The sequence below is a fragment of the Enterobacter cloacae complex sp. genome, assembly GCF_900322725.1.
Taxonomy (GTDB): Bacteria; Pseudomonadota; Gammaproteobacteria; order Enterobacterales; family Enterobacteriaceae; genus Enterobacter; species Enterobacter quasihormaechei.
The window spans coordinates 228350-283299 of record NZ_LT991958.1 but is presented as its reverse complement, the minus strand read 5'-3'; the positions used below and the strand labels follow the sequence as shown (position 1 = coordinate 283299).

General features: G+C 45.9%; 71 protein-coding genes and 1 pseudogene (1 of these 72 cut by a window edge). 59 read left to right on the top strand and 13 right to left on the bottom strand.

Features of this window, described 5'->3' with window-relative positions; all coding sequences use genetic code 11:
• Positions 1 to 757: 757 nt before the first annotated feature.
• The 5 genes from DBR02_RS25175 to DBR02_RS25155 all read right to left on the bottom strand — a co-directional run bounded on the left by DBR02_RS25175 (position 758) and on the right by DBR02_RS25155 (position 6237).
• Positions 758 to 3178, bottom strand: a complete 2421-nt coding sequence (locus DBR02_RS25175; protein ID WP_000681217.1) for an Ig-like domain-containing protein — start codon at positions 3176 to 3178, stop codon at positions 758 to 760.
• 464 nt (positions 3179 to 3642) lie between these two features.
• The gene (locus DBR02_RS25170; protein ID WP_000491820.1) at positions 3643 to 4230 is read right to left on the bottom strand and encodes a hypothetical protein; all 588 of its coding nucleotides are present in this window, start codon (positions 4228 to 4230) and stop codon (positions 3643 to 3645) included.
• 43 nt (positions 4231 to 4273) lie between these two features.
• Entirely contained in the window at positions 4274 to 4537 is a 264-nt protein-coding gene (locus tag DBR02_RS25165; protein WP_000149862.1) for a hypothetical protein, read from the bottom strand.
• A 93-nt stretch (positions 4538 to 4630) separates the two neighbouring features.
• Complete coding sequence (locus DBR02_RS25160; protein WP_001447802.1) at positions 4631 to 5392, bottom strand: methyltransferase; 762 nt, start codon at positions 5390 to 5392, stop codon at positions 4631 to 4633.
• Positions 5393 to 5472: 80 nt separating this feature from the next.
• Positions 5473 to 6237 (bottom strand): hypothetical protein, encoded by a 765-nt coding sequence (locus DBR02_RS25155; protein WP_000277498.1) that lies wholly within the window; start codon positions 6235 to 6237, stop codon positions 5473 to 5475.
• 331 nt (positions 6238 to 6568) lie between these two features.
• On the opposite strand from DBR02_RS25155, the gene DBR02_RS25150 reads away from it, so the two are divergent.
• The 45 genes from DBR02_RS25150 to DBR02_RS24915 all read left to right on the top strand — a co-directional run bounded on the left by DBR02_RS25150 (position 6569) and on the right by DBR02_RS24915 (position 41429).
• On the top strand, positions 6569 to 7084 hold the full coding sequence (locus DBR02_RS25150; RefSeq protein WP_012695482.1) for a hypothetical protein: 516 nt from the start codon (positions 6569 to 6571) through the stop codon (positions 7082 to 7084).
• A gap of 103 nt (positions 7085 to 7187) precedes the next feature.
• Entirely contained in the window at positions 7188 to 7619 is a 432-nt protein-coding gene (locus tag DBR02_RS25145) for a hypothetical protein (protein WP_001251242.1), read from the top strand.
• A 236-nt stretch (positions 7620 to 7855) separates the two neighbouring features.
• Positions 7856 to 8044, top strand: a complete 189-nt coding sequence (locus DBR02_RS25135) for a hypothetical protein (RefSeq protein WP_001107529.1) — start codon at positions 7856 to 7858, stop codon at positions 8042 to 8044.
• Positions 8045 to 8076: 32 nt separating this feature from the next.
• Positions 8077 to 8328 (top strand): hypothetical protein, encoded by a 252-nt coding sequence (locus DBR02_RS25130; RefSeq protein ID WP_000115760.1) that lies wholly within the window; start codon positions 8077 to 8079, stop codon positions 8326 to 8328.
• A 401-nt stretch (positions 8329 to 8729) separates the two neighbouring features.
• On the top strand, positions 8730 to 11120 hold the full coding sequence (locus DBR02_RS25125) for an Ig-like domain-containing protein (protein ID WP_000694552.1): 2391 nt from the start codon (positions 8730 to 8732) through the stop codon (positions 11118 to 11120).
• 433 nt (positions 11121 to 11553) lie between these two features.
• The gene (locus tag DBR02_RS25120) at positions 11554 to 12024 is read left to right on the top strand and encodes a hypothetical protein (protein ID WP_000170639.1); all 471 of its coding nucleotides are present in this window, start codon (positions 11554 to 11556) and stop codon (positions 12022 to 12024) included.
• 49 nt (positions 12025 to 12073) lie between these two features.
• Positions 12074 to 12370 carry a type II toxin-antitoxin system RelE/ParE family toxin gene (locus DBR02_RS25115; RefSeq protein WP_000581857.1) on the top strand — a complete coding sequence of 99 codons (297 nt, stop codon included), beginning with the start codon at positions 12074 to 12076 and terminating at the stop codon, positions 12368 to 12370.
• A gap of 44 nt (positions 12371 to 12414) precedes the next feature.
• The gene (locus tag DBR02_RS25110) at positions 12415 to 13560 is read left to right on the top strand and encodes a hypothetical protein (RefSeq protein WP_000339750.1); all 1146 of its coding nucleotides are present in this window, start codon (positions 12415 to 12417) and stop codon (positions 13558 to 13560) included.
• Between the two features lie 405 nt (positions 13561 to 13965).
• A complete protein-coding gene (locus DBR02_RS25105; RefSeq protein ID WP_044704553.1) occupies positions 13966 to 14343 on the top strand; it encodes a hypothetical protein in 378 nt (125 codons plus the stop codon).
• A gap of 91 nt (positions 14344 to 14434) precedes the next feature.
• Positions 14435 to 14863, top strand: a complete 429-nt coding sequence (locus DBR02_RS25100; protein WP_000069824.1) for a hypothetical protein — start codon at positions 14435 to 14437, stop codon at positions 14861 to 14863.
• Between the two features lie 64 nt (positions 14864 to 14927).
• Positions 14928 to 15185: a hypothetical protein gene (locus DBR02_RS25095; protein ID WP_107535692.1), complete on the top strand. Its 258-nt coding sequence runs from the start codon at positions 14928 to 14930 to the stop codon at positions 15183 to 15185.
• A gap of 155 nt (positions 15186 to 15340) precedes the next feature.
• Positions 15341 to 15949: a hypothetical protein gene (locus tag DBR02_RS25090; RefSeq protein WP_000833775.1), complete on the top strand. Its 609-nt coding sequence runs from the start codon at positions 15341 to 15343 to the stop codon at positions 15947 to 15949.
• A gap of 170 nt (positions 15950 to 16119) precedes the next feature.
• On the top strand, positions 16120 to 17370 hold the full coding sequence (locus tag DBR02_RS25085; protein ID WP_000104393.1) for a site-specific DNA-methyltransferase: 1251 nt from the start codon (positions 16120 to 16122) through the stop codon (positions 17368 to 17370).
• A 294-nt stretch (positions 17371 to 17664) separates the two neighbouring features.
• On the top strand, positions 17665 to 17985 hold the full coding sequence (locus DBR02_RS25080) for a hypothetical protein (protein ID WP_000834113.1): 321 nt from the start codon (positions 17665 to 17667) through the stop codon (positions 17983 to 17985).
• A gap of 242 nt (positions 17986 to 18227) precedes the next feature.
• Entirely contained in the window at positions 18228 to 18554 is a 327-nt protein-coding gene (locus tag DBR02_RS25075) for a hypothetical protein (protein WP_000556022.1), read from the top strand.
• A gap of 65 nt (positions 18555 to 18619) precedes the next feature.
• Entirely contained in the window at positions 18620 to 18877 is a 258-nt protein-coding gene (locus DBR02_RS25070; protein ID WP_001052325.1) for a hypothetical protein, read from the top strand.
• A 230-nt stretch (positions 18878 to 19107) separates the two neighbouring features.
• Positions 19108 to 19899: a hypothetical protein gene (locus DBR02_RS25065; RefSeq protein ID WP_000774871.1), complete on the top strand. Its 792-nt coding sequence runs from the start codon at positions 19108 to 19110 to the stop codon at positions 19897 to 19899.
• 50 nt (positions 19900 to 19949) lie between these two features.
• Positions 19950 to 20150, top strand: a complete 201-nt coding sequence (locus DBR02_RS25060) for a hypothetical protein (protein WP_022646497.1) — start codon at positions 19950 to 19952, stop codon at positions 20148 to 20150.
• A 1-nt stretch (position 20151) separates the two neighbouring features.
• Complete coding sequence (locus tag DBR02_RS25055; protein WP_016151349.1) at positions 20152 to 21120, top strand: IS5 family transposase; 969 nt, start codon at positions 20152 to 20154, stop codon at positions 21118 to 21120.
• 116 nt (positions 21121 to 21236) lie between these two features.
• Positions 21237 to 21566: a hypothetical protein gene (locus DBR02_RS25050; protein ID WP_000140246.1), complete on the top strand. Its 330-nt coding sequence runs from the start codon at positions 21237 to 21239 to the stop codon at positions 21564 to 21566.
• A gap of 153 nt (positions 21567 to 21719) precedes the next feature.
• Positions 21720 to 23132, top strand: coding sequence for a hypothetical protein (locus tag DBR02_RS25045; protein ID WP_022646499.1), 1413 nt, complete (start codon positions 21720 to 21722; stop codon positions 23130 to 23132).
• A gap of 249 nt (positions 23133 to 23381) precedes the next feature.
• Entirely contained in the window at positions 23382 to 23621 is a 240-nt protein-coding gene (locus tag DBR02_RS25040; RefSeq protein ID WP_001180999.1) for a hypothetical protein, read from the top strand.
• Positions 23622 to 23683: 62 nt separating this feature from the next.
• A complete protein-coding gene (locus tag DBR02_RS25035; protein ID WP_000172888.1) occupies positions 23684 to 23995 on the top strand; it encodes a hypothetical protein in 312 nt (103 codons plus the stop codon).
• Positions 23992 to 24186 carry a hypothetical protein gene (locus DBR02_RS25030; RefSeq protein WP_000159617.1) on the top strand — a complete coding sequence of 65 codons (195 nt, stop codon included), beginning with the start codon at positions 23992 to 23994 and terminating at the stop codon, positions 24184 to 24186. The genes DBR02_RS25035 and DBR02_RS25030 overlap by 4 nt, the downstream gene beginning before the upstream one ends.
• Before the next feature lie 54 nt (positions 24187 to 24240).
• Positions 24241 to 24774 (top strand): HNH endonuclease, encoded by a 534-nt coding sequence (locus DBR02_RS25025; RefSeq protein WP_000241452.1) that lies wholly within the window; start codon positions 24241 to 24243, stop codon positions 24772 to 24774.
• 110 nt (positions 24775 to 24884) lie between these two features.
• Positions 24885 to 25496 carry a DUF6012 family protein gene (locus DBR02_RS25020; RefSeq protein ID WP_001371923.1) on the top strand — a complete coding sequence of 204 codons (612 nt, stop codon included), beginning with the start codon at positions 24885 to 24887 and terminating at the stop codon, positions 25494 to 25496.
• 570 nt (positions 25497 to 26066) lie between these two features.
• Positions 26067 to 26876 (top strand): toxic anion resistance protein, encoded by an 810-nt coding sequence (locus DBR02_RS25010; RefSeq protein WP_000368643.1) that lies wholly within the window; start codon positions 26067 to 26069, stop codon positions 26874 to 26876.
• Positions 26873 to 27985: a toxic anion resistance protein gene (locus DBR02_RS25005; RefSeq protein ID WP_032666269.1), complete on the top strand. Its 1113-nt coding sequence runs from the start codon at positions 26873 to 26875 to the stop codon at positions 27983 to 27985. The genes DBR02_RS25010 and DBR02_RS25005 overlap by 4 nt, the downstream gene beginning before the upstream one ends.
• Positions 27975 to 28868, top strand: coding sequence for a hypothetical protein (locus DBR02_RS25000; RefSeq protein WP_000252081.1), 894 nt, complete (start codon positions 27975 to 27977; stop codon positions 28866 to 28868). The genes DBR02_RS25005 and DBR02_RS25000 overlap by 11 nt, the downstream gene beginning before the upstream one ends.
• Before the next feature lie 174 nt (positions 28869 to 29042).
• A complete protein-coding gene (locus DBR02_RS24995; RefSeq protein ID WP_000336109.1) occupies positions 29043 to 29270 on the top strand; it encodes a hypothetical protein in 228 nt (75 codons plus the stop codon).
• Positions 29271 to 29448: 178 nt separating this feature from the next.
• Positions 29449 to 29769 (top strand): hypothetical protein, encoded by a 321-nt coding sequence (locus DBR02_RS24990; RefSeq protein ID WP_000071366.1) that lies wholly within the window; start codon positions 29449 to 29451, stop codon positions 29767 to 29769.
• 516 nt (positions 29770 to 30285) lie between these two features.
• Positions 30286 to 30597, top strand: coding sequence for a DUF957 domain-containing protein (locus tag DBR02_RS24980; protein WP_001165367.1), 312 nt, complete (start codon positions 30286 to 30288; stop codon positions 30595 to 30597).
• Between the two features lie 4 nt (positions 30598 to 30601).
• Positions 30602 to 31093 carry a DUF3085 domain-containing protein gene (locus tag DBR02_RS24975; protein WP_001371932.1) on the top strand — a complete coding sequence of 164 codons (492 nt, stop codon included), beginning with the start codon at positions 30602 to 30604 and terminating at the stop codon, positions 31091 to 31093.
• A gap of 552 nt (positions 31094 to 31645) precedes the next feature.
• A complete protein-coding gene (locus tag DBR02_RS24965; RefSeq protein ID WP_000781547.1) occupies positions 31646 to 31849 on the top strand; it encodes a hypothetical protein in 204 nt (67 codons plus the stop codon).
• Between the two features lie 54 nt (positions 31850 to 31903).
• Entirely contained in the window at positions 31904 to 32128 is a 225-nt protein-coding gene (locus DBR02_RS24960; RefSeq protein WP_000551490.1) for a hypothetical protein, read from the top strand.
• Between the two features lie 39 nt (positions 32129 to 32167).
• Positions 32168 to 32368, top strand: a complete 201-nt coding sequence (locus DBR02_RS24955) for a hypothetical protein (protein WP_000814953.1) — start codon at positions 32168 to 32170, stop codon at positions 32366 to 32368.
• 222 nt (positions 32369 to 32590) lie between these two features.
• Positions 32591 to 32902, top strand: a complete 312-nt coding sequence (locus DBR02_RS24950; RefSeq protein WP_000633161.1) for a hypothetical protein — start codon at positions 32591 to 32593, stop codon at positions 32900 to 32902.
• A 53-nt stretch (positions 32903 to 32955) separates the two neighbouring features.
• Positions 32956 to 33132, top strand: coding sequence for a hypothetical protein (locus DBR02_RS26835; protein ID WP_000802040.1), 177 nt, complete (start codon positions 32956 to 32958; stop codon positions 33130 to 33132).
• Positions 33133 to 33277: 145 nt separating this feature from the next.
• Positions 33278 to 33559 (top strand): hypothetical protein, encoded by a 282-nt coding sequence (locus tag DBR02_RS24945; protein ID WP_000703842.1) that lies wholly within the window; start codon positions 33278 to 33280, stop codon positions 33557 to 33559.
• A 216-nt stretch (positions 33560 to 33775) separates the two neighbouring features.
• A complete protein-coding gene (locus tag DBR02_RS24940; RefSeq protein WP_000137794.1) occupies positions 33776 to 34381 on the top strand; it encodes a hypothetical protein in 606 nt (201 codons plus the stop codon).
• A gap of 332 nt (positions 34382 to 34713) precedes the next feature.
• A protein-coding gene (locus tag DBR02_RS24935; RefSeq protein WP_085949440.1) for an IS3-like element ISKpn8 family transposase occupies positions 34714 to 36083 on the top strand; the annotation gives its coding sequence in 2 pieces (ribosomal slippage) (positions 34714 to 35194 and positions 35194 to 36083; 1371 coding nt in all).
• 174 nt (positions 36084 to 36257) lie between these two features.
• Positions 36258 to 37598, top strand: coding sequence for an ISNCY family transposase (locus tag DBR02_RS24930; protein WP_000589001.1), 1341 nt, complete (start codon positions 36258 to 36260; stop codon positions 37596 to 37598).
• Between the two features lie 421 nt (positions 37599 to 38019).
• Positions 38020 to 39258, top strand: a complete 1239-nt coding sequence (locus DBR02_RS24925; RefSeq protein WP_000219087.1) for an IS110-like element ISEsa2 family transposase — start codon at positions 38020 to 38022, stop codon at positions 39256 to 39258.
• A gap of 475 nt (positions 39259 to 39733) precedes the next feature.
• Positions 39734 to 40306 (top strand): cytochrome b/b6 domain-containing protein, encoded by a 573-nt coding sequence (locus tag DBR02_RS24920; protein WP_001515348.1) that lies wholly within the window; start codon positions 39734 to 39736, stop codon positions 40304 to 40306.
• Positions 40307 to 40505: 199 nt separating this feature from the next.
• Positions 40506 to 41429: a cation diffusion facilitator family transporter gene (locus DBR02_RS24915; protein WP_000167917.1), complete on the top strand. Its 924-nt coding sequence runs from the start codon at positions 40506 to 40508 to the stop codon at positions 41427 to 41429.
• A gap of 121 nt (positions 41430 to 41550) precedes the next feature.
• On the opposite strand, the pseudogene DBR02_RS27060 reads toward DBR02_RS24915, so the two are convergent.
• Positions 41551 to 41667: pseudogene (locus DBR02_RS27060) on the bottom strand (hypothetical protein); the annotation flags it as partial.
• A 24-nt stretch (positions 41668 to 41691) separates the two neighbouring features.
• On the opposite strand from DBR02_RS27060, the gene relB reads away from it, so the two are divergent.
• The 3 genes from relB to DBR02_RS24895 all read left to right on the top strand — a co-directional run bounded on the left by relB (position 41692) and on the right by DBR02_RS24895 (position 42448).
• Positions 41692 to 41931 (top strand): type II toxin-antitoxin system antitoxin RelB, encoded by a 240-nt coding sequence (gene relB, locus DBR02_RS24905; RefSeq protein WP_000534858.1) that lies wholly within the window; start codon positions 41692 to 41694, stop codon positions 41929 to 41931.
• Positions 41931 to 42218, top strand: coding sequence for a type II toxin-antitoxin system mRNA interferase RelE (relE, locus tag DBR02_RS24900; RefSeq protein ID WP_000323025.1), 288 nt, complete (start codon positions 41931 to 41933; stop codon positions 42216 to 42218). Before relB ends, relE begins: the two co-directional genes overlap by 1 nt.
• A 71-nt stretch (positions 42219 to 42289) precedes the next feature.
• On the top strand, positions 42290 to 42448 hold the full coding sequence (locus DBR02_RS24895; protein ID WP_001447866.1) for a type I toxin-antitoxin system Hok family toxin: 159 nt from the start codon (positions 42290 to 42292) through the stop codon (positions 42446 to 42448).
• Between the two features lie 608 nt (positions 42449 to 43056).
• On the opposite strand, the gene DBR02_RS24890 is transcribed toward DBR02_RS24895, so the two are convergent.
• From DBR02_RS24890 to DBR02_RS24870, 5 genes are all read right to left on the bottom strand, one after another.
• Entirely contained in the window at positions 43057 to 43377 is a 321-nt protein-coding gene (locus tag DBR02_RS24890) for a hypothetical protein (protein WP_000332796.1), read from the bottom strand.
• A gap of 281 nt (positions 43378 to 43658) precedes the next feature.
• Positions 43659 to 43862: a hypothetical protein gene (locus DBR02_RS24885; RefSeq protein WP_001015183.1), complete on the bottom strand. Its 204-nt coding sequence runs from the start codon at positions 43860 to 43862 to the stop codon at positions 43659 to 43661.
• 46 nt (positions 43863 to 43908) lie between these two features.
• Positions 43909 to 44259 carry a hypothetical protein gene (locus DBR02_RS24880; protein WP_000743059.1) on the bottom strand — a complete coding sequence of 117 codons (351 nt, stop codon included), beginning with the start codon at positions 44257 to 44259 and terminating at the stop codon, positions 43909 to 43911.
• Positions 44260 to 44318: 59 nt separating this feature from the next.
• Positions 44319 to 44921: a hypothetical protein gene (locus tag DBR02_RS24875; protein ID WP_001371889.1), complete on the bottom strand. Its 603-nt coding sequence runs from the start codon at positions 44919 to 44921 to the stop codon at positions 44319 to 44321.
• A 95-nt stretch (positions 44922 to 45016) separates the two neighbouring features.
• Positions 45017 to 45961 (bottom strand): DUF5417 domain-containing protein, encoded by a 945-nt coding sequence (locus DBR02_RS24870; protein ID WP_000778029.1) that lies wholly within the window; start codon positions 45959 to 45961, stop codon positions 45017 to 45019.
• 510 nt (positions 45962 to 46471) lie between these two features.
• Here DBR02_RS24870 and DBR02_RS26830 point away from each other — a divergent pair.
• From DBR02_RS26830 to DBR02_RS24815, 11 genes are all read left to right on the top strand, one after another.
• Entirely contained in the window at positions 46472 to 46648 is a 177-nt protein-coding gene (locus DBR02_RS26830) for a hypothetical protein (protein WP_001371930.1), read from the top strand.
• A 416-nt stretch (positions 46649 to 47064) separates the two neighbouring features.
• Positions 47065 to 48249, top strand: a complete 1185-nt coding sequence (locus DBR02_RS24860; RefSeq protein WP_001272971.1) for a hypothetical protein — start codon at positions 47065 to 47067, stop codon at positions 48247 to 48249.
• A 65-nt stretch (positions 48250 to 48314) separates the two neighbouring features.
• On the top strand, positions 48315 to 48596 hold the full coding sequence (locus DBR02_RS24855) for a hypothetical protein (protein WP_000708863.1): 282 nt from the start codon (positions 48315 to 48317) through the stop codon (positions 48594 to 48596).
• A gap of 314 nt (positions 48597 to 48910) precedes the next feature.
• The gene (locus tag DBR02_RS24850; protein WP_000237191.1) at positions 48911 to 49612 is read left to right on the top strand and encodes a hypothetical protein; all 702 of its coding nucleotides are present in this window, start codon (positions 48911 to 48913) and stop codon (positions 49610 to 49612) included.
• Positions 49613 to 49746: 134 nt separating this feature from the next.
• A complete protein-coding gene (locus DBR02_RS24845) occupies positions 49747 to 50043 on the top strand; it encodes a hypothetical protein (RefSeq protein WP_000856246.1) in 297 nt (98 codons plus the stop codon).
• Between the two features lie 44 nt (positions 50044 to 50087).
• Complete coding sequence (locus tag DBR02_RS24840; RefSeq protein WP_000286108.1) at positions 50088 to 50525, top strand: hypothetical protein; 438 nt, start codon at positions 50088 to 50090, stop codon at positions 50523 to 50525.
• Between the two features lie 67 nt (positions 50526 to 50592).
• A complete protein-coding gene (locus tag DBR02_RS24835) occupies positions 50593 to 51129 on the top strand; it encodes a hypothetical protein (RefSeq protein ID WP_000800251.1) in 537 nt (178 codons plus the stop codon).
• A 225-nt stretch (positions 51130 to 51354) separates the two neighbouring features.
• On the top strand, positions 51355 to 51723 hold the full coding sequence (locus tag DBR02_RS24830; RefSeq protein WP_000537761.1) for a hypothetical protein: 369 nt from the start codon (positions 51355 to 51357) through the stop codon (positions 51721 to 51723).
• 432 nt (positions 51724 to 52155) lie between these two features.
• Positions 52156 to 52455, top strand: coding sequence for a hypothetical protein (locus DBR02_RS24825; protein ID WP_000442693.1), 300 nt, complete (start codon positions 52156 to 52158; stop codon positions 52453 to 52455).
• Between the two features lie 356 nt (positions 52456 to 52811).
• Positions 52812 to 53096: a hypothetical protein gene (locus tag DBR02_RS24820; protein WP_001091367.1), complete on the top strand. Its 285-nt coding sequence runs from the start codon at positions 52812 to 52814 to the stop codon at positions 53094 to 53096.
• A gap of 65 nt (positions 53097 to 53161) precedes the next feature.
• A complete protein-coding gene (locus DBR02_RS24815; protein WP_000210769.1) occupies positions 53162 to 53515 on the top strand; it encodes a hypothetical protein in 354 nt (117 codons plus the stop codon).
• Between the two features lie 286 nt (positions 53516 to 53801).
• Here DBR02_RS24815 and DBR02_RS24810 read toward each other — a convergent pair whose 3' ends face one another.
• Both DBR02_RS24810 and DBR02_RS24805 read right to left on the bottom strand, forming a co-directional pair.
• The gene (locus tag DBR02_RS24810) at positions 53802 to 54533 is read right to left on the bottom strand and encodes a nuclease-related domain-containing protein (protein WP_000338612.1); all 732 of its coding nucleotides are present in this window, start codon (positions 54531 to 54533) and stop codon (positions 53802 to 53804) included.
• Position 54534: 1 nt separating this feature from the next.
• A protein-coding gene (locus DBR02_RS24805; RefSeq protein WP_000952985.1) for a S49 family peptidase crosses the window boundary here: on the bottom strand, positions 54535 to 54950 show its 3' end. Its footprint extends 766 nt past the window's final position; the window shows 416 of its 1182 coding nt (coding positions 767-1182); its start codon lies beyond the right edge, outside the window; its stop codon occupies positions 54535 to 54537.

The window sequence follows — 54950 nt, the reverse complement described above, 5'->3', positions numbered from 1 at the left end:
AACCGAGGGAAGGGTCCGCTCAAAGAACTGAGTGACAACAGTAGTGAGATCATCCAATCACTACCATTGTCAGCTTAAACCTGTAGGACGAAGAGGCTTGTCCGATAAAATGACGACAATGGAAATGAGCCTATCCATCACTACCACTGTCATTAAAGTCCAGCGGTTCAACGTTAATCAGTAGCTCCGGATGACAATGGTTGTGAGTCAGGCAATTCCCAAGCATTAAGTGACAGCAGCGTAACACCTCTAAGCTCACTCCTGTTGTCAGGGGTTAGGGTATTGAGTCTCTACCGTCGTCAGTGTTTCTGAGACACCAGTATTGCAGATCACTACAATTGTCACTTAAGTATCGACGGGGGAATAGATGCAAGTGACTGGCTAACCAGTACCAGTTTAGATTCAAAACGATCCCATCTTTGTGGATGCACTTGAGTAAGCTCGTATGACGATATGTCAGAGAAGTGACAACGGGAGTGAGTTGCCGGACTCACTACCGTTGTCATCCCCGGTTGAAGGAAGAGGATCCCCGGGGCTGTATATTTACCGGGTATCCTTACTCAAGGGTTTCGACACTCACTCCCATTGTCGTAATCAACGAGTGTGCATTGTCTTTTAAAAGCATCGCTGGAAACGTACGATTAAAGTAACTTTTCTTTCGGTTCTTCCTTGCGAATCTCTGAAGACGTACTGGCTGATCGGAGTCAAGGAGGGCAGTAAAATTGAAGCCGTCAGTTTTACTGTCGGCTCCGGGTAGTTACTTCAACTCGTCGATCTGAATCATGAATTCTGAGGTGCCAACTTTCCCATTTTCGGAAGGATAAACGGGTAACAGAAGATTATCCCCCTGGCCCATATCTATTTGCACCTCAACTGACTCACCTGGAGCCGCCTGTGCCCCGTTAAATTTAATACCGAAGGCTGCATCCTTCCGCACAGTCAGCGTTGCGTTCTGGACCCCTTTAGCAATTTCTCCATTTGTCTTACGCAGAACGTTAGTGGACAGGTACGCAAGGGGTACGCCATCTGTCGTTTTGAGAGGCGAACTGACCGATAATGTGCGTAGATTATGTAACTGCACAAGGTTATTCGGTAGATAACTGAACTTCTGAGTATAGGTTTTGGTATTCGACTGACTATCGGCAACTGTTACGCTAATTGAATAATTTTCAGATGGTTCGAAATTTGGGAACAGCCTCGGATACTCAGGCATGTATGTATCTTTGCCTGCCGGTGACCACGTAAGCTCAACGTTATCAGCTGTGGGGCCACCTACGAGCTGAAGACGGGTTATCCTCGGGGTTGTCAGATTATCTGCCAGAGCGATCCTGAGGTTCTCCAGGCCGTACACTACCGTATCGTCTTTTACCGGCTTTCCGTCGAATGTTATGGCCACTGTCGGAGGAGTGTTATCCAGAGCAATTTCTCCGAAAGTTTTATTGGTCTGGTTCTGGAAGAAGTCCCTGATGTTGACCTCAACGTTGTATTTTCCTTCAGACTGACGGGATAAATCATAAGCAATCGTGTAGTTACCTGAGATACGAGATTTGATTACGCCTGTGGGTGACATCCGGGTACCGGTGTTCTTATCGGAAAGATAAAATTCCCTCAATGAGACCGAGTCGAACCAGTTACCATCGCCTTCAAGTGACGCCAGTACATCCAGCTGCTTGTTAGTCTCGTCATATGATATCGAGTTTATTACCGGCAGTTGTTTATTGTTCCAGCGTGTCATAATCCATTGCTCAGACCGCAAAATGGGATTGCTGATGCTGCGAACGAAGTAAAGGATCCTATTGTAGCCCTGGGTACCCAAGGCCATATCAAACGTCTCAGGCGCTTCACACGAGGTTTTTCCTGCCGGAATGGTGCAGGTCGCCTTACCGCCGATCTCTTGTGCAAAGGGCCGGGCTTCAACGTTAAAACGAAGTCGGGAAATTTTAATTGGCAGTCGTGATGAAGCCACACTCTCAAAATCCTTCCACTTAACCCAGTTCCCCTTATCATCGAGGAAATCTACCCAGGTACCCGCAAATGCAGGCGTTTGGTTTGCAGATGGGTTTAGAACGAGGCTGTATGACGGATAATACCCTCCCCACTGGCCAAAGTTCGCCATACGAGCCATATCCCCATTAATTGAGCCATAGGGAAGAGTCATTTCAACATAAGCATAAGTGCTGTCTACAGCTATCTCTTTGGGGGCGGAATATTGATTGATGAACTGAAGCCCACCTTCTGAATAAGCACGGTAGTTAGATTTTGGGATCCGGTAGACTAATCGAATAGGGTTTTCGTTAACGACCATACCGGCTTTGTAAGCCGGATAATTAGAAACCCCGGGTACGACGCTGGAAGACGTATTTGGATCATGAACGGCCCACAGTGTCATCTCACCCAGCGTGTTGTCGTAGCGAAATTTTTGAGTTGGCAGCGTTCGGCTATTACCTGCGTTATCGAAGATAACAACTTTTGCAGTAAAGTCTTCATCCAGGTTGCTGTCTGGTATTCCGGTTCCCTTAACTGAATTCTTAGAGTAAGTGTGGTACATCTTTTGGCCGGATACGTCATACTGCATCTGTGTAGTGCTGTAGAGGCTACCGTCCTGCCTGTAAATATATATTAGGCCCTTATCAATACCATTTGCATCACTTACGCCCGAAGAGGTGAAGTCATACTGCCCCGTTGCCTCTAATCCAAGCTTCCACACGTCACCAGCGGTAGAGCCAGAACCAGTATTAGCGGTAAGAGCATTTGCCGCTGGAGGGGTGACATCAATTAGCCAGTTATAGTTATAGGTCGCTACAGGCTTCTGATTGAGATCTAACACGTTTATCTGAACGACAAATTTGCCTTCACCCAAAGCAGGCAAAGTTACTTTTTTGCCGTAGAACTCACTACCGTCAGCAGCTGTTAGTCGGTCTGATACACCCGTCCGTGTAGTCGTAGTATTAAGAATGACAGTTCCAGTGTCTTTCGTGACTTTGACATTAACGAAACGATCAAGACCTGAAATAAGTGTCAAAGTTACCGGTGATGCCGGATTAAGCATAAGACGAGAAGACGGGGCGTGGATCTCAATACCGTTCGTGTCTTTAAAGGCCGATTCATATATCTGAGCTGGGGCCTGAACAGACATACCGAGTCCGGCTACAGCAGTAATAAAAGCGAGATGTTTCATTCTTATTCCCCTTTAGGTTTGGTGTTATTTTAAGCTTTTCCTAAAGGTCACTATGTTCGTAAAAGTATAAAAAACTTCTCCATATGGTGCTCGAAATTACAAATCTATAATTTGCCTTTCGACAAACCTTATTGTGCGTTCAGGACGGAAATCTTTCTTTTTGGAATTACATCTGACATTTCTGTGGTGTCCAAACTGGCAACGATTGCAAAACTTATAACATTAGCCTGAAACTATCGGCATCCACATATCGCATTAAGTGATGCTTTTACTTTGTGTAAAAAAGAATCAGGATAAATTAGGTATGTCAGATATAAATGCGTTAACGGACGGCATATATGAATCAAAACCTGGCGGCATTACGCCACCAGTCGAGAGGGGAGTGAACCTCAGTCAGTACGTCTACCTTCGTTCCGCAAGGCGCTTCTTGTTGTGAATTACAAACTGCCCTGGCGAGAACTGCATCATTTCACCCCTAGCAACACACGTGCCTCTTCAACGGTTTGCCAAGAAGGCATTGCTACGCCAGATTGAGTGCCGTTGCCCCTGCGCTCACCTGTGTCACATTCTACATAAAGACGCATCAGCATCGCTTCTGTTTCAGCGGCCCGGCTATTATCCATTACCAGTTCTGCTGCGCGTCGTAGCTGTTCTGGAATGTCATTCCACATTCCCGCACCACTTCTGTCTTTGTTAGTGAGCAAGTCTTCAATAGCAGATGAAGCCATGTTAAGCAGGTCAGCCGAAACTAAAGGCATCGGCGGGGCGGTATAGAGGATTCGACGTCTTCCGCGTCTGTCTGGATCGTATTTATCATAAAAAGCTTTGTTCACATCTTCCCAGTGCCACTGAAGTTGCCCGGTTGCGTCATGGTGGCAAAACTCGCACTGATAAACAGGCGCAATCGACATAACTGCCTTTCCAATACGTGCCAGTACAGCAACTTCGTCAGCTCTGAGACTCATTGCTTCGCTTGGGTTACTACCCTCGGCAAATTCCAAAATTTGTTCAATACGTTCTGGTGTGAAAGTGGTCATAGGCTTTGAAAACATATTTTTCCAGTTGTGCTTACCATATCATCAGGCATTAGGAGCGTTAGCGAATAATTAACAGGTCAGGACCAAAACTAAATCCTTCCCCCATACGGTCTTCATGACGGGAGACATATGCCTTACCGTATTTCTCCAGATCCTGTAAGCGATCTTTTGCCAGATTCCACGAGTATTCCTGGCCCCACACGGGTCCGTCACGCCCGTCAAAGCGGTCAGGTTTACAATTTGCTTTCAGAAGAGCGTAGACATGCTCCACCGTGGGTAGCTGCAAAGCACTATTAGCCTGAGAAACGGCAGTATGCGTCATTTCTGTTCACTCTTTATTGATTTAGTCAGTTAAGCCGGTCAGGTAACTTTAACCGGCTACTCGTATTAAGATTTCTTTCCGGTTGCTTGTCAGTTAGCGGCGAAGATCAATTTCAAGGCGGGCTGTTTTGACCTTTGTTCCGGACTCCCTAAATGTATCATCCGGAAGAGGCGAAATTTGTCCGCCAAGTTGTTTGACTCGCTCCCTGAGCGCTTTTGTCAGTGTGTCTTCCCGGAACAATACCCCAGCTGACAGAATGGCCTGTAAGCGACCTCGCTTAGCGAGCATTGCGATGGCATGCATGACATGTTTAACGTCAGAGCGTTTAAGGAATGGTGGATTCATAACGATAACATCAAAAGTTTCATCGGGCTGGTACCCAAGAAAGTCGGTATGCACCAGCTCGACTCCTGTGCTAAGGACACTATCGTTCTTCACTGCAAGGAATCGCTCATCGTTCAATTCGATCCCGGTAATCAATGCATCCGGAGCCGCCAGTTTTAAGGCTTTCAGAATGCGGCCATCACCAAACTCTGGCTCCAGTACACGCTCCCCGGCAGCTGGTTCAGCGCGTAGAACCATATCTGTGACTAAATTCTCAGGTGTAGGGAAGAAATTGAACAGATCTCGTGGGATGTCAACCGAACCTGTCAGAATGATTTGCTCGATACGCTCAGCTGCATCCGCCGTAAAAATATGTGCCTGCTCTTTTCGGTTCCATTTGCCACCGGCGGCTTCGAGCACTTTGTTTGTCTTAACATAAATGCTGCGGTCGAGCTGGTCGGCCAGGAAAAGAAAGTTCCCTTCAGCACGGCAGCGAGATAAGACGTTCAGAACTTCAGTTGAGATTTGCATTAAAACTCCATTAAGAGGATTTACCCGCCTGGCGGCAGCGGGTTGGTTACTTAAACGGGACAATTCAGATTTGGCCTTGGTTAGTCGGCAGACAACAGCAGGGATGGGCTGTTATAAGAGAAGCGGTCAACGGGAGCCTTATCAAATCGCTGACCGCTTGCATCAGGGGTCAGAACGAGTCCGTTATGGGCGCAATGAATGTGGAGCAACATATCCCCGCCGGTGTTGATGTGTAAGGCAGGCACACCCTGATCGATTTCGAACATGACACCAAAACAGGGGTTACCTTCCTTGTTAACAACTTCACAGTGGATGTTATGTTGGCCGGTAACGCTGACCTGATAGGCCTGACTGTCCTCTTCTGGCAGTGTTTCCTCCTCCAGGCGCCAGTCCTGAAGTGTGAGGCTAATTTCAGGGGTGTCATGCTCTTTCTGAAGAGCCTGGATACCTTTACGGAACAGCTGCATCATTTCAGGAGTAAGGCAGTCTTCCTCAGCTCCAAAATGTTCTTTCCAGCCTTCAGGATCTGCATACATCCAGACGTTTTTAGCGAGCGAAGGTAAGGAAGCATCAGGCTCTACAAGGAGGTGAGGGATGTTCTCTTTGATTCCGAGATAACGTACCGGCTGGCCATTAAGCGGTAACCCATCCGACACTGTAACTTCTGTTCCTGGCAAGACGACGCTGTTTACCAGACCTCCACAATGTTCGGCCACCACGCGGCCTAAATCTGCCATAAACATCCGATGCTTTTCTGGTGAGTCCAGCTCACCAAGGAGTTCAGGTTTAAGCAGTAAACCGGTAATAATCTCAGTCAGTTCACGAGGAGATACTAATTTATACATTTTGTTTTCCTTTTCTGTGTTGGCTTTATATTACCAATCCAGATGCACGAGCTAATAACCTCCAGACAACTTTTTCAAAAATTATTTACTTAAAGCAGGGTGCTAATATGCGCAAGAAATGAATTTAGGAAGGACGGCTTCAAATTTAACTTTTTGGTTTTTTATTTTAGACGGACTTTAAAATAGCATCGTTGATAAAATAATAAACATGGTTTGTTTTTTTGTTTGTATTGACAATCAAATGGGTATAAATTAATTTACTTACATGGCGTATATTTAACGCCACCGCCCCGGCGGCACCGGGCATAAAAGGAAAACCATTTTGAAACCGATGCTCAAAAAAGATTTTTTTTCAGCTATTGAAAACCTTCTCAAAGCTGGCTTTCAACCTCGCTTTTACACTGTTAACAGTGGCCGAATCGGTCTCATTACATTCACTGATAAAAATGGAACAAAACAGGTCGAACAGGTTTATTCCTGCACTTCTTTAGCCGCCAATACTTTTGGAAAGCGCTTCACCACTTGGTTAGAAGAAATTTTTCAAAAGCATAATGAAGAAAAAGTAGCTGATTCCGGGTTCGAGGTTGGTAGCCGTGTCTGGGATAAATTGATGTATACGTTGCGCACCATTTCAGAAATTCGTGCCGGGGGGGTGCTGGTGCTGGATAACGGTGCACAGCGTACACTGGATGAAGTGCAAAAAACGGCACCTGAAACAAACCAGGTGGAGCCAAAGGAAATCTCTTCACTTCAGGAGCTGCTGAACGCTTCCAAAAATCTGGAGCCGACTTCGCCTGAGCTAATTGCGGCTCTTAATGAGGCTCTGTCAACCGCCATAAAACGGTGAATGCAACGGCAGTCTGGCACATCAGGCCTTGTCAGAGATTAGGCCTGAAAAGCACTTACGTACCGATATAACACCTAATTCCCCTCTAAGGAGATTGCCCTAAATGGCGATGAATAAAAAAGAACAAGCCGCGTATGATGAGCTGGTGGCACAGGCCAGAATAAACCGCGCTTTACGCTGGTCTGACTATGGCGTTGAACGCGATATGCCCGTACCAGAGGTCTCGGGGGAATACCAAAACGGCTGGAGCTTCAACACCGCCACTGGCACTGTTTATCCGACATGGAGCGGAACTACGGTTCACGGCACACGGGAAGAGGGAGAGGTTGTCGATGCAACCTCCCGCCGCATGCGAGGCATGAATGGTAGCCAGAACGGCATACCACAATACAGCACCAAAGAACGCGCCCTGAAGGCATTACGCTGTTCGCTTGAAATCAAGTTTGCCATGCAGCTGGATGCCATAGATAAAGCTATCGCAAAAGAAATAGAGCTGTCCACCGCTCGCCGGGAGAGCGATACATCAGATGCCTAGCGGTAAACCATCAATTCAGGCCCGTGATCAGAGGGGCCTTAACGCCCTGAAAGAGGCGGTTCCAGCGACGGCACAACTACAGATGCGGGTTACCCCTGAACGTAAACTGCGTTACGTCAATCAGGCAAAGGCCGAAGGTCTGGGTCTAACAGACTGGGTCCAAAAGCATATGGATAACGTGTGTGATCTGGCAGGCCAGCCTGAAATAACCATGTACAAAGATGATGGAGAAACAAGTGGCCAAAAATAACAACAGTCTCAAACAGCATGTCTTCAATATGCTGTCGGCTGGCAGCGAACTTAAAGAAGTGAAGCGTTTTCTCACCAGCAAGCGAGTTAAAGCCCGCCTGGCAGTGTCAATGATCCACGAGCAGGCGATTGCTGTGCAGAACACTGAATACCAGAATTATCCGGCTTATAGCTAACTGGTAACAACAATTACAGAGAGATACTTAAAATGAGCGTAAACCCAGAATACACCAGGGTTCAGCATGTCCAGATTATTCGCGAGCGAGATGGGCAGAAGGAAGTTGTTCGAGTCTATGATGAAGATGGCGACGTGGTTCTGTGTTTACCTGCCTACATTCAGGATGAGGAAATAAATCTTATTCTGCGCCGGTTGAATGACGTATATTCAGTCGGATATCGTGTAGGTGATGCAGCCCGCCGCCGCGCCATCAAAAAAGCGCTGGGGGATGATGAGGAGTAAGGCCATTTTTACTGGCAAGATATCTGTATACCGGAGTCTTTAGAGTACGTTCTAATGGCTCCGGATTATTAATACTGTTTTACTCATGCAATAAAAAGCAAACCAAAATTCTTTCGCTAATTCATTTTTAAATGCTCAAATCATTAAATGTAAGGAGCGTTATTTATCAATAGGTATGGCGTTCTTAATGGCTATTAAGCTAGTTCTGCTTTCGCTTGCTTCTGGAAATTAGGGAAACCTAATTTTACCCTATCAAAAAGTAACTTTTCTGGTTTTGTTGCATTCACGTAAACAAAAAAGTCCCGCCGGGCAGAAAAGAAAAACATCAAAAATAGCTATTTTCCCGAAAAGATCACGAACACTGAAAAAGTATCATGGGGAACCTGATCAGGAGACAACCCATGAAAATCAAACTAGCCCTGCTTATTGCATTTGCAGGTTTCAGCGCAGGAGCTTCCGCTGAAATCGCAGAATTCAGCTTTAAAGATACCCTGAACGTTAAAAAGACCGTATCGCCTGCATCCGTATGGATTAATCCGGTAACGAGCTTTGACGTTGCCGTTATTTCCGGTCTGGACCGTTATATTACGCTCAGTCTGCTGAAAAGTGACGGGAGCCTCATCTGGAGCACGAAAAGCAGCCTGGTTACCGTTGATGACCGTACCACATCTTCGACAGGCTTTGATTATTACGGCAAGACTCTGACCGTACCAGCGATGGGAGAAGATAGCTTCACCCTCAGAGAGGTGATTACCGACTTGCAAGGGAAGGAGGTCTCCCGGCAGGATTACCCGCTTGCAATTGACCGAACGCCTCCGGCAACGGGTACCATAAGTTATACGAGAAATGGGTGGAACTTTGGCAGCGAAGCGATCTTCACTTCAGTACCAGCCGGTATGCAGTACGCCAGCGTCCAGGCACTGGTCTTTAATGGACTGAGTGATAAAGGTTCCGGGCTTGCTAATGCTGAATATTTCATAACCGATGCCGCTGGAGTGGAGCGTAAAAAGCCAGCGGAAATTAATACAGTGGAAGGTAGCGTAACCGTTCAAGTCGCCGACGCAAGCAGCAATGCCCTGGCACCGGAAAACCGCTCTGAATATAAAGTGGGGATCTACCTTTATGACAAAGCGGGAAACAGGAGCGAACTAAGCCGCCGAAGCGTAATTGATCGGGTTAAGCCTGACGATATCATCCAGGTGCAGGACGCCACTACCGGATCATGGGTCTCCTATCAGTCTGGCATGACCGTCTTCCAGAACCCTATTTCCGTACGGGTATTAAGGAAGAAAAGTGACTTTACTGCTGTTAACGGTTCCAAATATGGCTGGGCGGACTCGAATTTCCAGACGTCCGATAGCACTTATAATATCTATACTTTCAAATACATATATCCAAATGTGGGGGATACTTATCATGAATTTCAGACTCTGGCGGGAGGAGTAAGACGAATTCATCATAACTCCCTCAACTTCACTCCAGCCCCGGCGATGGAAATAGCCCCGAAGATAGTGGCTAAAGAGATGTACCGGAGTGATACCAGTGAGTGGTTAACTCAGGCCTCAATCAGCGTTAAAACCGCCACCATTAGCCGCATAAAGGTAACCGCAGAACCCCGACCATACGTGCAAAAGTTCAGAACGGTAAAAAATGCAGCCTGGTTCTGCACTATTCCTGTCGGACAAAGTTCATGCGAGATGACGGTTAACTTCAACTACACCAGTGACAAAGGATTTGAGTATCTGCATCTTTACTCGGGAAAAGATGGTGACAGCATATTCGATGCGCTTGCTGGTAATTTTACGGTTATCTGGGATAACAACCCACCGGTGGTTAATGTCGCTCAGGTAAACAAGGCCTCCAAGACAATCACTATGACGGCCACCGATAATGATCGCGTCAACGCCTGGAACATCAGCTACTGGGATACCAAAGTTTTCGAAGCCACCCTTAAAAATGCCCGGGGGGAAACTTTCACCCTGAAGCCTGTGACTGTCAGTGAAAGCGATTATAAAACCAAAAACGCCACTTTCTCATACGCTGGTCTACCGGACGGGGATTATACGGTTGTTAGCGTGTCTGCCACGGATCTTGTTGGAAACACAGGAACCAAAACGCTTAATGCACCGCTGAAAATTGACTCAACGCTTCCGGTTATTGCGTTCAGCTTTAATGGCGCAGACGCAGAAGGAAAACTGGTTAAAGGGCTTGAGAACCTACGCATAAGCGTTACTGATGCCTCTGGGGATGCTTCCCTGATATCGCTTCAGCTCGCTGGTGGACCTAACTCTGAAAAGGTCACCCTTGCATTCACGCCGCTATCCAAGGATGTCTTTATTCCTGAATACCCCAGAATCTTCCCCAATACTGACGAATCGGGACAGATGTATCATCTGGAGGCTCTGGCTATTGACGAATCAGGTAACCGGACCACTAAAACGCTTAATTTTACCTACCAGCCAGCTAACCTGATTATGCTGGATAATCTCAAGACGCTGGCCACAGCCGTAGCACTGAAAGCAACGGACAACACGCCGCTGGCCATCATCCGAACCAGTGTGTTGCGTCGTCAGGACGGTTCTATCATTACCGGACAGTTAAACGGAACCCTGACTGTTCAGAAAAACGCCCAGTTCGGCGTTACGGTTGCCGGAGTTACGGTCCAGCCTGGTGAAACTAAATCGCTGTCACTGGATCTTGGTAATGGTGAAGAGCGCACATATCCCGTTACTCCCGCTGTAAGTGGTCAATCTGGCACGGCCACATTTACTATAGAATTCCCTCAAACATAAACCCTACACAAGGGTACGGTAGTATGCCGTACCCTGTTACGCCATCCTCAATGTAAAATGTAGAGTTGAGCATGACTTAATTATTACTTTCTCATTAAGTGTCTCTTAAACTGCAAACGGGAAAGTAATATTCCCGAGACGGGAAGGACTCCTTCCTTTTGGTTATAATCTATGATGCTAAACTGTGTAATTACACCGGAACAATGTCCTCGTTTAAATCGCTGGCACCAGTACATGATTTATCCATGAATGCTTTTTGATGCAATTTTACTTCAGAATGCTCTTAATTTTTTAAACAAATTATATTTGAATCCTTCGTGTATAAATTTGCAGCCCCTCTCTCAATGTTTTTTTAAAATATTTACTCTCAGGTTATTAGCCAGTAGATTCATTCTGTCATGATTACTCCAGAACTAACCGGAGGAATCACATTATGACCAAATATTATGATCGCAGTGGAATTGAAATCTCCAGCGCAAAAATCCGCTGTGTTGATTCTGTAAAAGGTACTGCGGAATATACTTTTCGTATTGTTTGCGATAAATGCAATGGGCGGGGAGAGCGTAAGCATTTTTATAGAAGTCGCTGTATGGCTTGTAAAGCCACGGGTTACAGCCTCGAAACGACCCGTACTGCTTACACGCTGAATGCGCTGTACCGCATTAATGCGCAAGCTGCCCGCAAAGTGTCAGCATCCCTGCAAGACGAGCGTTTAAGGACTGAAAGCGCCCACAGTTCTGCGTTCACAGCATGGTGCAGGTCTCATCAAAAAATGGTTGATGCAATCACCCAACAATCCAGTAGTAATAATTTTCTGGAAAGCCTTAAGTCTTCTTTAACCCACCAGCGTCAGTTAAGTGATAAGCAGCTGGCAGTTGCCGCCCGCATTTTAGGTATTCATTAATTCAAAGCCCTTTTAATTTAATTTTAAGGTCAATTATTACGGAGGAACTATGATCCATTCATTTAAAGACAGACGGCTTGAAAAGTTCTTCCGTAATGGAAAAACAACGGCAGGTATTCCTTCTGAAATTATTAACGCGATTCTGTGTCGACTTGAAACGCTGGATAATGTCCAGAGTGAGCGGGAGTTATTATCCAACAGCTTGCGTTATGAACGCTTAAGAATGACGTCAAACCGTTATTCCTCCATTCGAGTAAACTCTAAGTATCGATTATTCTTTGAATGGAATGATGGCGCACATAATGTTCATTTGTCTGCACATGACTATAAATCGCTCATCCATTAAGGTTAAAAATGAAGCTATTTTCAATTTCATCCCGGGATACAAGCATGGACGCGATGTTTTATATCCAGGCCAGTACTAAACAACAGGCAAGTTACATATTTAGTACCCTTTCCCCGAAGCCTACTGCGAACTGCCAGCTTACAGATTTGCAGAATGAGACGGTCGTCCCTTCCATAAGCCCTATTTCGCTTTCACTTAACCCCTGGTCGATCAATTCCCAGTCCCGAACCCGGGAACTGCGTATGGCCACGCATGGTCTTAACCTGATCTGTGCAGTCACGGATGAGCATACCCGTCAGATAGTTGACTTTTGCGATAACCTTGGACAGCAGCTTAAGGATCCGGACGACAAAAGCGCCTGGGTTAAGCTCATTAATTCTGAATGCGCTTTGCTTAATTCTCCGCGTCTCTATCCCGTTCTGCTTGAGCCGGATACACCGGCACAATTTGAAATCTTTGTGCCAGCTCCGGAAGATGGAGAACACGACACGGTCATAGCCAGCGTTGTTAAAGAATGTTTCGGAGATGAATGCCGGTACAGAGTAACGGACAAAGCTTTTGCAATGTCGGAAAAGCCAGTCATCAGGCTGGAAGCTCATTTCAATGACAAACGCGAAAAGGTTTTAGAACTGACCTTTTCCTGTTTCAATCTTTCACTCTCAGCGTCCGTGCATGAAAACCAGCTACGTCAGATTTTGTTACTTTGCGAAGACTTTGGCGTAAGGCTTCAGGGTAGAGCAGGGGCATCCTGCCACGTTAATATGCGCAGTGCTTACCGTCGTCTTGCTCATGTTGGCACCGGCTCTCGCCCAGGTGATGACAGTGATGTGCGGGTCTATACCTCGTTAAAAGAAGAAAAAGATGTTAAGAGGCTGCTTGATAAGTCAACCAGGGGAAGTGAGCTTGTACCGGCGAGGCACGGGCAGCAGTTTAACGGGGTCTTAGTGAATGCCACACCCGCATCGGCCACTACTGGTTTCATTTACCTTTCGCATGATTTTCCGGAAGGCCAGTTTATGATGACAGCCGAGGTGTTGCATGTTGGAATTACACCAGGCGGTATTTACTACATTGAAACACTGGACGGTTACCGGTTTATCGTGACAGCGTTTGAGAAGGGATTAATGAACGGTTTGAGGGAGTTTATAGCTGCAAATGAGGAATATTTTAAGTATTACCGCTGGTCTTAGTATCTGAGCTGAAACCGGTAGGCCAGGGAAGGCAACCGGGAAAATGCAATTTAACCTGATCCTATACCTACGACTATCTTTATCCACTTATAATAGCCTCACCAAATTATAATGCCCGATCACCGCATTTGCTTAAACCTCACATATTCTTCTTATGCTTCCCCTGATAATCTACGACCGAAAGACAAAGGAAAGTGAATACGAAATAAGATTTATGAGCACATAAAAGTTACTTTTCCTTGGTGGCACATCACAAACATTGTGGGTTTCATAATCCTTTTTGTTATTTAAAAAGGATGTGTTCAATTCTAATTAAAGGTGGTATTTTTTTTGAAAGTTTGCTGGGAGGTTATTAGCTGGGGGGATGGGTAACAGTATAATAAGTACAGATGAAAAGGAGGTTTTATGAAAGCGTTAGACGTGGTTTCAACTCAACTCAACTTTATTAATCTGTTGGATCAGGCAGGATATGCTCTTTCAGAAATTATTGTAAAACGCTTCAGTGCTGCACCAGCCTTTAACGAAGGGCACTGGTTGTTCATTGCAGAGCAGGATAACCGCTACATTGAAGTGGTCTGTATTCTCTCTTTAGCTTCAGAAAGCGGAGAGCAGCATATTGATGTTTTTATTAATATGTTCGAAGACCCGATTGATGATGTTATTTCACGAAACATTGAAACCAAAACCTTTGCGACGCTTTATAAATACATTGAACGTATACCTTTTACTCCGGGTGTAAAGAAAGAATTCTTGAGCAGTATTGAGAACATCAATTTTAGTTAATCAAAAACCACAACTTTTTGCCACCAAGTTATTAGGTAATGCTATCAACCTGATATAATTACCTTAACATGAATATGAGCGGAGCCGGGTTATGTCTAATAATACTGAAGTCATTAGCTGTGATTTATTTTCAACTCTATCTTCACTTAATTTTAGCACCGAGGATATTACAGGTTTGACTCCGGCCAACTTTCGAAAGGGAGCTTTCTTACATGCAAAAATTTCTGCTAGCCAGGCCACGCGAGCGACTGATATTTCCATTCAATTACTCACGGATCGTGTTTCAGGTGAAATGAACTACGTAATAGTAATTGGCAGGCACGAAGGACTCCTGCAAAGCGAAGCAATTGACCCAAACGCTGATAAGCAATACCGGGAAAACCGTTATTCTCGCCATTTTATCTCAGTAACCGATGCCAATACCAAAGCCCTGAAAAAAACCTGCAAGGTAATGAAAACATATATCAAAGAGCAGGCATTTAAGCCTAACACCTGGGGGCACAGTTTCATTAAGGGTTGATTTATTCTTGCCCCGGTGAGCCGGGGCAACGCTAAATTAACCTCAAACTGTGCTGGAGGCACAAATGTCTGAAAAACACTTTATCGTTAAAATCAAGAACCGAAACGGCGACCATGAGAATAGCTATGTTCGGTTACTCGTCAGCGATTGTGAGAAAAATGCTTGCCAGACGGCACTCATTTCAGAGTGCCATGGCGAGCTTGAACAGCTGAGTTTTGAAGACGGTGGGGTTTACGACTACAACGGCGAAAATCACTACAGTGTCAGGAGCTGCGTGGAGGTTGCTCCAGAAGACGTTGCAACTTTGCAACGCTTCCTTTAACACCTGCGACATTTGATTAAATATCGGGCGTCCGCTACAGGATGCCCGTGATTTAAACGATTCCTCAAAGATCGCTGTCACTCCTGATAACTGTATTAAGAGCAGGTTTGTGATAGGTTCAGCGTAACAACATTACTGGAATTTTGGTTGCCTTGATGAAGAGCTGCTTTTCTGATTTACCCGTTAAAGACGGCACGTCCGGAACCTGGAAACTGGACACATTCGAAATTACCGCAGATAAGGCGATGAGCCTCGCCCTTCGTGCCGAGTATACAGGTAATACAGACGAGTTTATCCCGCCCGGTAGATATCGGCGTTTGTCCAACGGCTGGGATGTGGTGATGTCCAATACCCCGATGGAGATCAGAACCTGCCAGGATTTTTTAGAGCGAGCCACCGGGCGCGTGCTCATTAATGGTCTTGGTCTGGGGATGGTGCTTCACGCCATTCTTCAAAAAGAAGATGTAACCCATGTAACAGTAATTGAAAAAGAACAGGACGTTATTAACCTCGTTGCGGCCTCGTTTGCAAACGATCCTCGCGTTGAAATTATCCATGCTGATGCAATGATGTATTGCCCACCAGCAGGCGTCACGTACAACGCATGCTGGCACGACATATGGCCAGACTTCGCAACAGCTAACCTCTCACAGATGGATAAGCTGGAAATTAAGTACCGGGACATCTGTGAATGGCAGGGCTCGTGGGGCAGGGAGGAGTGTGAGCAAAAGCACATTGAGTTTCAAAATCTTGGGGCTGATTGAGTACAACTTTTGAAGGTGTCTCCGCTAAAGAAGACTGGGTCTCTTTGCGCATGCCCAGCTGTGCTGCATGACCTGACAAAGCCTATAAATAAACAGATCGGTTTGATTTAGTAATCCCCCTTCCAACCATCAGGCCGATATTTAAACTGCATCTCCATTAAGGATGGCTGATGAGCACGATTTCTACGGATTTAATTGCACGGATCTACGCAGCCTCCGAATTGCCGTTGAGCAACGACGAGCTTTATCGCGAAGTGCAGCGTGAAACTGGCATGTCGGATGCCGAATTGCACGAACTGAAAGAATTTGGGTCAGATAAAACCAGAACCAGCGGCGTCAAACACAAAGTACGCTGGTTTCAGCAGACTCTTCGGCAGGCCGGAGTCATCGAACGCGTTCCAGAAAAACGGGGCGTCTGGAGATACTCCTCTAAGACGAAAACAAACCTACACGAGTCATGGGAAAAGCTCTGTGTTGTCGGTTTCTCAACTTCTCTTGGGGCATCGGTTTTTGGAAACGCCTATGCCTTCTTCAGCAATATCACAGAGCAAATTCATCTTTGCCTGACCTCGCCGCCTTACCTCCTTCGAAATTCAAGAGACTACGGGCATGGCGGGGGGCGTGGCGAGCAGGTTTATATTGACTGGCTTCTGCGTATCCTCGAACCGATCGTGAAACAGCTTGTACCCGGCGCAAGTGTGGCATTGAATATCACTCAAGATAGCTTTAATAGGGGCAGGCCTTCACGTTCTCTGTATCTGGAGCGTCTGACACTGGCATTATGTGACAAGCTGGGGCTTGAGCTCATGGACAGGCTTCAGTGGGTGAATCGCAGTAAGCCCCCATCGCCAACGCACTGGGCATGTAAGCAACGAGTGCAGCTCTGCTCATCGTATGAGCCTGTGCTGTGGTTTACCAATGATGCGAGTAAGGTTCGTTCAAACAACTTACGTGTACTGCAACCGCATTCAGAGCAGCATCTTAAATTGCAGGCAGCAGGCGGTGAAAATCGCACGACCTTTTATGGTGATGGGGCGTACCAGCTTAAAAGCGGATCCTTTGGAAATAAAACAGAAGGAACGATCCCCAAAAATACTTTGTTTTACGGCAATAGCTGCGCTGATACGAGATTTTGCCATTCCATTGCCCGCGAGCTAGGTTTTCCGCTGCATGGTGCAACGTCTCCTACCAGGCTTGCAGCGTTTCTGATTGAGTTTTTGACAGAGCCGGGAGATCTTGTTGTAGATCCCTTCGCTGGCCTGCATAAAGTTCCCATCGCAGCCGAGCGACTTGGCAGACGTTGGCTGGCGACGGACAAAATCATGGAATGGCTGGCGATTTCCCGAAACCTTTTTACGGCCGCACCGGGATATAAGAGTAACCCCATGCTGGACGAGCTCGCCGAACTGTATCGGGCTTAATGCAAGTTAACGGTTTTGATAAAGTGGTTTGAAGCGACAAGCGGTTTATTCATTTTGCATTGTTTCTACCATAAAATGACAATATTAACGGCTTAGCATACGCCGCAGAGATAATTAGGGTGCCATTCATTTCCGGTTGTCTGTATTAACGAGTGTATTCAATATTCACTTGTTTCTCCGATATAGACCCAACAAAAAAAACTGATGGTTGTGATACAGAACTTGTTGAATTAACATCCGGTACATTAACTATATTGGTAATTTAGACGGTTTCTAAATTAAAGGTGGACAGATATGAAGTCAGATACAGAAATGGTTTCTCCTATCGAGTTGCACATTGGCGATCATGTCCAGCGGCATGGTGCTTTATTTGAGGTTATGCATATTGTTGAATCCGAATGCGATATTCCCGGCGGCATCCGGGTAGCAGCATGCATTTCACGGGTTATCGGTGACGTTACGGGCAATATTCCTCGTGGTTGGCTGGAAACACCGAAGCGTATGGCTGAGCGAGGAGTTAAGTGGGCGACGAGTCTGCCTGAGGGGCTTTACTTTAACATCCAGGGGAACGCACATGCGAAAGTAAGCCGGGTTATTCGTAATGTGACTAATTGAAACTTTTTTCTGAATTGCGGTGTAAAAGTTACTTTTCACCGCATCGTTTTCCCTAACTACTAAATCAGAGCTTCTCTGAAATAAGCGGATTTAACCGCTAGCGATTTATTCAGGCCATTTTATTCTAATCATTATCCTACACTTCAAAAATATTCATTATTTTTTCTTCTGACCTATTAGCCAGAATTCTCGATTCGGTATCATTTACTTACGGTAAATCTTTTGAAAACGAGGTAAATGGCATGCATTCTCAGGATCCTATCACGAAATTAACCCAGACGTTGCAACGCGACGATGGTTCTCAGGTTCGTATTGTAGCGCAGCGGGGATATGGAAGTGGGCTTACAGCCTCGCTTGATGTGTACGTTCTCCGTCGTGATTCCTCTGAAAGCAACTGGTCACTGTGCGGAAAAGATCCTCACCCAGAGTGGAGAAAGATGTCAGTAGATGAGTATCAGAAATTTGGACGCTCTGAAATGCTGCGTTATGCCACACCAGGTGAAATTCTCAGGGTGGCATCCGCTATTGGCCAGCCAATGAGCTTCCTCGATGGCAACCCTGCGTTTTAGCCCGAACCCTGGCGACGCCTTTTAAACCGGCGTCATTCTTTTTACGAGCAACAGACGGAGAAAAAATGAATCTGAACGAACGAAGCACGAGCGCAGCAACGCCAGATTTGAGCCGACTTTATCTCATTTCCGGGCGCATTATGTTTGATGATGATGATCAGGCCTACCTGGTCGAAGCCGACTCCCCTGGTGATGCAGAGGAGGCTTTCCGGCATCATATTGCTGACAGTGCCGACGACTTAGAAAAGGTGATTATAGTTTCCTCTACAAGTTTCGCTTCAGCTCACAGCAGTCGCGTAATTTGTCGGCCTGCCGTGAAGTAATTTCAACTTCCAATGATATTTCCCTCTTTATAAAAGCCGCCGTCTGGCGGTTTTTATTTGCAAAAAATGAATATTAATCCTGAATGATATTAATTTAAGATGAGGTAGTGTTCATATTCTTCTTCTTAATATTTTTTCTAAAAAAACGCCTTCAGGTTATTAGTTGGTATTAGTGTATTTGTTATGATCTTCTCATCAAATACATTAATTAAATAATCAAGGAGTCAACTGTGGCAGATAATTATACTCAGGCGTCGTTTATTATTCCCTGCACTCAGGAGCAGGCAAAAATGGCACAAGAAGCAATCACATTCGTTACCGAAGCAGAAATTGCAGAAGGTGAGCGTTTGCTTGATAAGCCACTGACAGATTGTTCTCTGACTGAGAAGCTGATCCTCAGTATTATCGAGAACCACCCTGAGTATGACCCTTCTGAGCCGAGCTTTGGGCAACCATCCTGCCCAGACTGCAATTATGAACTGTTGTTCGCAACAGAAGTTACCAGCAGTGGGCTGGCAGTTTTTCATGGAGAGACCATTGATCTTGACCATGCAATTTGCCTCACAACTGCCGTGCTGTCGGTATTCGACCTCTCGGAAATGGTAACAATTACTGCTGCATTTACATGCAGTAAAAGCCGGACAGATGAATTTGGGGGTATGACTATTCTGGTCACAAAGGATACCCACTATTACCAGGATGGCTGTCAGTTTTCTCGTCTCATGAATGAGGCTCACAAAGCCGGTATCCAGTATGCTCTGTGTAAAGTGACGCATTACCACGGTGAGAGCAGCTATGTGGCAAGCTATGTCCTGAGCTGCGACGTAGCGGATTCAGCCCAGGAGGTCGTTAACAAACGACTGAAGGCATGTGCCGGAAAAGAGCCAGAAGACGGAATCTATATTCTGTGTGAAGAAGACAACACTAGTCTTTCGGTCGAACTCGTTACAGAACTGTCTCCGCTCGATTACGACAAGCTGAGCAAGCTTCTCCCTTCCCTTGACACCCTTTGCGGCGCTTAAGCCTGCCAATTACCGTAGCCACCGGTTTCCCCGGTGGCCTGGAGCCTGCCATGACCAATAAATTCATAGTTTCTACCGTTGATTGTATCAATGAATTTGCAAGTGACGTTCCGCAGAGTGTTTCCTTACGGATAGATACAATGCTTGAACAGCGTATCCGCAAATTGGCGGCATACGTGAAAGAAAACGATCTTCATTTAACTGAGTTTTACTTCTATGAGGCTTTGTTGAATAAATCGAACTTTTGCTGAGTTGAAGGATCAGATCACGCATCTTCCCGACAACGCAGACCGTTCCGTGGCAAAGCAAAAGTTCAAAATCACCAACTGGCCCACCTACAATAAAGCCCTCATCAACCGTGGCTCCATAACTTTCTGGCTGGATGATGAAGCTATTCAGGCCTGGTATGAGTCGGCAACGCCTTCATCACGGGGAAGACCTCAGCGCTATTCTGATCTCGCCATCACCACCGTTCTGGTCATTAAACGCGTGTTCAGGTTGACCCTGCGGGCTGCACAGGGTTTTATTGATTCCATTTTTACACTGATGAATGTTCCGTTGCGCTGCCCGGATTACACCAGTGTCAGCAAGCGCGCAAAGTCGGTTAATGTCAGTTTCAAAACGTTCACCCGAGGTGAAATCGCGCATCTGGTGATTGATTCCACCGGGCTGAAGGTCTTTGGTGAAGGCGAATGGAAAGTCAAAAAACACGGCAAAGAACGCCGTCGTATATGGCGAAAGTTGCATCTGGCAGTTGACAGCAACACACATGAAATCATCTGTGCAGACCTGTCGCTGAACAATGTGACGGACTCAGAAGCCTTCCCGGGTCTTATCCGGCAGACTCACAGAAAAATCAGGGCAGCATCGGCAGACGGCGCTTACGACACCCGGCTCTGTCACGATGAACTGCGGCGTAAGAAAATCAGCGCGCTTATCCCGCCCCGAAAAGGTGCGGGTTACTGGCCCGGTGAATATGCAGACCGTAACCGTGCTGTTGCGAATCAGCGGCTGACCGGGAGTAATGCGCGGTGGAAATGGACAACAGATTACAATCGTCGCTCGATAGCGGAAACGGCGATGTACCGGGTAAAACAGCTGTTCGGGGGTTCACTGACGCTGCGTGACTACGATGGTCAGGTTGCGGAGGCTATGGCCCTGGTACGAGCGCTGAACAAAATGACGAAAGCAGGTATGCCTGAAAGCGTGCGTATTGCCTGAAAACACAACCCGCTACGGGGGAGACTTACCCGAAATCTGATTTATTCAACAAAGCCTCTTTTCTTTTAAAAATAAATTATTCAGATTTATTTTCTATTGATTTAATGAGGTAGGGAATGACAGAAAGTGCTTTGCTTTTGCGAGAGGCATTTAATGAATCGGTTAACTATATGACATGGTCTTTTTATTCACTGATAACTGCTTACGTTTCGATGGCTTTTTATGATAGAGTTGAGGTTAAGACCCGAATAAATAATTATCTGAATAAGTTACTTTTCGTGATTGCTATGTCCGTTTTTATCCCAAATATGTACTTTGTTTCAATGGTGTTCAGTCAGAAGTTAGGCACCGCAGCTGGCGTTGCGTCATTCATTATTGGGCTACTTTTCATGATGTTAAACTCGGCGCCTGTAATTACTGGTATCGTACAGCAGCGCAAAGATTGAGTTTTATGAGTATAGTCAGTTGGGTTTTCATCTGTTTTATCAGACTTAGAAAAATGAAATCTTTCAATTCATTGATTTTAAACGCAAAAAAATTTCTAAATGATCAGAATTATAGGGTGCTCATTTTGCACAGCAGTAGGGGTTGACCATTCAATGGAAACGCTCCTTCGAACTGACCCGGAGAAATACGGTTATCAGGCTGGCCTGAGTCGTCTTCAGCGATTTCTTTCTAAGATCCAGTACGACTGGAGCCTGCGGGATTATATCGGTCGTAAAGTGTTCGAAGGCGGATATGTGCGTCTTCAACCCAATATCTTTTCTTCGTCCCTGACTGAACGTCTTTTTCATGCCTGTTGCAGCCTTGATTATGTTGAAGCAAGACGTGCGGCAGAGCATCGCAGAAAGCTACTTTCCGGCGAGGTTGACGATACGGCTTATAACCGTCGTATGGCTGAGCCACAATTTCGGCTTGTACAGGAAGCAAACGTGATCCACGTTGATTTCCTCTGGTCGTTGCACTGTTTCAACCCTCGCCCGTTTCGGGCAATTGAGATCTATCGCAGGGTCTGGGAAGAGGCCGATCTGGACCTTCTTGAGGATGAGCCTGACATGCAGCCTGTGCCCCGTACACCAATGCCAGCTCCACTCTGGATGAAACTGCCCGGAGGCCGGTTCGGTACAGCTTATGATGGACTGACTGATACGTTGCCGCTGATGACCTATTTTGACGGGCAGGCTGACCCCAGGGCTTCACGTAGCCTAAAGACCGGAGAGAGCAGTTCTGTCGTCGTGGCATTCGAGGAAGAGGATGAGCTGACTGTTGAAGAAGATACGGCGTCCTGGATTATCTGGCATGAATACGACGGGTTACGCCAGCGCATCGCTGACGGTGAGTTTACTCCAACGACTGCTGCTCAGTATCTTCTTCGTTATGGCGCGGTCCGAATTTCAAAAGGCAAGGGCGCTGTCTATCATCGTCTCGCACAGCGGGGACAAACCTTTTCCCGCCTGGGGATAGGCGACAGAGTGTCGCTTCCAGAGCTGGTTGCCAGTCGGCGTTTTAAAATACTCAGTGATTCTGCATACCGTCAGGTTGTAGCCCGGAAATTGCGTGGACAGATAAAAAAGTTCAGATTCTGGGCATGCGTAGCTGCCTGTGTTCAGTTGCACGTACACAACAAGACGGCACTCGGAGAAAGAATTTTAACGTTACTCGAAGGTGAGAGGGAACAGCAACAAGGTGCGATCCAGGCGAAGCTGAAGGCGGGAATGATGGATGCAGTTCTAACTCTGTGTAACCAGCGACTCCGGGTGAAAGAAAATACTAACCAGCCAGAGGAGTTCCGCTATTACCGTGCCGTAAGAGCTCGTTTCATGCGCCATTTATCTGAATGCCTTAAGCCAGAAAATGGCGGCGTTATCCGTGACGTTATCTGGGAACTGAGGGTGCTGAGCAGTGCTCACGGTACGACCAAAACAGGTTTTTACTATGTCGATAGCAATCGCCCGACAGCGAAAGGACTGTTAAACCGCCTTCTGATGAGGATGGTCAAGCAGGTCGTATAAGCGTCTGAAACGCGAAACACACGAAAATGGAGGGGTTATACAAAAAAAACTTAGCTTTGATCGTGATGTAATGTGGACATCATGTCCAAGCGTTGCTGCATCCAGAAAAGTAACTTTAATCCTGTTGATACAGCCCTTGCATTACCTGTTTACGCATAGCGTGGAAACGTTCTAATTAAACCAGACGAATATAAATTTAAATTAATTCACTCACCCCCGGAATCGGGGAACTAAACAAAAGGATCATCAATGCAAAATCAAAATACACCCGCTCAGGAAAAACACACCGTATACCTTTTTAATGCCGAACATGCTGACAAGACAGCCGCCAAGCAAGCCGGGAAACTCTTCACGCTGGACATTGAACACCCAATGACCCTCAACGATCTCTCGCTGCTGTGTGAGTCGGTCGCGGACGCTGTGGGAGCACCTGGCGGAATTAAATATGAAATCACAACAGAGCCTAATGGGGTTCAGGAGGAATACTGAATCAGTGTGGTGTGAGTCCATTTTAATTTGACGTTTCATGAGTTCTATCGAGAGGCTGAAGTATGACTTTGAAAATGGAAAGTTCCCGGACTTCCAAGCCTGAGGGGCCATTTGTATTAATCACTTTTGAGGGGGACGAATTTCTTTTTGATGACAGACATAATGTCGTCAAGATAAATGGCAGGCCTAAAAAAATGGATGTAAAGCGAAATTATTTTGAGTCCGATCTGGGAGAAGGGAAAGCGAAATACTGGACTTTAAATATCGAAGAGGCTCATCGGTTCAATTCGATTGATGAAGCGACAGAACAACTTTGTAAACTGAGTCGCCCTCATCTGATCAAAATTCGCAAAGTTGAGGGGGTATCTGAATGACCAAAGAGATGTTTTTACGCATTTTAAATGAGGCACAGGCTCGTGTGGATAACGATTCGCTTCCGCTTGATGTTCGTATCCGGTCACGCACCACGGTAAATGATTGCGTCATCCGGGCAGATAAAGAGGGGTGGCCTATTGAGTATAAACAGAAGGTCTGGGTAGATGCAGTCAGTGGCTGTTATCTTTAGCGGTTACTTAAGCCAGTTCCTGTGCCCGTGAGCTTAGTAAAGGCGGAAAATGATATGGTCAAGGTGATAAATATCAACGGGAATTTAGTTGAATTACCTGAGCCCTCAGCAAAGTTATCCAAAGCTGAATCACCTGATGGTAGGTTCTCAAAACCTAAAAATAAGATCTCTAAAATACAGCGAGCTGAGCTGCGAATGAAATTTGGGGGGCGTTGTGCCTATTGTGGTTGCAAGCTTCCTGAAAAAGGGTGGCATGCCGATCATGTTGAGCCTGTTCGACGCGACTTTGAACTGGTGAGAGCCCCTGTCGGCAGCGGCGTAACTCATGTTGCCCGAAGTACGGGTAAGGTTATGCACCCTGAACTGCATGCTATAGAAAACTTATTTCCATCATGCGCCCCCTGCAACCTTTTTAAAGGAGCTTTTAGTGTTGAAGGAATGAGAAAAGAAATTACCAAACAGGTTGAACGGGCTCGCGCATATAGCGTGAATTTCCGTACCGCAGAACGTTTTGGGTTGCTTCATATTGTAGAAAAACCGGTCGTCTTCTGGTTTGAGCAGTATAACGAACAGAAACAAAACGAATAATTTCTGTGAAACATAAAAGAAGTTAATCAGCAGTGGTTTACTAATTAAAGAGTGATTTAAATATTTTGATGCTGCTGAGGAGCTGCCTGGTATATCCTTCAAAGGAGAAAATGATGTATCTGCATCTTGTGCCCCGTATTCTTCACCATATGAAAAACAAGTGTACTCTCGTGTCAGTTTCTGTACCTGAATTGTCACTTGAGCTTAAAGCTGATTCGCTGGTGGCAATGAAACCTTATCCCAACAAGTCCTACCACGTTGTCATGTTGAAGGGGCGACGTGCATTAAATGGCTTTCTGGTAAAAAGCCCACGGACTTTAACTGAGTTCACAATGATAACAATCTGGGAAATTGAAGGCTTTGGAAAAATTAGTCATACCGTAAAAACGCTCGTTCAGGACAAAGACTATGACTTGGTCTCCCATGATGTCCTTTTGGCACATGCATACCATCAGAGGGAGGAAGAATTGGGGTACCGTGTACATCCATCCTATGACAGTCTAGCTCCCGTCGATTTTGAACCAACAATGCAGTCAAGGTACATAAAGGAATCCGATCTTTCCCACGACGTATGGGAAACCTATTCATGGGGGGAATTGCTGCGTTCGCGTGAAGAGACATTTCTGGCGATGACCATGTCATCTGCTCGTTTAAGCCATCCAGCATTCATCAGAGGAAACCGACTTCCTCAAACTGACCAGGCCATCATTATCAGTTCGTAACGACCTTTTATTCTTTTTGATGCCAGGCGAGTCTCCTTTTGCCTGGCCACTTTGATTTATTGCCTGGGAGTAACCTATGGATGAGCAAGATATTCTCCGCGTTATAAACGGCCGTGAGATTGATGCTTCTGACCTCCTGGAAGAAGCTATGCCGAACGCAGCCCGACGCTTTTATCGTTTAACTAACAGCATGAACAAATTGCTTTAGGAGGTCAGGGAGCACTTTCCTGACGCGATGTATTACTCTGCCAGCGGAACGGTAAGCCTGCTGTTGGGGAGCAGCCACGACAACAATGACCATCCGGTTAGAGAAATGGTCGCTGTAAGGTCACCAGATCTAAACATTGAAGGCGGTGATTGGTAGGTCAAGCAGGGGATCTATGTGCACTTCATGTCCTAACTTCATCCAGTGCTGAATTCAGTGCACAGACAGTAGGGGACTTCTCCTTTAATCAGAATGGCAAAGGGTTACGTGAGGATCAGATTCTATTTTTTTGCCTCGAAAACGGATAAACCCAGGTTTTGGCGCTTTAACCGAAAAATCAGCAGAACGGTAAATGATAGGCTGTCATGGATAACCATTTTGAGGCAAAAATGAACGTTTCAACTGACAGCAGCAACATATCGATAGCAGAACTCAAAGAAGAATTTATACCCGGTCTTCTGCTTAATGCTGGGGCAATAAGCCATTACGGCGACTCGGCTTTATCTTCGAAGGCTATGGATAAGTATTCAAATCTTCTGGAGAAAGACGCAGTTACCGCTTTATCAGGAGCCTTGAACCGTATCGTAAGTGCCTTAGCGGAGGCAGATCCACGTTCTATCAGTAGCAATCCATCCTGGTTTTCCCGCTTTACGGGCAAACACCTTGAAAAGCGCGTTCGTTACCAACACGCACGTGAGAAGGTGGAAAATCTTATTAATGAGGGGAACGGATATCTGACACATGTGAATGAGACGCTACTGGCTTTAGAAGAGCTGCTTGAAACATATGTGTCAGAAATCAAACGCCTTAAAATTTTTATCCAGGCAGGCCATGAGTTCCTTAGGGATTCTACCGAAGAAAAAAATAGTGACGATCTAAGCCTTGTCTTCGATAAACCGAGGGAAAGATTTGCCAGACGTTTAGCTAACCTGGCAACACTGCTTGCGTCTCATGAAATGGCCGCCATGCAGATGGAAATCACTCGCGGGACTTGTATAGATATTGCTGACCGCTTTAACGAAACTATAAAAGTCCTGGTTCCAGTATGGCGGCAACACACACTTTCGCTGTTATCAGTAAATAACACTGACCCTACGATTGTTAGAAAAGCTAATCAGGCCCACGAGGCTCTTCTAAAAAGCCTGCGACAAAATTTAGAGGGATTCCAAAAATGATTAATAATTTGACCACCAGAACTGAGGTTGTTGCTTTTACTTTGACTTCCGCTGAACTGGAAAAGTTCGGGCTGAATGAGCAAGATGAACAAGAGATTAAAGCCGTCGCGGAATGCATTAATGCCGATGATCCAGGAACAGTTTATCGTTTTGGCCGGGCAATGGGGGAAAACACTGCTAATTATGCGGATAGCCTGCTTGAGCAAATTCGCAATAAAGATTTAGACGAAGCCGGGAGCAAATTAACTGAAATTATCAACCTTGCAAGAAATGTAAACATCTCGAACTTAACTGAAAGTCGTTCAAATCTGCCAGTTATTGGCCCTTTGTTGGATAAAATCCGCACCCGTGGGAAGAATTTCGCCGCACAGTTTGAATCAACTCGTGAACAAATCGATGCTCTGGTTTCAGAGGTTTCAGTTACACAGAATAGCCTCGGTTCTAATAATATTTCGCTCCAGCAAATGTTTGATGAAGTCGTTAAAGAACACCACTTAACAGGTGTACATATTGCTGCCGGTAAATTAAGGCTGGGAGAATTACAATTAAAAGCAGAAAATCTCAGAGCTAATGTTGGTAACAATCCTGCTAAGTTCCAGGAAGTATCTGATCTGGATACGCTAATTGCTAATTTAGAAAAACGTATTGGCGATTTAGTTGTTTCTCAGCAGTCTGCTATGCAAGTATTGCCAATGGTACGGATTATACAGGCAAATAACCAAAGTCTTATCGACAAGTTTCATAGCGTCAAAGAGGTTACTGTCCCTAATTTCAAGCGTCAGTTTCTGTTAGCCATTTCTCTAAATGGACAGCGTAACGCTGTAAATCTTGCCAATGATATCGATAATGCCAACAATGAGTTACTCCGTAGTAATGCAAAATTACTGCATCGCAATGCAGTAGAAACTATGAAAGCAAACCAACGGCTGGTTATTGATATAAGCACCCTTAAAGAGGTGCAGGATACGCTTATCCAGACGGTTGGCGATGTTGTTAAAATCCAGAGAGAAGGGGCTATTAAGCTCAGGGAAACAGAAAAACAGGTTCTTGCCATGCGTGAGAATTTGCGCACCCGACTGACACAAAAAGGGGTAGATCATGGTGCGTAACCTTAAGAGTAGTGACGATTTTTCCCGTGAACTGTCATTTCTTTTTCACCGGTCTATAAAGATTAGAAATTCAGGTTTCGCGATATTTGGTGCGGGCCTGCTGATAATGATTTTTGGTCTTTGCTTGTGGTTGCTGTCATTACACCTCTCACCTTCAGTTCTGGACTTTGATATTGATGTGCCCTTGTCATTCTTCAATTCATCTGAAGGTGAAGATAAGTTAGTGGTTTCGGATTTTGGCGATGCATTTGGAGGCTTCCTAACTACATATTCTAAGTTGCTATTAGGGATTATGGGGCTATTAGTAGTTTCTTCAACTGCCTTTAAAATTTTAAAGGGGGAGGAAATAGGTGAGATATTCCCGATGCTTCTAATTGCTGGCGCTTTTCTTATCGGCTTGTCAGTTTTTACATCTGCTTTAGGTTCGGAAGAGACTGATGCCACTTCAGCTTCGACTGTAAAGGTTATCAAGAAATATGTAAAACATGAAAAATACGATAAACTTGTCGCATATTTAAATGATAGTAATTGGCCCTCAGGCGAAGAGGTATCTGTAAACTATTTAAAGGCGCAACTACATATAAAACTCGGCAAGCCAGATGTGAAGTTAACACAGAATGTTGTTAGGGCGTATATGTCTGGTGTATTACAGTCAAATATTCCCGTGAAAGTTCGTTATGCATTGGAAAAGACAGCTTTAGATAAATCCGTCTCACCACTTGCGATTCGTTATGAGCAAAAACGTATGTCTAAATCACATACCTTTTCAAAAGCGTCGGTTAATTGTCTTAAAGTAGGTAGTCCCGTCGCATTCGTTGGCGTTTTGTTCGCTCTTCTTGGTATAAAAATCAGGCGGCGAGTCAGATTCTTAGAATCAAATTGAATGAAAGCCCGGTACGCTGGGCTTTTTTATTCAGTAACTTTTATCAAATATGTAGTAATTTACCGGAATCTGCTTCTCCAGCTTGTTAGCTGAAAAGCTTACTCAAGTATAATAATCTACTTCTGATTATGTTTTTTATGGTTTTATTTTTACACAACTTATTAAGGATACATGATGTGTAACTTTACTCCTGTTCAAATTATTGCTGATTATATACTGAGGTTTCTTAAAAATAATACTGATGCCAAGCTTTATGAGGCAATGCAGCGTCTTGAAAAGAAAATTGGTCAGTTTGTCGCTGATGGGGTTGATGAACATCAATTACGCTCTTCATTAAGCAAAGTCTGTCGATCTCGTTCCAGGGCGGCTCTTAAAGAGGAGTGTGAACAACTCATTCCATAAAAAGAACATCATACGGGAAAGTTACTTTAACGGTGAATGGCTCGCTTCTGGCGGTTTAAGTTGACGGCCATTCCTACCATAGCCATCATAAAGTATGATTAGCATTCGAGTGTGGCACTACTAATTTTAATGGGCTACGCATTCAGTCTCCACCTCTCTAACTATAAAGGTTCTTTTCATGTCCAATAGCTTCGATAAGCCGCAAACGCTCCCGGTACATAATTCTGATGCCGAACCCTTTTTTCCGAAAAACCTTGGTCCATTTATCGAGCAGGTATCCGGAAGGGATCTGGCAATGCTCACAGAATCAGAGAAGGAAAAACTTGCGCACCTGATCAGAACTGGGCGTAAATATGGAGTTTCTGTCGCTATCGTTCCTGATACAGATTCTGCTGAGCTTCATGAATTACTGTCTAATGCCGATTCCATTGAAAGGCAGTTTTCCATCTATGAACGCATCCAGACGAAGATTGCGTTCACGCGGTGTCAGGAAGCATAAACAAAGTGAGAAATACAACTACGTGGTATGACGTAGAACATATTGAAATCACCACAGGCGAGCGAGGCGGCAGGATATGGGTGCTGAAGCTCTCCTGTGGCCATACAGTATTTCGCCGAATACCTCCTATACGTCTTCATAACCTCACAGCTTTTTCTCTGCGGGAGCCCCCAGAAAAATGTCGGTGCTCTCTTTGCAATTCAAGTCCATAATAAAGCCTTTTTAAAGGCCACAAACTGCATATCACAGGATAAATCATCCTCTACAGCGTTCATTCTTAAACGCAAAATTTATATTTCATTCATTCTATTTTAAAAGCGTTATAAAAGACGGAATCCTATTTAGTCTGTTTGATGCTTAAATCATCTTCAGTGCCTTTTATCTTTTACCCAGCGACTTTAACATTAACCTGAGCAGAAAACTTGTTTTCAAACTAAGTTCGAAAACTTTCTGCTCAGGTTATTAGCCGGGTAAGCCACTTTGTTATATTTGTTTCATGTTAACAGAGGAGGCGATATGCAAATTGAAAAGGTGATGTCATTACTTGAAGTGCTTTCAAGCTGGCTTGAAGATAACATCAATATGGATTCTGAAATTATCTTTGATAATGACGAAGATAATACCAACTCAGAAATTCTGTATCCTGCTGTAGAAAAGGCTAATGCCGTTTTGCGCAAAATGGCATCTTTATCTTCAGATTCTGTTCATGCAATTCGACAGCGCTTGCAGCTTGCCGTAGAAGGCAAAGCTGAATTGTCCCTCAAGGATGTGGGAGAGCTTCTGCTGGCAACAAAGTATCTGATGTTGTCCACTGAAGAGGGAGAGTAAGCCTGTGACCACTCTCGTATTTGAAATGGCAGATATCAATAAACTGATCGAAGAAATTCGCACCGCAAAAACGTTTTCGGTCACCCCAGATCAGATCTATGACCCGGCATGCTATCCGGGGGGAGCCCTCCTTAACGCTGAGGGACAGACTGAAGAAGAGGCGCGTAAAGCTGGTAGGGTTTTCTTTCCCTCATCCTCAAAAATTGCCAGCACACATCTGGTGCCAAAAGTGCTTCTCGCGCACAGTCATGGTGTATACCTGATCACTAATGCTGAGCTTGAGGGCTCTCCCGCATCCCGCGATACTGTGGCTTACGCCCAGGGGATGAATCCAAAACTGGATGAGGACTGGGATTACGCTTGTGATGCCGCTTTGGGTGGGTCTGATTGTAGCTATACCATTCCCGTTGAGTGGCTGGAGTTAGCGGTAGAGCAGGGTTTTCAGGAGTTTCGACTTCGAATGAGTGAAACCAATATCAAACTTGTCAGCAAATAGTATGTCCTTGCTGTTTCCAGTCAAACATTGTCCGCCAGTCGAGCTGCTGGCGGATTGTTTTATATAAGGCCGGGAAGGTATGTCAGGTTTAAGCAGTTCCGCCCAGAAGCTTACAAGGGCGCAGATTTACGTGTTAAGACGGATGGCATCCGGCACGATCTATGATATCTCTGGCAATTTCAGACGGGCCAGAGAACGGCGTACGTTTATGGGGAATCCTGATGATGTGACGTGCAGGAGCTCTCCGGTCCTGTTCCGGCTGGGCCTCGTGGAGTTATGCCAGCCAGTAAGGCATCTGGAGCCAGGTTTATACTATCGGCTCAAGTTGAGCTCCTCAGGGCATGAAGCTCTTAAGGCGAACGCACACCTCTAACATTTGAGATAGTTCGTTCGCAGCCAGGAAAGTAACTTTCATCTCAAGTGTGACCCTTACTACCTCATTTATGAGTAAAACCCCCCTCTGATATGTCGAAAATGCTCATTTATACGAAAATAGTTTCTCTTCAGGTGTGATGTAATTACTGAGAATTCTCCCTGAATGGAAGGCAACCGATGAAAATGTTTTTTACCCCTTATGTTCGTATCGTTTTCTATTTTTGCGCATTGATTTTTATTGTTTACAGTTTCAGTGATTTTTTCCAGGGCGTCCCTGACAGCACCTTCTTCAGTGCGGTCATCACGCTACTTGTTATCGGAACCATTGTTGCCCGGCATCTGGATCGCAAAAAATCTCTCAAATATACTTCACAGATTTAAGTTTCCACTCAGGCCACTCTCGGGTGGCTTTTATAATTTAATAAGGACCGGTTCATGCATAACCACGAAATTCAGACCATTGCTATATTTAGTGCCCAGTATAAAAACATCGAAGATGCTGAAAATGCAGGTGCTTTATATTCAGTAGATATTGAATATCCGATGACACTAAATGATTTATCGCGGCTTTGCGACTCTATTGCCGAAGCAGTAGGTGTGCCTGGCGGCGTCAAATACCAGTTCGTGTCCCAGCCGGAAGCGCATGAAACCAGCTTCTGATAACCAGTAACCAAACTGCCTAAAAGCAGGTGCAAAGCCATGAAACAAACAAAGTCTTCTATGTCACGTATTGTGCAGCTGTACGACGGGAGCCGATACGGAAACTGCGAGCAGGCTGATAACGAAGGAGAGCTTTTTACGGTGGTGTTGAATAAGCCTTCGCAGATCGATGACATCCGTAAAATCGTAGACACAACCGCCGAAGTACTTGGCAAAGCTTTGCCAGTACTCCTCTTTTAAAGCTTACATCCGTGAAGGATAATTACGGTCTTACTACTTTCAGTTTTTCATTCCAGTGCCGTCCATTTTAATTTATCGATTTTAAGCGGTCGGCGCTATTTCATTGTTTCTTTTCCGACTGTAATTCCTTATATATAGGAATATTTCAAAGAATTTATCTCAGGTTATTTGTGGCGTGGTGCCAGTTGTTATAATGATTCCACATAATCTGGAGAGTCAATCATGATCACATCTCTAATGAATTTCCGCGATTTAACCGGAGAGGCAGTCATCCAGGCGCGGCAATGCGTTATTAATGCTGAGATCGAAGCGGCCCGGGAAAAGGTAATTCATGCTCGTTCGTTATTCAAAGCGGGTATACATAATGTTGTAAACGGTAGTTCTGGCATTAAGGCTGCGGCAGCACATTTTCTGGTGATAAAACGTTTACAGACTGACACTCGGTATCTGGACGCGGTTATCACTGATAACCTTTGCATGTTTTCTCCTGAGGGTTATCTGTATCTGTTTATGCAACAACGTTATTTCCTATAAAACAATGGGTTAGGTAAGTATCTTTCCATTAAAAACATTAAAAAGGTGACTTGATGAAACCATTTGGACTTGCCGGAAAACCCCGGCCCGAACCTTGCGGCTGCTGCTGGTATACCCGTGAGGACTGCCCTTACGTCAGCGCAAAACAGATCTATCGCCGCAGGCAGCGCAAGGCAGAACGCCAGCGTCAGCGCAGCACCATTGTGATGGCCGTTTCTGAATTTCGCTGACCTCTTCTGGAAATATCATTTTTTCTCCAGAAGAATTTTAAAATAAAGGGAAATCTTTTCACGGGTATCTGATGTTTATTGTTTATGGTAAATTGCGCCACATTAATTGTTTGTGGCGCAGTTCGTGATGGCTTAAGGATATAATATGAAAATCAGCCAGCTGGAATCCGGGATGCAGGTTTGGTCTGTAACCCGTACCAAAATGGGAAATACCACCATTTCAACGGTCATTGTCCACCCCGTTGTCATTATTGAAATTCATGATAACCATGTGATTGCTCGCTGGAACGGCAATGCACCACGTCGGTTTGGAGAAACGGCTATCAGGGGCTGGAAGAAGGAGAAGCCACTGCTTGTCCGTGAGCCTTTCGGAAATGTTCGTCTGGCCACCCGGGCTGAAAAAACCGCTATGCAGGAAAAAGAGTAATACCCCCTTTTAGCACCCACAATTTCACCGTCCATCTGCCTTTAACCTTGCCTGTTATTAACGGAATCCTTTCTGACTGGGCGGATCCCACGCATAACCTGAACTGTTGGCTAACCGTCTTACAGCCAAATTCCCTCCTTTATCTGGCAGGAGTGCGTCCGTGAGCTCTGTATGATCTACGTGTTTGTTAAGTAGAGCACATAACAGGAGTGGGGTATGACTGAATTAAATAAAAGCCCGTCCGGTTTTTCCGGAGCTGATGTCAGTAAAGAACAGGCTGCCATAAGGGCACTTGTAGAAAGAGTAGTGACCAACTATCGCAGCCGGACAGCACCTGATCGGGTTCAAAAGGCTTCGGTAGCGTTTAATGGGGGATTAATCCTGACCCTGATGCTGGCCTTGACGCTATTGGGCTACCTTGTGGCGGAATTGCTCAGGGGGTATGTTGCGGATAGTTCACCCTATGTGCCCGGTCTAAGTTATTCGCAATTTTCGATGCTTATGGTCGTTGAGCTGTGTCTATGCTTTCTTGCATGGTTTTTGGTTGTCACAGGGGACTATCCCCGGCCGTGGATATTTCAGGTAGTCCCGATGGAGCAGTACTGGTTCTTTGACGAAGTGGATGACGACGATCTTGCCCGGCTTTCCTGTAACCCTTACATCAAGCGCTGGCTACTTGATGAAATGTCCGGTATTCATCGACTGACCTACACGAGGCTGCATGATCGACTGGAGCGCATCTGTAATATTGCATCCCATCTCGAATACAGCCGTATTCAGGCACATAAGATTTCCCTAATCAACGGAAGCAGTGCCTCCTGATCCTACCATTGCATCCGGAAATTAAACGGGCAGGAACTGCACTGTATGTTCCGACCCAGCAGCTGCCCGTTACCCTTTTCTTTAGTATAAAATGACTTTCGCCGACAACCGGAAGTGAATCATGTCAAATAAATGAAAAATCAGTAATTTATGTAGGCGGGGTGTTTGGCTGATCAGGGCAGGGTGGTATAATAACGCTGGTGCTGGAGGCTTTTGCCCCAGCCAGCGGTAACACTGTTTGACTGTGGTAAAAGCAGAAAGCCCCGAGTAATTTTTCAATTAACCTGTACTGCACCCATTTTGTTGGACGATGAAATGGAATAGTCCCTGATATGTCAAAGCCAAAATACCCCTTCGAAAAGCGCCTTGAAGTCGTGAATCACTACTTCACAACTGATGATGGTTACAGGATCATCTCTGCACGTTTTGGTGTGCCTCGAACCCAGGTCAGGACGTGGGTTGCCCTCTATGAAAAACATGGAGAAAAAGGTTTAATTCCCAAACCTAAAGGCGTTAGTGCTGATCCAGAGTTGCGCATTAAGGTCGTGAAAGCCGTGACCGAGCAGCAGATGTCCCTCAATCAGGCTGCTGCTCACTTTATGCTTGCTGGTAGTGGTTCTGTAGCCAAGTGGCTGAAAGTCTATGAGGAGCACGGAGAAGCTGGTTTACGCGCACTCAAGATCGGCACCAAAAGAAACATTACAATGTCAGTTGATCCAGAAAAAGCGGCGTTAGCATTGGAGCTGTCGAAAGACCGACGTATTGAGGATCTTGAAAGACAAGTTCGATTCCTTGAAATGCGGCTTACGTATCTAAAAAAGCTGAAAGCCTTAGCTCATCCCGCGAAAAAGTGAAAGTACTCAACGAGCTAAGGCAGTTTTACCCTCTTGATGAGCTTCTCAAGGCAGCGGAGATACCGCGCAGTACGTTTTATTACCATCTAAAGGCTCTCAGCAAGCCTGATAAGTATGCGGATGTTAAAAAGCGTATTGGTGAGATTTATCACGAGAATAAAGGTCGTTACGGATACCGTAGGGTAACGTTGTCTCTCCATCGAGACGGGGAACGGATTAACCATAAAGCCGTTCAGCGCCTGATGGGAACCCTCTCGCTTAAGGCAGCGATTAAGGTCAAACGATACAGCTCCTACAGAGGAGAGGTAGGGCAAACCGCCCCCAATGTTCTCCAAAGGGATTTCAAGGCTACACGGCCAAACGAGAAGTGGGTTACCGACGTTACTGAATTTGCAGTCAATGGGCGAAAGCTGTATTTGTCTCCAGTAATAGATCTCTTCAACAACGAAGTTATTTCTTACAGCCTGTCGGAAAGACCTGTGATGAACATGGTCGAGAATATGCTCGATCAGGCATTCAAAAAGCTTAAGCCTCACGAGCATCCTATTCTGCACTCTGACCAGGGATGGCAGTATCGTATGAGAAGGTATCAAAACATCCTTAAAGAACAAGGCATTACACAGAGCATGTCCAGAAAAGGCAATTGTCTGGATAATGCAGTCGTGGAATGTTTCTTTGGAACCTTAAAGTCGGAGTGTTTTTATCTTGACGAGTTCAGTAATATAAGCGAACTGAAGGATGCTGTTACGGAATATATTGACTACTACAACAGCAGAAGAATTAGCCTGAAATTAAAAGGTCTGAGTCCAATTGAATATCGAACCCAGACCTATGTGCCTCGTGTTTAACTGTCCAACTTTTTGGGGTCAGTACAACCCGAGGCCCCTGTATGCTAGTCACATTCAGAGTAGCCTCTTGCCTGCTTAAATGCAAGGAGAAGAAGGCCATTGTTAACACCAAGCTGTAATGTCCCCTTTGAACCATTCTAAAATGTCCCCAGACAATTCTCTGGGGGATTTTTCATGATCAAAGAGACTGTTACGATGAGTCATAAGGAACTCGACCGACTTCACATTATTCAGGAGTCACTTAATCGCCATATTACTCAGGAACAAGCTGCGGCACGCATTGGCATTTCTATTCGGCAGGTTAAACGTCTGGTGCAACGGTATAGAAATGAAGGGCCTTCTGGTCTAGTTTCCCGCCGACGTGGAAAGCGTCCCAATAATTCCTTTTCTACCGAATTCAGAGCAACAGTAATTTCACTCCTCAAAGGCCGCTACGCTGATTTTGGACCTACGCTTGCGTGCGAAAAATTGCGCGAGATACACGGCTTGTGTTTATCCATTGAAACTCTCAGGAAGTGGATGGTAGAGGAGGGCATATGGCGCGAACGTCGTCGTAAGTTTGCCCGAATTTATCAGCGCCGGATGCGGCGCCCATCCTACGGTGAACTCATCCAGATTGATGGCTCGCCTCATGACTGGTTTGAAGGTCGGGGCCCCAAATGCACACTGATAGTCTTTATCGATGATGCTACCAGCGCTCTGATGGCGCTACGATTCGCTCCTGCAGAAACAACCCGGGCTTACATGGAAACCCTCCGGGGTTACCTTAATGATCATGGCGTACCACTGGCTCTCTATTCTGACAGACACAGTATATTCAGAGTAAATAACCCGGAGCGGGAAGGAGAGTTGACTCAGTTCACACGTGCGATAAAGACACTGGGCATCGAGCCAATCCATGCCAACAGCCCGCAGGCAAAAGGGCGGGTAGAGCGTGCCAATCAGACACTGCAGGACAGGCTGGTCAAAGAAATGCGGCTTCAGGGTATCAGTGATATTGAAACAGCAAACGCATGGTTGCCGACCTTTATTGAAGCCTATAACAACCGGTTTGCTACGCCGCCTCGTATTGCTGATAACGCCCATCTTGATGTACACCATTCTGAAGAGGAACTGGGTTATATCTTCAGCCTCCAGGCGAAGCGCGTTCTCTCCAAAAATCTCACTTTCCAGTACAAAAGCAGTGCGTTTCAGATTCGCAGTGAAGGCCGGGGATATCGACTTCGGCATTCGGTTGTCACGGTATGCGAAAGCTTTAACGGTGAAATTAAGGTTCTGTATGATGGGAAAGCGTTGGGATGGGAAAAATATGTTGATGGCCCGGAGCCTATACCACTGGATGATGAAAAAAGTGTCCATGAACGTGTGGATAATGCCCGTTTTGATTTACGCTCAAAATTCTACGTAAAACCTAAAGCTGACCATCCTTGGCTCACGCGCCGCACGCAAAGTAATCAGCAAGTGAAGCCCCCTAAATTACCCAGAAAGAAGGCTGATCCCGATAAAATGGACTGAAACCAGGCGTTATTCAGTTGAGTGCATATCCAGTCATAGGATAGATTCTTACGTAGCGTTTCTGGCGTGCATTTTCGGGTGGTTTGTTACTGTTTTTAACGGGGACACGTCAGAAACGCGCTCAGGCCGTCTGAGCGGTACGCGTAATGCGGCGTTATGGTAAATAGCCTATGCTAATGTCCGCTAAGAGCGAGATATAGTCATTCGTACCCTGAGAATTACACTTTGAAGTGATTCAGGGTATGCGCTTACTGGTTACGAATATTGAGCGAGAATCATGTGATGATCGCCGCTTTTCTTTCGAGCCAGTAGGTGCTCCACGTTCGCTAACGAATACTCAGGGCATGCAGATAAACTGCTGGCTATATTTCTTTCGAAGAGCGTGGAATGCATACCAATCCCCGATAAAAAGGAGTTGGTGATGACTGTGACTAATCAATTTGCTGCGCACGTTGGTCTGGACTGGGCTGATAAAAAACACGATGTCTGTGTTCAGTTTAAAAACGGTGAACGCGTATTCGATGTGATTGAACATACAGCAGAAGCGCTTGATGCCTGGCTTACTGAGTTACACCAGAAAGTAAAAGGTAGAATCGCAATAGCTCTCGAACTGAAGAAGGGCCCCGTGGTATATGCTCTTCAAAAATACCCCTTTATCACCGTTTTCCCCGTCCACGCATTGTCCCTGGCTCGTTATCGGCAAGCCTTCTCGCCCAGCGGCGCTAAAGATGATCCGCAGGATGCCGAGCTGGCATTAGAGTTAATGCTGCGTTACCCCCAGAAGATAAAAGCTATTGAACCCGACAATGCGGATATTCGCTTACTTCAGCAACTGGTTGAGCAACGTCGTCAGTTGGTTGAAGATAAACGACGCTTTGTGAACCGGATAATCAACACGCTTAAACAGTATTATCCTCAGCCACTGGAGTGGTTCTCACATCGGGGTAGCTTACTGTTGTGTGAGCTGATTATCCGGTGGCCCAGTCTGCAACAACTGAAACGAGCCAGACGCGACACGATCCGCAACTTTCTGAATGCCAAAGGTGGTCGCGCTATGGCCCTTACCGAGCAACGTGTTGCGAGTATTGATAATGCGATCCCATTGACTACAGACCCGAGTGTTATAGAGGCTAATGCTTTGATGGCAGCAGCACTGGCGACACAAATTAAAGTCGTGAGTGAAATCATCAAAACCTATGACGAACGAATCGAAACGCTGTTTGACACATTGCCAGATGCGGGGCTGTTCAAATCACTTCCGGGCATGGGACCGTGCATGGGCCCACGGATGCTTGCTGCACTTGGTGATAATCGTGACCGGTTTAACAGCGCTGAAGAAATTCAAAACTACGCAGGTATAGCACCGGTGACCGAACGAAGCGGCCAAAAATCATGGGTTCACTGGCGATGGCAATGTGCCAAGTTCGTCAGGCAGACCTTTGTTGAATGGGCTGCCAAGACGGTTAATTCATCATACTGGGCCAAACTGTATTATCAGGGCCTTAGAGAAAAGGGCAAATCTCATCAGTCTGCGATCCGGGCACTGGCGTTCAAATGGATAAGGATCATTTACCGCTGCTGGAAGGCCAGAACCTGTTATGACGAAGCGAAATATTTGCTGGCTCTCGAAGCGAGACACTCGCCCTTACTGAAGCCATAAAAAGCTTGTCGAATGTCTCAGGGCGTGAAGCGGACATTGCAGACTGCCCAGTAGAAAAAGTGCTATCAGAATTATCTAAAGGAAGATCGTATTTACCATGTCTCATTCTAACTGTTTAATAAATTACAAAAATTAAAATTTCCATTTAATATCATCGCGTTAAGCAAGAGAATTAAACCTCTCATTTAATTTATGATTCTTATTTAATTCATGAGTTGGTGTAAAAATAGGTTGCCGCACTATAGAAAGACACATATTTAAACCCAGCAGGAAATCATATTTGAAAGTAATGTGTTTAAGGGGCTGCGTAACAAGAACAGCAAGTAAACACATAGTAATAACAGTTACCATTCCCATTTCGCAAGTGGCCATATCAGAGGTGAACTAATGCCTGCTGCAATTTTAAGAATTAAGGTTATCCTAATAATTCTTTTGTATGATTAAGATCATCGATAAATTTACTAAGGACTCATTAATGAAATTGCGACTCTGGAATCTATTACCCCATGATTACGCTCCTTTTTTTCGTATTCTTCACATCATTGTGGCATTTCTAATATTATCACAAATTATTAACTCTAATCTGACAGAGACCGAAGCAATTGGTGAACATAGTCTTGAAGGAGTTATAACCTGGATGCACATTATTTCAGGGTTAGGACTGATTATTTGTGGTTTTATTATGTTAAGTTGGATGCTTACTCAAAGAGGTTTTACTTATTATTTTTCATGGGTAGGGCTTGACTTTAGTGGTATTAAGCAAGATATAAAAACGTTGACTAGTTTCCGACTGCCCGATGCACATTCGGGAGGTATTGCCAGTACAATCCAAGGATTTGGAGTTCTAGCATTGCTAATTGTAGCACTTTCAGGTGGCCTATGGTTCTTGTTGAATACCATGCAGTCAAATCTGGCTGAAACAGTAATCCACTGGCATAAGTTCTTTACTACTTTCATTGAGGTCTATTTTTATGCACATGGTGCAATGGGAGTTTTGCATATTTTAATTGAAAAATATAAAAGCCGCTCAGTTAACCTAAGTGACTAATCTGTTGTGAGATAATATTACTTCAAGTTGAAGAAAACCCTAAAAATAAAATTTAGTTTACTAGAAGATGAAACAGCACTTGCAGAGACTTTTTAATTAAATTTAATAAAAACGAAAAAATATTCATGGCGAAATGATTGTTTAATTATCTATCATGGATAGAAATGTGAGTTAGTCGTCCTATTTTAGGAAGTTAATAATGACTAAAACAAAAGGGTTACCTCGTCCGCTGACGCACTACGCTTGGCTTTCCATTGCCACGGCTATTGCCACTATCGGACTCAAAGGTGTGGCGTGGAAAATGACCGGTTCGGTCGGTCTGCTATCTGATGCCATCGAATCCGTAGTTAACCTCGCAGGAGCCCTAATGGCGCTCTGGATGCTGACCTTGGCTGCGCTTCCGGCCGATGAGAACCATGCATATGGGCACGGCAAAGCCGAATATTTCTCGAGTGCTTTCGAAGGATTTCTGATCCTATTGGCGGCAGCCAGTATCGCCTATACCGCAGTTGAGCGGATGTTAACTCCACAGCCGCTTGAGGAGATTGGTCTCGGATTACTGGTTTCAACAGTCGCATCAATCCTTAATTTTGTGACGGCTCGCATTTTGTTAAGGGCTGGCAGGCAGCACAACTCTATCACTCTTGAGGCAGATGCTCATCACCTGCTGACCGATGTCTGGACGTCGGTCGGTGTCATTTTTGGTGTCGGACTGGTTTATCTGACCGGCTGGTTTTGGGTCGATCCGATCGTTGCATTGCTGGTCGCAGCCAACATCGTTTGGACTGGTTATCAGCTTATGAGTCGTTCAGCTGCAGGTCTGATGGACGTATCGCTACCCACGGAAGAACTCAAAAAAATCGAGTCACTGCTGGCAGGATATCGTGAACAGGGGCTTGATTTCCATGCACTACGTACACGCCAGGCTGGCGGGCGGGCGTTTATGACAATGCACATCCTAGTTCCTGGGCGATGGACTGTTCAATATGGGCACGACTGGGCCGAGCGTATAGAGAATGATATCCGCACCGCACTGCCTTTTATCCATATCACCACTCATGTGGAACCGTTGGAAGATCCCGCGTCAATGAACGACCAAACGCTCGACATTTCTGATCACTAAACTAACCACATGTCGCTGGTCGGGCAGGGTAACAAACCTCGCTCTACAAAAATTTCAGGTATTCTCTATAATTCTGAGGGTACTTGATGTGACCTGCGCCCAATTGTTGGGCACGCAATATTTTTAAAAAGTCCGCTTCTGGCACAAAGCGGACAGTGATCACCGTTCTTACGACTACTTTCTGACTTACTTCGTGACTTGCCCTAAGCATGTTGTAGTGCGATACTTGTAATGACATTTGTAATTACAAGGGGTGTAAGACATGGGTAGCATTAACCTACGTATTGACGATGAACTTAAAGCGCGTTCTTACGCCGCGCTTGAAAAAATGGGCGTAACTCCTTCTGAAGCGCTTCGTCTCATGCTCGAGTATATCGCTGACAATGAACGCTTGCCGTTCAAACAGACACTCCTGAGTGATGAAGATGCTGAACTTGTGGAGATAGTGAAAGAACGACTTCGTAATCCTAAGCCAGTACGTGTGACGCTGGATGAACTCTGATGGCGTATTTTCTGGATTTTGACGAGCGGGCACTAAAGGAATGGCGAAAGCTGGGCTCGACGGTACGTGAACAGTTGAAAAAGAAGCTGGTTGAAGTACTTGAGTCACCCCGGATTGAAGCAAACAAGCTCCGTGGTATGCCTGATTGTTACAAGATTAAGCTCCGGTCTTCAGGCTATCGCCTTGTATACCAGGTTATAGACGAGAAAGTTGTCGTTTTCGTGATTTCTGTTGGGAAAAGAGAACGCTCGGAAGTATATAGCGAGGCGGTCAAACGCATTCTCTGAACCAAAGCATGACATCTCTGTTTCGCACCGATGGTGACACTTCTGCTTTGCGTTGACAGGAGAAGAAGGCCATGAAAATGCCGAACCAACCCATTGTTTTGTGCATATTAATAGTTTGTTTAACGCTGTTGATATTCACCTGGCTCACACGAAACTCGCTTTGCGAGTTGCGGATGAAAGACGGAACAAGGGAGGTATCTGCTATCCTGGCCTACGAATCCGGTAAGTAGCTGACAAAGAGGGGGGCAACCCCCTCTTTTCGGGGTGTGGATTAGTATGCCATCGGCACCTTTTGAAAGGGTTTCTCCAGTCGGGGAAACCCTTTTTTCCTCCCGTCTTGTGGCATATAGCCTTTTGTATAAATCAAGAACCAGACCCAAAGAGTCCCACTTCACGCAAACCGTTCAAAAGCCTTAGCGTAATCCAGTCGGGAAAAATTTCACCGGTGCTCGTCCGGGCACGTACCGGAAACAATGGACTTCTCACTGGTCGGTAGCTCATAGAACGTAGCCATTGCGGTCAGTCCTTATTCTGTACCCAGTAGAGTTTTATGGCCGTCTGGCAAATCGTTCAAACATTGTCATTTCTGTTCTCGCTGCATCCGGTCAAATGATACGGTGAATTCAGCTCATGGGCATTCGCATCGCAGTCTACGAAGGCACCAGAAGTTTGAGGATGTTACGCAAAGAACAGTTATCAGGTTTGCTGGTGGGCGTAATGCCTACCTCTACTTTACTTCATAGGGATTCTTCTGCGGGGAAGCAAGAATTGACTCAACGTTGTCCGGTCGTACCAGATTTGTCGCGGAAAGCGCCTTTTTGTGAGGGGGGCCGCAGCGCTAAACCTTTTCCTGGAACGACATGAAGGACAGCAGAGCGTCCGCCCTGGAGGACAGCTCAATACAGTCTCCACGCTGCGGTTCTATCTCTTCGTCAATGGTTTCATTGTACCAAATACGCAGCCGCCATCCCTTCGCAGGGAAAGCGCTCTGCATCGCCAGGACCATCCCCTCCGGCGACAGCAGTTCTCGACAGAGGTAGCAGGCCCCGATCCGGGTTGAATCCCGCAGCCACATTACGGGATACTCTTTAACCAGTTGGTCATACACGCATTCTGCCATATGAAAGTAATTTTCGTCAGCCCTGCAAAAATCACACATTCGATTTCCTTAAATGGTGTTCATCGAGATAATTCAGAAAGTTGATTCGCCAAACTACGGGGCATTTCTTTAATGGCGGAGCTTTACATCACTATTTCTGTCATTTTCAAATCCGCCGGATACAGCAATAATTGCACCGAACAGCGGTTTGAACTGCAATGCATCCGTAGGGTATGCGACAATAATAAGGCTCTTCCCGTACTCTTAAAAATGGAAGAGTTTAAAACCCATACTGCTGGGATGAGCGAAGCACGGTACATTATGCCAGCGTATAAGGGCCGTCATAACTTGTTTTTTTCTAGAACACGGCGAAGTTTTCTTACCTGGGAAGCTGTGGAAAGCGTACCGGTTCGGGGATGGCATGCGCTTGCCTTTTCACCTGGTTTGAGTACATAGGCTAATGCCAGCTCGTTCAGAGCCGCCTCAGCTTTCAACAGGGCCTCAATGGCCGTGTTCAGGTATACAGTTCGGCTCTCATGGTTCATCAGGATTTTCCTCACAAGGGTAAAAATGACAGGCGATACCTGCCGTTTACCCTTTGTCTCCGTTAAGAATGGCATCACGGCAGGCTTCCCAGATTACCTGGGCATTAGCATCACACTCCACGAACCCGCCGCACTGATCGTATATCACCTGGTATACCTCAGGGGGAATCTTCCCAGGCGCAACCGGAGTTGAGCGTTTGCCTTTATGAATCTCATCTGCGGTATCACAGACAGCGTCGAGATGCCGCGACATCCACTCAGATAATTTCAGACCCTCTCGATTTGCCTGTTTTACATAGCGAACCTTTCTGGAAACCGTAGATCGCATCTGAATCTGTGTCACAGCTGGCACATCTTCTTTCATGGCATTCTGTAATGCAGCTTTGGGCTTTTTCATGTTCATGGTTGCTTTAAATTATTCTGGAGTTCGTCTGATATAAATGCTGACGTGATCTGTCAGCGTCGCTTAAATAGTTTATCGCCTTCCGCCAGTTCGCCGTTGAGCTGTTCAATCACGCTCCAGATGAGCCGATCATCCGGCGTTGAGCCTGCACACTCTTTCACGACCGCCACGGGTCTAAATTCTTCAGGGTCTGCCTGCCCGGAGGTGAAGAGCCTGCTCTCAATCCAGTGGGCCCCCTCTGTGCAGCAGTGGCAACTGGTTTCAGGTGGTTCATCCAGACCGTCCACTCCACAGGCTGAGCAGGTGAACAGTTTGCGAGACCCACCAGCCAGTGGCGTATCGCAAGCTGCTGGAAGTGCGCCAGCATTGCGCCAGTACAGCACATGATTTGAATCGTAGCAGTGTCCATGAAGCAGAAGCGAAACGCCGCAACTGCGAGTTTCAATGGCTTTGCCTGTGCCAAGGTATTGCCCGATCTCGTCCCATACGTCCACTAAGGTGTCAGGCAGCGGACGCGTAACAGGGAACTTAGCGCAGTCGTCCGGGGTGCCTTTAATGCAGCAGAGGGCCGAATACGCAAGCTCCTGCATTTCGTAGGAGTACTGACCACATACCACGCGTTCCAGTTTGTCGATTAGTTGTTCTTTATTCATCATACTCAGCCTTATTAAACAAATTCATTACGCCACTGGCACCATCTGGCCGGAGCAGACTGCGGCCCGGTAGTAGAGCCGCAGGGGGTGTCGCTGGACTAACAGGTGCTCAGTGAGTCCCGCACTTCCTCATGACTGGTCATTTTCAGAAGAAGCTTTCCAGGGCAGCGTGGTTCCGCCTGTGAACGGGTGACGTCTTCGTTGATTGCCTGGATATGAGCAGATTCAACGGTCCGACGCTGTACGACATGGTTGCTCAGGTTGAATTCGCACTGGAGCCTTCTGGCATCAGAATCCGCGTTCATTGCAATACGTTCATCAAAGCGGCGGTTCATTCGCAGAGCCTCTTCGTGAGCTGCATCAACAAGGGTGCGTCTGGTGACATAGTCGTTACCAGCAAAAAACGATAGCTGAGCGTGTTCCGAAGAGTAGTCGGAGCTTCCCTTACAACGGGCAATCGCGGCTTCAGAGTGCAGGATTAATGAACTCAACCGTGAACAGACGTCATTGATGGTGCCGGTTTTCAGACAGTCGTGGATAAGTGTCCAGGCGGAAATGCTCAGCGGGCGGCTGGTGATCACATAGGGATTGTAATGATCAACCGTTACGATAGTACGCAGTGAATGAAGCGATTCGGACTGCGTACGTAAGTCACGGCGAACAGTACATGCCACCGAGGCAACATCTTTACATTCTTTGTCGGACATCGAGTCCAGTACGCGGATCTCCACCTCTGCCGCCTTTGAGGCGATATGCGCACTAATCTCACCCTTAAGACGTTTGTAGTCAGCCTTGAAGCTTCCCACGCTGTCAATATCGATCCAGTAACCACAGCTGTAACCAGCATTACCAAACTCGTCATCTTTCTCATAGTTCGGACAGCCGTCATTGCTCCAGCCAGCTTTTTCCAGCAGCTCGTCAATAGCGACCAGCTCAGCCATTGGTGCATGTTCGATAATGAAATAATGGACACGGCCCCAGGCATATGCGCGTGAACGGCCATCAACAGAAGTATCAGAAGTCGTCTGACGGGAAAGTTTCATGAGGTACTCCAGTTCTGCCCGGTACCGCCGGGGCGGTGGTGCGAAAGCCGCACCATGAATGACACTATGATCCTCCTAACTTCTATTGTCAATACAATTGAAGTGGCGTTGTATTTATTCATTATTTGGACCCGGCTCGTACGGAACGACCGTCGGGACTTGCCAATTATTCTGCGGTGAGCAGGGGGAAGGGAACATCCCACCGCTTGTTTCAAGATGTACAGCCAAGGAGGGCGCAGAATGCCTGACAGAATCATCGTGCAGCGGTAGCGAAAGACCTGACAAACGGGAAAAGTATCCTTTTATTCCAAAGCCAACCTCAGCTTTTAATGTCGCCAGTACGTTTCTTAAACATGCCAAATCGGTCTCTTATACGGCCGGATGGGCCCGATGAAAACGATAAAATGAGAAACAGAACCCGACACATCGCTGCTCTCTGGGAAAGCCGGTCAGCAGATGGAGCGCCAGGAACTAAATCCGCTGGTTTTAATAATGATTGAGGAGAACAAGATGAAAGATAACAAGACACGTCCTGTAGACTCGTATGCTCATGCTGATTTCATGGAGTCCGTCTTCAGCAACCTCAGGGCTTTCTGTGATGCGGAATGCCAGCGGCTAACTGCCGGTTATCCCCCAACTGTCAAACCAGAACAGCAAAGCACTGACGGCCAGCTGTCGGCGGCATAAATCATTACCTGCCAGTTCGTTCAAATTTCCGCTTCCTTAAGCCCGGGCCAAAAGCCCGGCTCAATCCAAAAACTGAACGTACCGGTTTACCTCTATATCTCCTCAATCCCCTGCGACTTACAAGAGACCCGCACCGGTTTAGCCATTCCTGTCCTGCCACTCTCTCATCACTGGCCCAGACAACCGGAAAAGTAACTTTTCTCTCCGACTCACCTTCTGAACCAGCTATTTTGCTTAAACGTAAAAACGGCCCACTGTTGTGAAGATTTAAAACGGACGGATCGAGTAGTATTGTCTCAGGAATTTTTTTTAAGAAAAGTTACTTTTTCTTCTGTGCAACCTATTAGAAAAAATGTCGAACCTGGTATTGTTGTGTTGTAGCGCAGTTAAACAACCAACCAAAAGAGAGAACAAAAATGTCCGCAATCGAAACTGAAGTAAAAAACAACAGCAACGAAATCAGCCTTCGTGGTTACCTGGAACGCACTGGTAACGGTGCCCGTAAAGGTAACGGCCTTATCATTGACCCTTCGGTTGTTGTAGAGCAGGAAGGCTTTAACACCCGCACGGCCGGTATGGGCGAGCTCTACTATTCAATGCCTCACGTTGTGGAACACCTGAACAGCCTGGCCGATGCCTACATGGAAGACCCGTTCAGCGTGACGCCTATCGTTGTTCAGATGGTTAATGGCGTACCTGTACTGCGTCAGGGGGCTTGCCGTATCCGTTCCATCGCTATTGCAAACCGCCAGCTGGAAGCAGAAGGGCGTGAACGCATTACTCGTATTCGCTGCGAAGAGTTTCGCGGTAGCGCTTCAAAAGCAGAACTCTTCACCCTGACCGGCAACTCCAACCTGGCGCTGTCTGTCGTAGCTGAAGCGCTTTCAATTAAGCGTCTTGTTGAAGATAAAGAAGAGCCTAAGACCTTTGCGGAACTGGCAAAAAAACGTGGTAAATCAGAGCAGCATCTTCGCCAGATGGTTCGCGTACTGGACCTGCCTTCTGAACTACAGACCATGCTTGTGAGCGATCAGGTGAGCATGTACGTTGCGCTGGACGAGTATATGTACAGCGGTGAGGATGCGGTAGATAACATCAACAAGGCGATCTCCATCTATGGTAAAGCGACGAAAAACACGCTGAAATTCGTCAAAGCTGCCAAGGTAGAAGAGCGCATGGCAGATCCGCAGACTCCGGAAAACTCCGGTGATGAGCAACCGGCAGGTAATGCTACCGTTAACACCCCGGTACCGGATCAACTGAATGATGAAAGCAATACAGAGACGCTGGTTACGCCACCGGTACAGGAACCAGCTCCGGCTCCAAAGGACAGCGCTCCTAAACAGAACCCGGCAGGTAAAGCACCATCCATGTCCAGCGTTCTGAACAAAAAGACCGTGACCGTCATTGCCGACACCGCGATCCCGATTTTTGAACGTATTGCTGAAGAAGCCAAGCTTAAAGAAGGTGAATCTGTCAGCACTGATACTTACACGCTTGTTCTGACCAATGATGAAATGAACGATATCATCAATGCTCATGCTGACCTGAAAGAGTACCTGCGTAAGCATGCTGAGAAGATGAATAAGGGACAGGCATGATTTTCTGACCGACCCCTCCATCCGGACGGGTCGGTAACTTTTTCAGGACAAGGGGAAACAGGGCAATGAAGAAGGCTTTTATCAACGTAGACAAGACTAACCCACTGCCAGTCCTGACGGATTCGGTGACCCGGGTAAGTATTCAGTGCACGGCAAAAGATGAAAACGGGGCAGGGATCGAAGTGAACATCCTCGACCTGATTCAGGATCATGATACGGATGAAGTGAAAGTGCAGTTTGGGAGCTCGCCTGTTCAGGCTCTGGCGATGCTCCGCCGGGTTATGACAGCACTGGAAAAGCAGGCAAATGCAGAACTGCAACAGAATTCCTGCTCGCGTATGCAGTAAACGGTAAAAGCAGAATGTTCCCTACTGGATAAACCCGGTGGACCTCACGGAGAGCAAGTCACCGAATGGTTCACTGTTAAGTGATATACATCCGGATTTATAAGGTTTTGCAGCATCCGAATAGGCAATAAATAGAATTATTTTGATTTATCTCAGCAAGGAAATGGAAAGCTACCAGATTTTAGGATAGCGAAATGCCTGTATCGCTACTCTGCTGAATTAGAAATGATTTTAAACGCAATGCATAATGATAGAATAGCAATGCCTTTAATTATTTGTCACGTCTGAATTATATGTAGACTTACGGAGAGGATATGGTAATTACTTATTCATTATCGGAAACGTTTAATATGTTTTTACGCGAGATTATTGCATCTGGACTTGCAGTTTTTTGCGCATGGTGCGTTTTGTGTCTTTTCTCTGATCAGGAACGAGGTAAAGAGGTTCCTGTTTCTATGAAAAAAATAACTTCAAAGTCAGCTTTCTCCTACTTTATCAGTTCTCAAATTGCCGCTTTTATTATCTCCTTGTTGGGTTCAATCTTAAGCACGAAATGGGACAACATCGTCTGGAATGATGAAATAAGACAGTTTTATCTGCATGTAGGATTTGGGCTGGTAGCTTGTGTATTCTGTCTGCTTGTAATCTTGCATGAGAAATTTATCAAAAGAAATTTAAATGTTTATTCTGGTTATTGTGGTTCACTGGCAGTTAGTCTCACAGGAATCTTTGTACTTTGTGCGTTATATCTGACATTTTCATTACCATTTCATTATGAAGAACGTCTACTTAATGATGCATCCTTGGTGGCTTCGGATGGCGTTGAAAATTCAGTCGTTTTTGCAGACGGTCGTTACTGGGTTTTTGAACTGGGCTTACCATATTTCAAACAGTCATTGCTCAAAGAGGTAAGAAGGGGCAGGTACCAGCTAATCTGCACTACAGAAAAAAAACCAACATGCTGGTCTGGCAAAAAACTTCCCGAAAAACCAACCTCTTTGAAAGCTAGTTCATAAAGATTTAAACTGCTCGCTTAAATCCACACTGGTCCAATTTTGAAAATTTATTGTGTTTTTAAAAGAAATTACAGTGTGGGTTATTAGCCAGTAGGTCGGAGTTTTATATAATACCCAAAAACACAGGAGGTATTATGAAAACCAATCTGGCCTATGCATCTAATTGCTCCGATTCTGTCTACTCCTATATTTATCAGGCACTGCAACAACGCTCTGGTGCCGAGAATGAAAGCCTTTATCAGCAGGCCATTTCCAGCTGCTGCACAGATAAACAAAAAAAGAAACTGGCCGGGTATTATGCCGGTCCATGGCAGCTGCTATTCAACGCGTGGTGTAACAATCGCGTCCCTAACACAGCGGTGCTGGCCCTTTTACTCCAGCAGTGCTTATCTCATTTCCAGTGCGAAGAAGTGATCGCAGCCTGGCAGTAACCCTATCAAGCCCCTTCGTATAGCGGAGGGGCAGGAGATATCTCATGTACAGAAACGACAGAAACGTGGATTCCTTCAACCTGGTTAATGCTCTTCAGCCGGTCTTTCGTAACACCGGCTGTGGGATGTTTGAATATGATCGTAAAAAGCAGAATGAAACCGCTGATTCAATCTTACGAGCGTTGGCGTTAAATGCCGATTTCGCGAGGGCCTTAAAACAGTACGTCCGGATTAATTCTGTACGACGGGTTGTTCAGTTCGATGACGGCTCGGTTCGCTATGGTATTCATGCCGAATTTGAAGGGCATAATAAAATTAATTCCTTCCGTATTTTTAAAGATGAAGATACAGACGCATTTGACTCCTATTTTTATTCGGTTTGCGATAATAAAGCTGAGCTGGTGGATTTTAAAATGGACTCTCTCGATATTCAATTGCAGGCAGTTTTTGAAAAGGTGACAGGTATTTTTCTGTCACATTAAATATTCAAATTTTCAATCCTCGGGCTGATAGACAAAAAACGCACTTTAGAATATAGATGAGATGAATATGAAAAACGTAAATATTTTGGATACCGATATTGCGGCCATTAATGCTCTTTCTGGCGTAGAACTGACTGACTTTCTCACTGCCGGGTATCAGGTAAACTGGTTAGGAGAAAGGGAGGTTTCGCTGGTGGGCTTTCCGTGTTTAGCAAGCAACAAGCAGCCGGTAGAAGTTGGTCCCGGCATTTTCATTAATCGCGTGTACAGCAGAGACAGCCAGTCTCTGAGCGGGAAATTGCGCTATGACCTGTCTAATGGTCTGGCAACGAGTGCATTTTCATTTTTCTCCCAGTCAGGCTGGTATGGGGGATTCCGTGTCGTATCTTTCCGTGACAACGGGCCAGCTGCGTTAATCAACATTGGTATTGTCCATGAGAATGTTTTGAATGCATTTTGTGCTGACTTCCCCCGGGCCAATGTGAGCGTAACCCGTTTTCATTGTGGCATGACGCTTGAGCAGATCCGAATGTTCATTTCAGACACTGCTTACGATATGCCGCTTTATAACAACGAGTCTGACTTTCGCAGGCTCGCCAGTTAGCATGGAGGCTGACTTCAGTGCTTACGCCTAAAAGCCGGTGAGCGAGGTGGCGGAACCGGTTGGCTTCGCCCAGTCTTACTTACTTCTCTCAAGGTACTGCGCTGCAAGCGTACGTAAAAAAAGTAAGTAGCTAAATGGCGTGAGCGATTAGTTCTATACGGGAAGAAGTCATAGTATTCTGAAATGATAGTTATCTCATACGAACGATAGTAATGGAGTTTCTTAATGGGCGTTGATATCTGCTGGCGATTTCAAAGGGAAGAAAAGCCTGGTAAATGGATTAATTTATCAAGCAATTATAAAGGGGACCGATCATATCTCCACTTTGCCTGGCTCGGATTTGATGTAGATCGTGAAAGGGCGAGCACATCAGCAGTTTTTATCCACGCATTACGCGGATTACCTGATGATATACCGTCCGAAGATGATGATTTATTCGGTGAACATTCATACTCATGGCTGACTTCGGAAGAAATTTTGTCAGCCATACCACCCGATAACGCCGGAGAGGTGATCCAGGAATTTGTCGAAGAAGTAAAGCGTCTCCACGTGGAGAACGGCAGCGTCCGTTTCGTCTTTGGATTTGAAGGGTAACCCGTAAGAAAGTAGCTATCTTACCCGGCTAGGTCTCCAATCTCTCAGATGCTCAAAGAGGGCCGGGCATGGTGCCCACACATCCCCTACCATTCCGATTTGATATTCGTCTAATACACCCTTTAAAGAAAACAAGCAGACGGCAATGAGACGTCGGATTAGCGTCAGCAAATATGAGACGTCAGTAGTCGATGTTTGTCCTGCGGAACGTGAATCTGTTTACAAGGGGTAAAGCCGTACCATCCATGAGGGCTCAGAGAGCCGGGGTCTCCTCCAGATCACTGGAAGTTATTGACTCTGGCAGGCCTATCCCTATGACTTTTTCCCGGATGGCAAATTAAGAGCGAACAGGGCCAAATTAGTACTCTTTTCTAAACGGAAATACTGAATCACCCTGATATAACTGGTCTCTCACAAGACAGGAGATCATCAATGGAACGTGTAATATTTTCAGTAATCTTTTTTATGATGCTGGGCGTACCTTTTTACCTTCTTTATAAAATTGCCCGGGACATTTTTGGTACCGCCGGTGCTGGTGAGCCTGCACAATTGCCTCAGGGCAAGCAAAGACGCTCAGGAGGCGCTGGTTCGGGTTCGATCTGGCAAGGACACCATCTACAGGGGAGCAGCCATTTGAACCCCCTCGGAGGTGATTGTAATGGTGAAAATAGCATAGCTGGTGGTTGTGATGGTGGCGGTGGAGGAGGTGACGGAGGTGGTGGTGGTGACTGATAGCCTGCAACTTTAACTATCAGGATGAAACCCATGTCCAGCAACCGGAAAAAGAATTCATTTCAACCGAAAAGCCCTGCCTTAAAGTGAAGCGTATTAAACGTGAAGGATGCTGAATTAGAGGGTATCGGTTTTATACTGAAGCGTAACTGGAAGAAGGATCTGAAATTAACTATTACGGAAAAGTAACTTTCTGACTCACCACGTACGCCCCTCGGTTATGCCATACAGTTTGATACGAAAACAGATCAGTAAGTAGATTGCTATACGCCGGAGAGAAGTCTATTTTTCATGCACCGAACCTGTTTGGCCTGCAATGGAAGCAGGTATAATAATCACATACAAAGGAGGGCATTATGAATACATTTTTATACGTGCTTTTGGCCTGGATTGTTGTGCTTTTTATCGCCAACAAACTGCTCGCAAGACGTAAGCCCAATACGGTTAAAATCCTGGTACAGCGCAACGGGAAAGCCGCAGAGGTTGATGCTGTAGTGGTTCAGGGTTCAAAGAGAGCTAACAACAGTTCTGTTGCGGACAGCGACGCGGTAGATAGTTATTTTGAAATGAATCCTTACTCCCGCGAAAACCAGGCGAATGGTTGGGCTATGCTGGCCAGAGACGATGACCAGCTTAAATAATCAGTTGAGTGTGATGTGTAAAGCAGCTTAAAACTCTAAATGGACGAACAGGGGAGGTGACAAAGATGACAACCAATACAACAACGACCACCTACCGCTCAGAAGAAATCGTGCCGTTCAGACGGCCCAAAGGGGATCTGGATAGTCGGTATATGCCTCAGGTGTATGCAATGGTGCGGAACTGGGCAAGTAACCCTGCTCAATATGGTGAGGGTGTACTGGCCTCCTACCGCCAACCGGCAGTAAACCTTGCCTACCAGGTAAAAGGAACTCGTGTTGTTTTAATTCTGGTACCAGTAGAGTGCGAGCCACCTGGAGTGATAATGACGGAAACAGTCCTGTGGCCGTCACTATCACTTGTAGAAGTCTTGCAGACCTTGCAGGAGGCCTGGCAAAATATTCCGGCGTTAAACCCCTGACGACTTCTGTCAATATCACCGGCTAGTGATTTACCTCTCTGCTGGTGGTCAGCCCGCCTAAGTTCAAATTATCTCTTTCTAAATTAGCCCGGATAAAAATCGGTCCCTCTAAAATAGCCTGCCCTGAGTAGGCTACGTCATACAAAGCGTTGGCCAGTCACCAGCTGGCTGGTGGCCATAATGCTCCACAGGATAAACCGTATCAGAACTACGCAAAGAAAAAGCCCCAACAATTTACCGATGGGGCCTTTTGCAGACATTTTACAGCCTTACCAATGATAGAGCGCTAAGGCTTCTGCTTAGTGAACAGACTTGCCCACAGATAATGGATAAAGTTGAGCAGAATGTATGTTACTCGTTGCTCGAATTTCATCGGGGCTTTGTACTTTGTCGTTATGTTATGAATATGAGTAAGGTCCGTATAGAGCCCTGGCGACTTCCTTGTTGACTTCAACACCGAACAGATGTGCTGAACAGACTCCGGTGTGAACAACCGTAGCCCTCGTCGTTGTTTGACTTTATGGATAAAATCGTCCATCCCCATACATAACCATTCCGGCTTGATGCCATCAAACTTACAACGTCCGTTTATGATGACGACATTGATACATTCCAGTTCTCTAGCCTTAAGAGCAGACTGAATAGCCCTGATGTGCCCCTGGTTTTGCTTAAACGGGTTCTGCAACTTGAGGGTTCGGGACTGAGTCCATTTCCGCCAGTGGCTTTCCTCCAGAGTACCGTAGAGCTTGCCTACGTAGTTTTTCTGCTCTATGACGTATATACCATGTGGGGCTACGAGAATGTGATCAACCTGCGTAGTGCTATGAGCCGACAACTGAAAGGTGAGATCACTAAGTAGCCCCTGAGCTTCTTCAGGAAGCCCAGATTCAATTGCCTTTGCAGTCCGCCGTTCCGCTATGGCAGAGGTCATAAATCCCAACAGACACAGCAACACGACGAAAATAAGGATAATGAAAGCTACCCCCGTAATGCTCCACAGCAGATTGAAAGCATCCATGTTACCTCACAGAGGGGTAGCTGGTGGCATTAACAGATTCTACTAAGCGGGTAGTGGTACCGGTAAGGCTCTCAATATTTGAAGACAGGCTCATCAGCATGCCGAGTGCAGAACGGAGATTACGATGAGGCTCATTGTAGTTTTTGAACGTGTCAGTGGAGTACATTTTTGAAAGACGTGTACGGATCTCTACTGACGTAAGATCTCCATCCACCAGGCCGTACTTAACTGCCTGAGGTGTTGGCCATACACGGCCTGAATAGAGAGAAACAGCATCGGCATCATGACGCGAGAGAAGCTTTTTACCCCGTCCAAGTTCAACATCAGTTATAAATTTTTCATGCATCGTGTTCAGGATCTCCTTCTGCATGAACTCCCTCGTTGAATCGGACAATGGGTGGAAGGGGTCAAGAGCAT

What these genes read in the sequence shown, in the direction of transcription:
- DBR02_RS25175 (WP_000681217.1), bottom strand. Translation starts at nt 3,178, where the DNA reads ATGAAACATCTCGCTTTTATTACTGCTGTAGCCGGACTCGGTATGTCT.
- DBR02_RS25170 (WP_000491820.1), bottom strand. Translation starts at nt 4,230, where the DNA reads ATGTTTTCAAAGCCTATGACCACTTTCACACCAGAACGTATTGAACAA.
- DBR02_RS25165 (WP_000149862.1), bottom strand. Translation starts at nt 4,537, where the DNA reads ATGACGCATACTGCCGTTTCTCAGGCTAATAGTGCTTTGCAGCTACCC.
- DBR02_RS25160 (WP_001447802.1), bottom strand. Translation starts at nt 5,392, where the DNA reads ATGCAAATCTCAACTGAAGTTCTGAACGTCTTATCTCGCTGCCGTGCT.
- DBR02_RS25155 (WP_000277498.1), bottom strand. Translation starts at nt 6,237, where the DNA reads ATGTATAAATTAGTATCTCCTCGTGAACTGACTGAGATTATTACCGGT.
- DBR02_RS25150 (WP_012695482.1), top strand. Translation starts at nt 6,569, where the DNA reads ATGCTCAAAAAAGATTTTTTTTCAGCTATTGAAAACCTTCTCAAAGCT.
- DBR02_RS25145 (WP_001251242.1), top strand. Translation starts at nt 7,188, where the DNA reads ATGGCGATGAATAAAAAAGAACAAGCCGCGTATGATGAGCTGGTGGCA.
- DBR02_RS25130 (WP_000115760.1), top strand. Translation starts at nt 8,077, where the DNA reads ATGAGCGTAAACCCAGAATACACCAGGGTTCAGCATGTCCAGATTATT.
- DBR02_RS25125 (WP_000694552.1), top strand. Translation starts at nt 8,730, where the DNA reads ATGAAAATCAAACTAGCCCTGCTTATTGCATTTGCAGGTTTCAGCGCA.
- DBR02_RS25120 (WP_000170639.1), top strand. Translation starts at nt 11,554, where the DNA reads ATGACCAAATATTATGATCGCAGTGGAATTGAAATCTCCAGCGCAAAA.
- DBR02_RS25115 (WP_000581857.1), top strand. Translation starts at nt 12,074, where the DNA reads ATGATCCATTCATTTAAAGACAGACGGCTTGAAAAGTTCTTCCGTAAT.
- DBR02_RS25110 (WP_000339750.1), top strand. Translation starts at nt 12,415, where the DNA reads ATGGACGCGATGTTTTATATCCAGGCCAGTACTAAACAACAGGCAAGT.
- DBR02_RS25105 (WP_044704553.1), top strand. Translation starts at nt 13,966, where the DNA reads ATGAAAGCGTTAGACGTGGTTTCAACTCAACTCAACTTTATTAATCTG.
- DBR02_RS25100 (WP_000069824.1), top strand. Translation starts at nt 14,435, where the DNA reads ATGTCTAATAATACTGAAGTCATTAGCTGTGATTTATTTTCAACTCTA.
- DBR02_RS25095 (WP_107535692.1), top strand. Translation starts at nt 14,928, where the DNA reads ATGTCTGAAAAACACTTTATCGTTAAAATCAAGAACCGAAACGGCGAC.
- DBR02_RS25090 (WP_000833775.1), top strand. Translation starts at nt 15,341, where the DNA reads ATGAAGAGCTGCTTTTCTGATTTACCCGTTAAAGACGGCACGTCCGGA.
- DBR02_RS25085 (WP_000104393.1), top strand. Translation starts at nt 16,120, where the DNA reads ATGAGCACGATTTCTACGGATTTAATTGCACGGATCTACGCAGCCTCC.
- DBR02_RS25080 (WP_000834113.1), top strand. Translation starts at nt 17,665, where the DNA reads ATGAAGTCAGATACAGAAATGGTTTCTCCTATCGAGTTGCACATTGGC.
- DBR02_RS25075 (WP_000556022.1), top strand. Translation starts at nt 18,228, where the DNA reads ATGCATTCTCAGGATCCTATCACGAAATTAACCCAGACGTTGCAACGC.
- DBR02_RS25070 (WP_001052325.1), top strand. Translation starts at nt 18,620, where the DNA reads ATGAATCTGAACGAACGAAGCACGAGCGCAGCAACGCCAGATTTGAGC.
- DBR02_RS25060 (WP_022646497.1), top strand. Translation starts at nt 19,950, where the DNA reads ATGACCAATAAATTCATAGTTTCTACCGTTGATTGTATCAATGAATTT.
- DBR02_RS25050 (WP_000140246.1), top strand. Translation starts at nt 21,237, where the DNA reads ATGACAGAAAGTGCTTTGCTTTTGCGAGAGGCATTTAATGAATCGGTT.
- DBR02_RS25045 (WP_022646499.1), top strand. Translation starts at nt 21,720, where the DNA reads ATGGAAACGCTCCTTCGAACTGACCCGGAGAAATACGGTTATCAGGCT.
- DBR02_RS25040 (WP_001180999.1), top strand. Translation starts at nt 23,382, where the DNA reads ATGCAAAATCAAAATACACCCGCTCAGGAAAAACACACCGTATACCTT.
- DBR02_RS25035 (WP_000172888.1), top strand. Translation starts at nt 23,684, where the DNA reads ATGACTTTGAAAATGGAAAGTTCCCGGACTTCCAAGCCTGAGGGGCCA.
- DBR02_RS25030 (WP_000159617.1), top strand. Translation starts at nt 23,992, where the DNA reads ATGACCAAAGAGATGTTTTTACGCATTTTAAATGAGGCACAGGCTCGT.
- DBR02_RS25025 (WP_000241452.1), top strand. Translation starts at nt 24,241, where the DNA reads ATGGTCAAGGTGATAAATATCAACGGGAATTTAGTTGAATTACCTGAG.
- DBR02_RS25020 (WP_001371923.1), top strand. Translation starts at nt 24,885, where the DNA reads ATGATGTATCTGCATCTTGTGCCCCGTATTCTTCACCATATGAAAAAC.
- DBR02_RS25010 (WP_000368643.1), top strand. Translation starts at nt 26,067, where the DNA reads ATGGATAACCATTTTGAGGCAAAAATGAACGTTTCAACTGACAGCAGC.
- DBR02_RS25005 (WP_032666269.1), top strand. Translation starts at nt 26,873, where the DNA reads ATGATTAATAATTTGACCACCAGAACTGAGGTTGTTGCTTTTACTTTG.
- DBR02_RS25000 (WP_000252081.1), top strand. Translation starts at nt 27,975, where the DNA reads ATGGTGCGTAACCTTAAGAGTAGTGACGATTTTTCCCGTGAACTGTCA.
- DBR02_RS24995 (WP_000336109.1), top strand. Translation starts at nt 29,043, where the DNA reads ATGTGTAACTTTACTCCTGTTCAAATTATTGCTGATTATATACTGAGG.
- DBR02_RS24990 (WP_000071366.1), top strand. Translation starts at nt 29,449, where the DNA reads ATGTCCAATAGCTTCGATAAGCCGCAAACGCTCCCGGTACATAATTCT.
- DBR02_RS24980 (WP_001165367.1), top strand. Translation starts at nt 30,286, where the DNA reads ATGCAAATTGAAAAGGTGATGTCATTACTTGAAGTGCTTTCAAGCTGG.
- DBR02_RS24965 (WP_000781547.1), top strand. Translation starts at nt 31,646, where the DNA reads ATGAAAATGTTTTTTACCCCTTATGTTCGTATCGTTTTCTATTTTTGC.
- DBR02_RS24960 (WP_000551490.1), top strand. Translation starts at nt 31,904, where the DNA reads ATGCATAACCACGAAATTCAGACCATTGCTATATTTAGTGCCCAGTAT.
- DBR02_RS24955 (WP_000814953.1), top strand. Translation starts at nt 32,168, where the DNA reads ATGAAACAAACAAAGTCTTCTATGTCACGTATTGTGCAGCTGTACGAC.
- DBR02_RS24950 (WP_000633161.1), top strand. Translation starts at nt 32,591, where the DNA reads ATGATCACATCTCTAATGAATTTCCGCGATTTAACCGGAGAGGCAGTC.
- DBR02_RS26835 (WP_000802040.1), top strand. Translation starts at nt 32,956, where the DNA reads ATGAAACCATTTGGACTTGCCGGAAAACCCCGGCCCGAACCTTGCGGC.
- DBR02_RS24945 (WP_000703842.1), top strand. Translation starts at nt 33,278, where the DNA reads ATGAAAATCAGCCAGCTGGAATCCGGGATGCAGGTTTGGTCTGTAACC.
- DBR02_RS24940 (WP_000137794.1), top strand. Translation starts at nt 33,776, where the DNA reads ATGACTGAATTAAATAAAAGCCCGTCCGGTTTTTCCGGAGCTGATGTC.
- DBR02_RS24930 (WP_000589001.1), top strand. Translation starts at nt 36,258, where the DNA reads ATGATCAAAGAGACTGTTACGATGAGTCATAAGGAACTCGACCGACTT.
- DBR02_RS24925 (WP_000219087.1), top strand. Translation starts at nt 38,020, where the DNA reads ATGACTGTGACTAATCAATTTGCTGCGCACGTTGGTCTGGACTGGGCT.
- DBR02_RS24920 (WP_001515348.1), top strand. Translation starts at nt 39,734, where the DNA reads ATGAAATTGCGACTCTGGAATCTATTACCCCATGATTACGCTCCTTTT.
- DBR02_RS24915 (WP_000167917.1), top strand. Translation starts at nt 40,506, where the DNA reads ATGACTAAAACAAAAGGGTTACCTCGTCCGCTGACGCACTACGCTTGG.
- relB (WP_000534858.1), top strand. Translation starts at nt 41,692, where the DNA reads ATGGGTAGCATTAACCTACGTATTGACGATGAACTTAAAGCGCGTTCT.
- relE (WP_000323025.1), top strand. Translation starts at nt 41,931, where the DNA reads ATGGCGTATTTTCTGGATTTTGACGAGCGGGCACTAAAGGAATGGCGA.
- DBR02_RS24895 (WP_001447866.1), top strand. Translation starts at nt 42,290, where the DNA reads ATGAAAATGCCGAACCAACCCATTGTTTTGTGCATATTAATAGTTTGT.
- DBR02_RS24890 (WP_000332796.1), bottom strand. Translation starts at nt 43,377, where the DNA reads ATGTGTGATTTTTGCAGGGCTGACGAAAATTACTTTCATATGGCAGAA.
- DBR02_RS24885 (WP_001015183.1), bottom strand. Translation starts at nt 43,862, where the DNA reads ATGAACCATGAGAGCCGAACTGTATACCTGAACACGGCCATTGAGGCC.
- DBR02_RS24880 (WP_000743059.1), bottom strand. Translation starts at nt 44,259, where the DNA reads ATGAAAAAGCCCAAAGCTGCATTACAGAATGCCATGAAAGAAGATGTG.
- DBR02_RS24875 (WP_001371889.1), bottom strand. Translation starts at nt 44,921, where the DNA reads ATGATGAATAAAGAACAACTAATCGACAAACTGGAACGCGTGGTATGT.
- DBR02_RS24870 (WP_000778029.1), bottom strand. Translation starts at nt 45,961, where the DNA reads ATGAAACTTTCCCGTCAGACGACTTCTGATACTTCTGTTGATGGCCGT.
- DBR02_RS26830 (WP_001371930.1), top strand. Translation starts at nt 46,472, where the DNA reads ATGAAAGATAACAAGACACGTCCTGTAGACTCGTATGCTCATGCTGAT.
- DBR02_RS24860 (WP_001272971.1), top strand. Translation starts at nt 47,065, where the DNA reads ATGTCCGCAATCGAAACTGAAGTAAAAAACAACAGCAACGAAATCAGC.
- DBR02_RS24855 (WP_000708863.1), top strand. Translation starts at nt 48,315, where the DNA reads ATGAAGAAGGCTTTTATCAACGTAGACAAGACTAACCCACTGCCAGTC.
- DBR02_RS24850 (WP_000237191.1), top strand. Translation starts at nt 48,911, where the DNA reads ATGGTAATTACTTATTCATTATCGGAAACGTTTAATATGTTTTTACGC.
- DBR02_RS24845 (WP_000856246.1), top strand. Translation starts at nt 49,747, where the DNA reads ATGAAAACCAATCTGGCCTATGCATCTAATTGCTCCGATTCTGTCTAC.
- DBR02_RS24840 (WP_000286108.1), top strand. Translation starts at nt 50,088, where the DNA reads ATGTACAGAAACGACAGAAACGTGGATTCCTTCAACCTGGTTAATGCT.
- DBR02_RS24835 (WP_000800251.1), top strand. Translation starts at nt 50,593, where the DNA reads ATGAAAAACGTAAATATTTTGGATACCGATATTGCGGCCATTAATGCT.
- DBR02_RS24830 (WP_000537761.1), top strand. Translation starts at nt 51,355, where the DNA reads ATGGGCGTTGATATCTGCTGGCGATTTCAAAGGGAAGAAAAGCCTGGT.
- DBR02_RS24825 (WP_000442693.1), top strand. Translation starts at nt 52,156, where the DNA reads ATGGAACGTGTAATATTTTCAGTAATCTTTTTTATGATGCTGGGCGTA.
- DBR02_RS24820 (WP_001091367.1), top strand. Translation starts at nt 52,812, where the DNA reads ATGAATACATTTTTATACGTGCTTTTGGCCTGGATTGTTGTGCTTTTT.
- DBR02_RS24815 (WP_000210769.1), top strand. Translation starts at nt 53,162, where the DNA reads ATGACAACCAATACAACAACGACCACCTACCGCTCAGAAGAAATCGTG.
- DBR02_RS24810 (WP_000338612.1), bottom strand. Translation starts at nt 54,533, where the DNA reads ATGGATGCTTTCAATCTGCTGTGGAGCATTACGGGGGTAGCTTTCATT.